The sequence below is a fragment of the Enterobacter cloacae complex sp. 6730903 genome (assembly GCF_048283985.1).
In the GTDB taxonomy this organism is placed as follows: domain Bacteria; phylum Pseudomonadota; class Gammaproteobacteria; order Enterobacterales; family Enterobacteriaceae; genus Enterobacter; species Enterobacter hormaechei_C.
The window spans coordinates 1-57,134 of the sequence record NZ_JBLVXX010000018.1 but is presented as its reverse complement, the minus strand read 5'-3'; the positions used below and the strand labels follow the sequence as shown (position 1 = coordinate 57,134).

Annotated in this window: 54 protein-coding genes and 1 tRNA gene (1 of these 55 running past the window's edge); 29 read left to right on the top strand and 26 right to left on the bottom strand. The window is 55.5% G+C overall.

Translation table 11 applies throughout. The features are described 5' to 3' along the window. Together dld and ACNQ0W_RS11940 are read left to right on the top strand one after the other, a co-directional pair. Positions 1-1,218, top strand: the 3' portion of a protein-coding gene (gene dld / locus ACNQ0W_RS11945; RefSeq protein ID WP_062932771.1) for a D-lactate dehydrogenase. Its footprint begins 540 nt before the window's first position; the window shows 1,218 of its 1,758 coding nt (coding positions 541-1,758); its start codon lies off the left edge, out of view; its stop codon occupies positions 1,216-1,218. A gap of 102 nt (positions 1,219-1,320) precedes the next feature. Next, entirely contained in the window at positions 1,321-1,875 is a 555-nt protein-coding gene (locus ACNQ0W_RS11940) for a GNAT family N-acetyltransferase (protein ID WP_047053393.1), read from the top strand. Positions 1,876-1,971: 96 nt separating this feature from the next. On the opposite strand, the gene pbpG is transcribed toward ACNQ0W_RS11940, so the two are convergent. Together pbpG and ACNQ0W_RS11930 are read right to left on the bottom strand one after the other, a co-directional pair. Then, positions 1,972-2,895 carry a D-alanyl-D-alanine endopeptidase gene (pbpG, locus tag ACNQ0W_RS11935; protein WP_015572329.1) on the bottom strand — a complete coding sequence of 308 codons (924 nt, stop codon included), beginning with the start codon at positions 2,893-2,895 and terminating at the stop codon, positions 1,972-1,974. Between the two features lie 167 nt (positions 2,896-3,062). Continuing rightward, positions 3,063-3,650 carry a Yip1 family protein gene (locus ACNQ0W_RS11930; RefSeq protein WP_003859296.1) on the bottom strand — a complete coding sequence of 196 codons (588 nt, stop codon included), beginning with the start codon at positions 3,648-3,650 and terminating at the stop codon, positions 3,063-3,065. A 157-nt stretch (positions 3,651-3,807) separates the two neighbouring features. Between ACNQ0W_RS11930 and ACNQ0W_RS11925 the strand changes: the two genes are divergently transcribed. Beyond that, positions 3,808-4,380 (top strand): DedA family protein, encoded by a 573-nt coding sequence (locus ACNQ0W_RS11925; RefSeq protein ID WP_058648604.1) that lies wholly within the window; start codon positions 3,808-3,810, stop codon positions 4,378-4,380. A gap of 44 nt (positions 4,381-4,424) precedes the next feature. Here the strand turns inward: ACNQ0W_RS11925 and ACNQ0W_RS11920 are convergent, their stop codons facing one another. From ACNQ0W_RS11920 to dusC, 3 genes are all read right to left on the bottom strand, one after another. Beyond that, positions 4,425-5,189 (bottom strand): SDR family oxidoreductase, encoded by a 765-nt coding sequence (locus ACNQ0W_RS11920; RefSeq protein ID WP_003859301.1) that lies wholly within the window; start codon positions 5,187-5,189, stop codon positions 4,425-4,427. 50 nt (positions 5,190-5,239) lie between these two features. Next, positions 5,240-6,658: a multidrug resistance outer membrane protein MdtQ gene (gene mdtQ / locus ACNQ0W_RS11915; protein WP_062932770.1), complete on the bottom strand. Its 1,419-nt coding sequence runs from the start codon at positions 6,656-6,658 to the stop codon at positions 5,240-5,242. 331 nt (positions 6,659-6,989) lie between these two features. After that, positions 6,990-7,925: a tRNA dihydrouridine(16) synthase DusC gene (gene dusC / locus ACNQ0W_RS11910; RefSeq protein ID WP_015572323.1), complete on the bottom strand. Its 936-nt coding sequence runs from the start codon at positions 7,923-7,925 to the stop codon at positions 6,990-6,992. Positions 7,926-8,093: 168 nt separating this feature from the next. Here dusC and ACNQ0W_RS11905 point away from each other — a divergent pair, with 168 nt between their 5' ends. The 4 genes from ACNQ0W_RS11905 (at position 8,094) to sanA (ending at position 11,032) form a co-directional block, all read left to right on the top strand. Further along, positions 8,094-8,489, top strand: a complete 396-nt coding sequence (locus ACNQ0W_RS11905; RefSeq protein ID WP_023295055.1) for a CidA/LrgA family protein — start codon at positions 8,094-8,096, stop codon at positions 8,487-8,489. Continuing rightward, positions 8,486-9,181 carry a CidB/LrgB family autolysis modulator gene (locus ACNQ0W_RS11900; protein WP_015572322.1) on the top strand — a complete coding sequence of 232 codons (696 nt, stop codon included), beginning with the start codon at positions 8,486-8,488 and terminating at the stop codon, positions 9,179-9,181. Before ACNQ0W_RS11905 ends, ACNQ0W_RS11900 begins: the two co-directional genes overlap by 4 nt. Positions 9,182-9,309: 128 nt before the next feature. After that, a complete protein-coding gene (gene cdd / locus ACNQ0W_RS11895; RefSeq protein WP_062932769.1) occupies positions 9,310-10,194 on the top strand; it encodes a cytidine deaminase in 885 nt (294 codons plus the stop codon). Positions 10,195-10,321: 127 nt separating this feature from the next. Then, positions 10,322-11,032: an outer membrane permeability protein SanA gene (sanA, locus tag ACNQ0W_RS11890; RefSeq protein WP_003859314.1), complete on the top strand. Its 711-nt coding sequence runs from the start codon at positions 10,322-10,324 to the stop codon at positions 11,030-11,032. 127 nt (positions 11,033-11,159) lie between these two features. On the opposite strand, the gene mglC is transcribed toward sanA, so the two are convergent. From mglC to ACNQ0W_RS11855, 7 genes are all read right to left on the bottom strand, one after another. Beyond that, positions 11,160-12,170, bottom strand: a complete 1,011-nt coding sequence (gene mglC / locus ACNQ0W_RS11885; RefSeq protein WP_003859318.1) for a galactose/methyl galactoside ABC transporter permease MglC — start codon at positions 12,168-12,170, stop codon at positions 11,160-11,162. A 15-nt stretch (positions 12,171-12,185) separates the two neighbouring features. Beyond that, complete coding sequence (mglA, locus tag ACNQ0W_RS11880) at positions 12,186-13,706, bottom strand: galactose/methyl galactoside ABC transporter ATP-binding protein MglA (protein ID WP_003859320.1); 1,521 nt, start codon at positions 13,704-13,706, stop codon at positions 12,186-12,188. A gap of 79 nt (positions 13,707-13,785) precedes the next feature. Next, positions 13,786-14,784, bottom strand: a complete 999-nt coding sequence (gene mglB / locus ACNQ0W_RS11875; RefSeq protein WP_062932768.1) for a galactose/glucose ABC transporter substrate-binding protein MglB — start codon at positions 14,782-14,784, stop codon at positions 13,786-13,788. Between the two features lie 295 nt (positions 14,785-15,079). Continuing rightward, the gene (gene galS / locus ACNQ0W_RS11870) at positions 15,080-16,102 is read right to left on the bottom strand and encodes an HTH-type transcriptional regulator GalS (RefSeq protein WP_003859324.1); all 1,023 of its coding nucleotides are present in this window, start codon (positions 16,100-16,102) and stop codon (positions 15,080-15,082) included. A gap of 155 nt (positions 16,103-16,257) precedes the next feature. Then, a complete protein-coding gene (yeiB, locus tag ACNQ0W_RS11865; RefSeq protein WP_047053376.1) occupies positions 16,258-17,415 on the bottom strand; it encodes a DUF418 domain-containing protein YeiB in 1,158 nt (385 codons plus the stop codon). An 18-nt stretch (positions 17,416-17,433) separates the two neighbouring features. Continuing rightward, positions 17,434-18,102, bottom strand: coding sequence for a GTP cyclohydrolase I FolE (gene folE, locus ACNQ0W_RS11860; RefSeq protein ID WP_047053374.1), 669 nt, complete (start codon positions 18,100-18,102; stop codon positions 17,434-17,436). 102 nt (positions 18,103-18,204) lie between these two features. Further along, on the bottom strand, positions 18,205-19,353 hold the full coding sequence (locus ACNQ0W_RS11855) for a YbfB/YjiJ family MFS transporter (RefSeq protein ID WP_062932767.1): 1,149 nt from the start codon (positions 19,351-19,353) through the stop codon (positions 18,205-18,207). Between the two features lie 137 nt (positions 19,354-19,490). On the opposite strand from ACNQ0W_RS11855, the gene fghA reads away from it, so the two are divergent. Then, entirely contained in the window at positions 19,491-20,318 is an 828-nt protein-coding gene (fghA, locus tag ACNQ0W_RS11850; RefSeq protein WP_047053370.1) for an S-formylglutathione hydrolase, read from the top strand. A gap of 269 nt (positions 20,319-20,587) precedes the next feature. Beyond that, entirely contained in the window at positions 20,588-22,573 is a 1,986-nt protein-coding gene (locus ACNQ0W_RS11845; RefSeq protein WP_047053369.1) for a ligand-gated channel protein, read from the top strand. 54 nt (positions 22,574-22,627) lie between these two features. On the opposite strand, the gene ACNQ0W_RS11840 is transcribed toward ACNQ0W_RS11845, so the two are convergent. Next, entirely contained in the window at positions 22,628-24,097 is a 1,470-nt protein-coding gene (locus ACNQ0W_RS11840; protein WP_015572314.1) for an amino acid permease, read from the bottom strand. Between the two features lie 180 nt (positions 24,098-24,277). Further along, a complete protein-coding gene (yieE, locus tag ACNQ0W_RS11835; protein WP_062932766.1) occupies positions 24,278-25,144 on the bottom strand; it encodes a DNA-binding transcriptional regulator YeiE in 867 nt (288 codons plus the stop codon). A 97-nt stretch (positions 25,145-25,241) separates the two neighbouring features. Here yieE and ACNQ0W_RS11830 point away from each other — a divergent pair, with 97 nt between their 5' ends. Both ACNQ0W_RS11830 and nfo read left to right on the top strand, forming a co-directional pair. Beyond that, entirely contained in the window at positions 25,242-26,288 is a 1,047-nt protein-coding gene (locus ACNQ0W_RS11830) for a YeiH family protein (protein WP_062932765.1), read from the top strand. 64 nt (positions 26,289-26,352) lie between these two features. Beyond that, the gene (gene nfo / locus ACNQ0W_RS11825) at positions 26,353-27,210 is read left to right on the top strand and encodes a deoxyribonuclease IV (RefSeq protein ID WP_032623904.1); all 858 of its coding nucleotides are present in this window, start codon (positions 26,353-26,355) and stop codon (positions 27,208-27,210) included. Positions 27,211-27,285: 75 nt separating this feature from the next. On the opposite strand, the gene fruA is transcribed toward nfo, so the two are convergent. Genes fruA through fruB form a run of 3 tightly spaced genes read right to left on the bottom strand, consistent with a single transcriptional unit; the run spans position 27,286 to position 31,056 of the window. After that, entirely contained in the window at positions 27,286-28,971 is a 1,686-nt protein-coding gene (gene fruA / locus ACNQ0W_RS11820; protein ID WP_062932764.1) for a PTS fructose transporter subunit IIBC, read from the bottom strand. Positions 28,972-28,987: 16 nt separating this feature from the next. Then, on the bottom strand, positions 28,988-29,926 hold the full coding sequence (gene fruK, locus ACNQ0W_RS11815; protein WP_006811313.1) for a 1-phosphofructokinase: 939 nt from the start codon (positions 29,924-29,926) through the stop codon (positions 28,988-28,990). Next, positions 29,926-31,056 (bottom strand): fused PTS fructose transporter subunit IIA/HPr protein, encoded by a 1,131-nt coding sequence (gene fruB, locus ACNQ0W_RS11810; protein WP_017693041.1) that lies wholly within the window; start codon positions 31,054-31,056, stop codon positions 29,926-29,928. The genes fruK and fruB overlap by 1 nt, the downstream gene beginning before the upstream one ends. A gap of 75 nt (positions 31,057-31,131) precedes the next feature. Between fruB and ACNQ0W_RS11805 the strand changes: the two genes are divergently transcribed. Both ACNQ0W_RS11805 and setB read left to right on the top strand, forming a co-directional pair. Then, positions 31,132-31,311, top strand: coding sequence for a hypothetical protein (locus ACNQ0W_RS11805; RefSeq protein WP_139152746.1), 180 nt, complete (start codon positions 31,132-31,134; stop codon positions 31,309-31,311). A gap of 103 nt (positions 31,312-31,414) precedes the next feature. After that, the gene (setB, locus tag ACNQ0W_RS11800) at positions 31,415-32,596 is read left to right on the top strand and encodes a sugar efflux transporter SetB (protein ID WP_015572310.1); all 1,182 of its coding nucleotides are present in this window, start codon (positions 31,415-31,417) and stop codon (positions 32,594-32,596) included. Here the strand turns inward: setB and ACNQ0W_RS11795 are convergent. Then, complete coding sequence (locus ACNQ0W_RS11795) at positions 32,593-32,847, bottom strand: YkgJ family cysteine cluster protein (protein WP_017693039.1); 255 nt, start codon at positions 32,845-32,847, stop codon at positions 32,593-32,595. The genes setB and ACNQ0W_RS11795 overlap by 4 nt on opposite strands. Positions 32,848-33,011: 164 nt before the next feature. Here ACNQ0W_RS11795 and yeiP point away from each other — a divergent pair, with 164 nt between their 5' ends. Then, positions 33,012-33,584 (top strand): elongation factor P-like protein YeiP, encoded by a 573-nt coding sequence (gene yeiP, locus ACNQ0W_RS11790; RefSeq protein WP_003859355.1) that lies wholly within the window; start codon positions 33,012-33,014, stop codon positions 33,582-33,584. 116 nt (positions 33,585-33,700) lie between these two features. On the opposite strand, the gene uxuA is transcribed toward yeiP, so the two are convergent. Next, complete coding sequence (uxuA, locus tag ACNQ0W_RS11785) at positions 33,701-34,891, bottom strand: mannonate dehydratase (protein WP_062932763.1); 1,191 nt, start codon at positions 34,889-34,891, stop codon at positions 33,701-33,703. 205 nt (positions 34,892-35,096) lie between these two features. Between uxuA and ACNQ0W_RS11780 the strand changes: the two genes are divergently transcribed. The 9 genes from ACNQ0W_RS11780 to yejF all read left to right on the top strand — a co-directional run bounded on the left by ACNQ0W_RS11780 (position 35,097) and on the right by yejF (position 46,687). Further along, positions 35,097-36,563 carry a mannitol dehydrogenase family protein gene (locus tag ACNQ0W_RS11780; protein ID WP_062932762.1) on the top strand — a complete coding sequence of 489 codons (1,467 nt, stop codon included), beginning with the start codon at positions 35,097-35,099 and terminating at the stop codon, positions 36,561-36,563. A 123-nt stretch (positions 36,564-36,686) separates the two neighbouring features. Then, on the top strand, positions 36,687-37,673 hold the full coding sequence (locus tag ACNQ0W_RS11775; protein ID WP_062932761.1) for a CobW family GTP-binding protein: 987 nt from the start codon (positions 36,687-36,689) through the stop codon (positions 37,671-37,673). Positions 37,674-37,706: 33 nt separating this feature from the next. Next, positions 37,707-38,420 carry a phosphatase PAP2 family protein gene (locus ACNQ0W_RS11770; protein ID WP_062932760.1) on the top strand — a complete coding sequence of 238 codons (714 nt, stop codon included), beginning with the start codon at positions 37,707-37,709 and terminating at the stop codon, positions 38,418-38,420. Between the two features lie 415 nt (positions 38,421-38,835). Further along, entirely contained in the window at positions 38,836-39,405 is a 570-nt protein-coding gene (gene mepS / locus ACNQ0W_RS11765; protein WP_003859364.1) for a bifunctional murein DD-endopeptidase/murein LD-carboxypeptidase, read from the top strand. A 127-nt stretch (positions 39,406-39,532) separates the two neighbouring features. Beyond that, on the top strand, positions 39,533-41,086 hold the full coding sequence (locus ACNQ0W_RS11760; RefSeq protein WP_417933198.1) for a cyclic di-GMP phosphodiesterase: 1,554 nt from the start codon (positions 39,533-39,535) through the stop codon (positions 41,084-41,086). A 75-nt stretch (positions 41,087-41,161) separates the two neighbouring features. Beyond that, complete coding sequence (locus ACNQ0W_RS11755; RefSeq protein WP_062932758.1) at positions 41,162-42,967, top strand: extracellular solute-binding protein; 1,806 nt, start codon at positions 41,162-41,164, stop codon at positions 42,965-42,967. Positions 42,968-42,976: 9 nt separating this feature from the next. Beyond that, positions 42,977-44,071 (top strand): microcin C ABC transporter permease YejB, encoded by a 1,095-nt coding sequence (locus ACNQ0W_RS11750; protein WP_062932757.1) that lies wholly within the window; start codon positions 42,977-42,979, stop codon positions 44,069-44,071. Continuing rightward, entirely contained in the window at positions 44,071-45,096 is a 1,026-nt protein-coding gene (locus ACNQ0W_RS11745) for an ABC transporter permease (protein WP_062932756.1), read from the top strand. Before ACNQ0W_RS11750 ends, ACNQ0W_RS11745 begins: the two co-directional genes overlap by 1 nt. Position 45,097: 1 nt before the next feature. Then, positions 45,098-46,687 carry a microcin C ABC transporter ATP-binding protein YejF gene (yejF, locus tag ACNQ0W_RS11740; RefSeq protein ID WP_062932755.1) on the top strand — a complete coding sequence of 530 codons (1,590 nt, stop codon included), beginning with the start codon at positions 45,098-45,100 and terminating at the stop codon, positions 46,685-46,687. Positions 46,688-46,690: 3 nt separating this feature from the next. On the opposite strand, the gene ACNQ0W_RS11735 is transcribed toward yejF, so the two are convergent. From ACNQ0W_RS11735 to rsuA, 3 genes are all read right to left on the bottom strand, one after another. Further along, positions 46,691-47,035 carry a YejG family protein gene (locus ACNQ0W_RS11735; RefSeq protein WP_003859372.1) on the bottom strand — a complete coding sequence of 115 codons (345 nt, stop codon included), beginning with the start codon at positions 47,033-47,035 and terminating at the stop codon, positions 46,691-46,693. A 276-nt stretch (positions 47,036-47,311) separates the two neighbouring features. Then, on the bottom strand, positions 47,312-48,511 hold the full coding sequence (locus tag ACNQ0W_RS11730; protein WP_003859373.1) for a Bcr/CflA family multidrug efflux MFS transporter: 1,200 nt from the start codon (positions 48,509-48,511) through the stop codon (positions 47,312-47,314). Between the two features lie 15 nt (positions 48,512-48,526). Beyond that, complete coding sequence (gene rsuA, locus ACNQ0W_RS11725) at positions 48,527-49,234, bottom strand: 16S rRNA pseudouridine(516) synthase RsuA (protein ID WP_062932753.1); 708 nt, start codon at positions 49,232-49,234, stop codon at positions 48,527-48,529. Positions 49,235-49,385: 151 nt separating this feature from the next. Between rsuA and ACNQ0W_RS11720 the strand changes: the two genes are divergently transcribed. Together ACNQ0W_RS11720 and rplY are read left to right on the top strand one after the other, a co-directional pair. After that, the gene (locus tag ACNQ0W_RS11720; RefSeq protein ID WP_417933197.1) at positions 49,386-51,146 is read left to right on the top strand and encodes a DEAD/DEAH box helicase; all 1,761 of its coding nucleotides are present in this window, start codon (positions 49,386-49,388) and stop codon (positions 51,144-51,146) included. A 125-nt stretch (positions 51,147-51,271) separates the two neighbouring features. Then, entirely contained in the window at positions 51,272-51,556 is a 285-nt protein-coding gene (rplY, locus tag ACNQ0W_RS11715) for a 50S ribosomal protein L25 (RefSeq protein WP_003859376.1), read from the top strand. A 51-nt stretch (positions 51,557-51,607) separates the two neighbouring features. Here rplY and yejK read toward each other — a convergent pair whose 3' ends face one another. Continuing rightward, on the bottom strand, positions 51,608-52,615 hold the full coding sequence (yejK, locus tag ACNQ0W_RS11710; protein WP_017383403.1) for a nucleoid-associated protein YejK: 1,008 nt from the start codon (positions 52,613-52,615) through the stop codon (positions 51,608-51,610). Between the two features lie 134 nt (positions 52,616-52,749). Here yejK and ACNQ0W_RS11705 point away from each other — a divergent pair, with 134 nt between their 5' ends. The 3 genes from ACNQ0W_RS11705 to ACNQ0W_RS11695 all read left to right on the top strand — a co-directional run bounded on the left by ACNQ0W_RS11705 (position 52,750) and on the right by ACNQ0W_RS11695 (position 54,907). Continuing rightward, complete coding sequence (locus ACNQ0W_RS11705) at positions 52,750-52,977, top strand: YejL family protein (protein ID WP_001135586.1); 228 nt, start codon at positions 52,750-52,752, stop codon at positions 52,975-52,977. 19 nt (positions 52,978-52,996) lie between these two features. Continuing rightward, positions 52,997-54,757, top strand: coding sequence for an LPS biosynthesis-modulating metalloenzyme YejM (yejM, locus tag ACNQ0W_RS11700; RefSeq protein ID WP_047719280.1), 1,761 nt, complete (start codon positions 52,997-52,999; stop codon positions 54,755-54,757). Positions 54,758-54,830: 73 nt separating this feature from the next. Next, a tRNA-Pro gene (locus tag ACNQ0W_RS11695) sits at positions 54,831-54,907 on the top strand. A gap of 94 nt (positions 54,908-55,001) precedes the next feature. Here ACNQ0W_RS11695 and ACNQ0W_RS11690 read toward each other — a convergent pair. Next, entirely contained in the window at positions 55,002-55,322 is a 321-nt protein-coding gene (locus ACNQ0W_RS11690) for a hypothetical protein (protein WP_219240914.1), read from the bottom strand. Next, the gene (locus ACNQ0W_RS11685) at positions 55,322-55,561 is read right to left on the bottom strand and encodes a hypothetical protein (RefSeq protein WP_334280511.1); all 240 of its coding nucleotides are present in this window, start codon (positions 55,559-55,561) and stop codon (positions 55,322-55,324) included. The genes ACNQ0W_RS11690 and ACNQ0W_RS11685 overlap by 1 nt, the downstream gene beginning before the upstream one ends. 86 nt (positions 55,562-55,647) lie before the next feature. Here ACNQ0W_RS11685 and ACNQ0W_RS11680 point away from each other — a divergent pair, with 86 nt between their 5' ends. Continuing rightward, positions 55,648-55,914 carry a DinI family protein gene (locus tag ACNQ0W_RS11680; RefSeq protein ID WP_219240916.1) on the top strand — a complete coding sequence of 89 codons (267 nt, stop codon included), beginning with the start codon at positions 55,648-55,650 and terminating at the stop codon, positions 55,912-55,914. A gap of 46 nt (positions 55,915-55,960) precedes the next feature. Here the strand turns inward: ACNQ0W_RS11680 and ACNQ0W_RS11675 are convergent. Next, positions 55,961-57,134, bottom strand: a 1,174-nt coding sequence (locus tag ACNQ0W_RS11675) for a phage tail protein (RefSeq protein ID WP_417933196.1), incomplete at its 5' end; no start/stop codon positions are given.

The window sequence follows — 57,134 nt, the reverse complement described above, 5'->3', positions numbered from 1 at the left end:
GAAAACGGCAAGCTGACGCTGGTTAACCATCTGGGGATCGATCTGGGCGTAACGCCAGAGCAGATCCTCAGCAAACTTGACGATGACCGCGTGAAGGACGAAGACGTTCAGCACGATGGCCGTCACGCGCATGACCACGATTACATCACCCGCGTGCGCGATATCAATGCCGATACGCCGGCGCGCTATAACGCCGATCCGGATCGCCTGTTTGAATCCTCCGGCTGCGCGGGCAAGCTGGCCGTTTTTGCGGTACGCCTCGATACCTTCCCGGCAGAGAAAAAGCAGCAGGTGTTTTACATCGGCACTAATCAGCCGGAGGTGCTGACGGAGATCCGTCGTCATATTCTGGCCGAATTCACTCACCTGCCGGTGGCGGGCGAGTATATGCACCGGGACATTTACGACATCGCCGAGCGCTACGGCAAAGATACCTTCCTGATGATCGACAAGCTCGGCACCGACAAAATGCCGTTCTTCTTCACCATGAAGGGCCGCACCGACGCGATGCTGGAGAAAGTATCGCTGTTCAAACCGCACTTCACCGACCGCTTTATGCAGAAGCTGGGCAACGTCTTCCCGGCACATTTACCGGAGCGGATGAAGACCTGGCGCGACAAGTATGAGCACCACCTGCTGCTGAAAATGGCCGGGGACGGCATTGCCGAAGCGCAGAGCTGGCTCACCGAATTCTTCAAAACCGCCGACGGGGATTTCTTTGCCTGTACGCCGGAAGAAGGCAGCAAAGCCTTCCTGCACCGCTTCGCCGCGGCGGGTGCTGCTATCCGTTATCAGGCGGTGCATTCCGAAGAGGTGGAGGATATTCTGGCGCTGGATATCGCCCTGCGTCGCAACGATACCGAGTGGTTCGAACATCTGCCGCCGGAGATCGACAGCAAGCTGGTGCATAAGCTCTATTACGGCCACTTTATGTGCTATGTCTTCCACCAGGATTACATCGTCAAAAAAGGGGTTGATGCACACGCGCTGAAAGAACAGATGCTGGCGCTGCTGCACGAGCGTGGCGCGCAATATCCTGCCGAGCACAACGTGGGACACCTGTATAAAGCGCCGGAGACGCTTAAACAGTTTTATCGCAAAAATGACCCTACAAACAGTATGAACCCCGGCATTGGTAAGACAACGCGGAAGAAATACTGGAAAGAGAGTGCCGAAACAGAGGAGCACAATACGCAAGCCTCTGATGAACTCATATAGCCAAATTTAAGAGATTGTTAAGCTCTCCTCAAACGTACTAGAGTATCTGCCTGTTGCCAGAGAAACGTTTCTCTGGCTTTCCAAACAAGGAGCGGGCAGAACATGTCGGCTGTAGAAACTTTCCCCGAAACTGAAATCGAGGTGCGCGACGCCCTTCCTGACGATGCGCATGCCATCTCGGCGATATACGCCTGGCATGTGCTTCATGGCCGTGCGTCCTTCGAGGAAGTTCCTCCCACCGTCGATGAGATGCGTCAGCGGATGAAGAGCGTGACCGACAGCGGTTTACCGTGGCTGGTTGCGCTGTATCGCGGCATTGTTGTCGGCTACTGCTACGCCACGTTTTATCGTCCACGCCAGGCCTACCGGTACACCCTTGAGGAATCCATCTATGTGGATGCCAGCACTACCGGGCGCGGGTTTGGCTCGGCCTTACTCCAGGCACTGATCGCCCGTTGTGAACAAGGACCCTGGCGGCAGATGATTGCCGTGGTTGGTGACGGGCAAAATAATCCCGGGTCGTTACGGCTGCATAAAAAGCACGGTTTCGAGATGGTGGGTCAGCTCAGAAGTGTGGGATATAAGAAAGGCGACTGGCGGGACACGGTAATTATGCAGCGTCCGCTCAACGACGGGGACTGGACGCTGCCTGAGTAAACGCAGTGCGGTCTGGTGCCCTCACCCCGGCCCTCTCCCACAGGGAGAGGGAGAAAACATAAAAAACGGTAACATGCGTTACCGTTTTGCTTTTTCCTAATCGTTCTGCGCCGTCGCCATCTGTTCCGCTTTCTGCTTTTTATACGCCAGCGCTGAAGCCGGCACCGGCTGTACTTTCCCGGTTTCAATCCAGGTACGCAGGCGGCTGGCATCCGCAAAGTGGGTATATTTGCCGAAGGCATCCATCACCACCAGCGCTACTGGCTTACCGTTAAACACGGTGCGCATCACCAGGCAGTGCCCTGCCGCATTGGTGAATCCGGTCTTGGTTAACTGAATATTCCAGTTATCGCGATACACCAGATGGTTAGTGTTGCGGAACGGCAGCGTATACGCCGGGTTCGAGAATGTCGCCATCTCCTCACGCGTGGTGCTGAGCTGACCGATCAGCGGGTATTGCTTACTGGCGATCAGCAGCTTTGTTAAATCACGCGCCGTCGAGACGTTATGGATCGACAGACCGGTTGGCTCCACGAAATGGGTATTTTTCATCCCCAGCGCTTTGGCTTTGGCGTTCATCGCGCGGATAAACGCGTCGTAACCACCAGGATAATGGTGAGCAAGGCTTGCCGCCGCGCGGTTCTCAGAGGACATCAGCGCCAGCAGCAGCATATTTTTACGGCTGATTTCACTGTTCAGACGCACGCGAGAGTAGATCCCTTTCATCTCTGGCGTGTGGCTGATATCCACCTTCAGCTTTTCATCCAGCGGCAGTCGTGCATCAAGCACCACCATCGCGGTCATGACTTTGGTTATGGAAGCGATCGGGCGCACCAGATCCGGGTGACTGGCGTAGATCACCTTGTTGGTATTCAGGTCTACGATCATCGCGCTGCCGGACGCAATCTGGGGTTGCGCAGCAGCGGTGGCGACTGCGGTCGTTTTGGCGATGGCTGGCGCGGTAGCGGAGACGCCCAACAGCAGCGCTAGACTAAGGAGTGACACTCGAAATTTCAGCATGATGAGACTTCTGATAATGATTCACGCACGTTATGACGTACACCGCCTGTGTCGACGGATAAACACAGGCTGGCTTCGGCATCATAGCGGTCACCGTGCGTTGTCGCCAGCGGAGAATCATAACCAGATGCTGCATTGCTGGCATTTACGCCAGCAATGCAGGGAGCTTAGAAGAGACGGTATCCATAACCCCAAAGAATAACTGTCAGGGCCAGTAGCGCCTCAAGGACCAGCACGCCGATGGCAAGCGTAGAGCTGGAGAAGCTCAGGCCCTCTTCTTTATTGATATTGAGGAAGGTTGGCACCCCTACATACAGCAGATAACCGGTGTAAAAGAGGGCAACCGTACCGATCAGCGCGCACAGCCAGACCAGTGGATAGAGCGCGACAATACCGCTTAAAAACAGCGGGGTCGCGACGTATCCGGCGAAGACCATACAGTGTGCCAGCGACGGGCGCTGCGGATAGTTGCGCGCCATCCAGTGGATGACCCGCCCCATCACCGCCACCCCGGCCAGCATCAGGCCATAAAACAGAATGGCCAGGTACAGCCCGGTAAACCAGGAAAGCTGAACCACGGTGCCGTCACCAAAGTTCCAGCCTATTTGCGTCGTACCAATAAACGCGCAGACCACCGGCACCGCTGCCATCAGCAGGACATGGTGGGTATAGTGATGCGCGACCGTTTCGTTCTCGTTACGGATCACCTGCATTTCACGATCGGGATGGGAGAAAAGTCCCCAGACATGGTTCATAACGCCCCCTTGTTGTCGGCCCGTCAGCGATAGCTTAAGTATAATGCAGGCTTTAGATTATTTTATGTACAGTGGGAAATTTCCGTTGATTGCCGCGCGGTTAATGGATGGGGTATATGATTAACGCAGGCACAGTAAGGGAGACGACGTTTACGTCATGGATATCAACGGTCTTATTGAACAATATGGATACGCCGCGCTGGTGATCGGCAGCGTGGCGGAAGGCGAAACCATCACGCTGCTGGGCGGGGTGGCCGCACACCAGGGATTGCTGAAATTCTCGCTGGTGGTCGCCGCCGTCGCGTTGGGCGGTATGATTGGCGATCAGCTGCTCTACTTCCTGGGGTTGCGCTTTGGCCCGACCCTTTTGCAACGTTTTGCCAGGCATCAAAAGAAAATTCGCCGTGCTCAGCGGCTTATCCAGCGACGTCCGTGGCTGTTTGTGATTGGCACCCGCTTTATGTACGGCTTTCGCATCATCGGGCCAATACTGATTGGCGCGAGCCGCTTACCGCCGAAAATCTTCCTGCCGCTGAACATTCTCGGGGCGATTGCCTGGGCGCTGATTTTCACCACGCTTGGCTACGTGGGTGGCGAAGTGATAGGCCCGTGGCTGCATAACCTCGATCAGCATCTTAAACACTGGGCCTGGTTGATCCTGGTTGTTGCGGTGGTGATTGGGGTCCGGCTGTGGCTCAAGCATCGTGAAAAGCGGCGGGATGAAGAGTGAGTGCGGCCTGCTGCCCTCACCCTACCCCACAGGGAGAAGGGTATCTACCCTTCCGGCTTAAATTGCGGATTCGCCAGCATAAAACCGCCGTCGACGATAAACGACTGCCCGGTGGTGTAGCTGGCGTCGCTGTCACACAGCCACGCCACCAGGCTGGCAATTTCTTTGGTATGCCCTGGCCGTGCCAGCGGGATTTCCGGCATTGAGCCTTCTTTCACTTCGCTGTCGTCCATATCATTCATCGGCGTGGCGATCGCACCAGGCGCAACGGCGTTCACCAGAATCTTATGTTTAACCAGTTCCAGCGCCATCGACTTTGTTAACCCGCCCAGCGCATGTTTGGCCGCCGTATAGGCGCTGGCGTCCGGCAATGGCGTATGTTCATGCACCGAGGTGATGTTCACGATTCGCCCCCCTTCCCCCTGCTTCACCATCTGACGCGCCGCGATTTGCGAGCAGAGAAACGCGCCGTCCACGTCAACGGTGAATATGTGCCGCCAGTCGTCAAACGACAGGTCCAGAAATGGCGCTTTATTCATCGCCCCGGCATTGTTAACCAGCACATCCAGCCGCCCGAAACGCGTAATCAGGGTTTCAATGGCCTTTGCGCCTTCCGGCAAATTGCTTAAGTTGAGTTGAATGGCCTCGGCACGCTGCCCGCGCGCTTCAATTTCACGGCAGGTTGCCAGCGCCCCTTCCTCATCTGAATGCCAGGTCACCCCGATATCAAACCCGCGCTCGGCCAGCATCAGGGCCGTCGTTTTGCCAATTCCTGAATCCGATGCGGTAACAATTGCGACTCGCGTCATACTCACCTCCTGAAAATCTGCAAAGAGGTAAGTATAGATAATGCGCAATGTTAGCCGTGATGATATCCACCACCGAGCGCGGAGGTGAGCTGGAGCGTGGCATCCACGTACTGACCTTTCAGCATCAACCCGGCAATACGCTCTTTGAGCGCCGGAATTTTTGCTTCACTTACCCGGGAGCCGGCAATGATCCCCGCGCTGAAGCGCGCCTGTGCCAGCGCAACGACGCGCGCCGCATCTTTTTCGATCTGCTGCTGGTGTTGATTTTTGGCGGTCAGCGTTTCCACTTCGCTGGCTGTCCGGGCAACCTGGTTTACGGCATCTACTACAGCCTTGTTGTAGTTCGCCACGGAGAGGTTGTTTTGCGCCTGGGTGATATCCAGGTTCGCATTCAACCGACCGCTGTCAAAAATTGGCAGCGTCAGCCCGGCGGTTACGCCCATTTGCTGCGCAGATGAGCGGAACAGGTCGCTCAGGTGCAATGCATCCTGCTGCAAGAACGCCATCAAGTTGATGTCAGGGTAGAACGCGGCTCTGGCGGCATCCACTTCGCTCATGGATGCTTCGATATACCAGTGCGCCTCCTGCAAATCCGGGCGACGAGCCAGCAGTTCATAACCGAGCGTTGACGGCAGCGATGCCTCTGCGTCAGGTAAGGCATGCCGGGCGAGCGTGACTGAAGGGGTATTAGTCAACGCATTCAGACGCGCCTCAATGGCCTTCATTTTGCCGTGCACGTCAGCGAGCTGTTCATCGGTTTTGCTGGCATTGATATCTGTTTCAACGCCTTCCACCGAGGAGGTAATGCCGTGCTGATAAAGTTCACGATCGGCACCGATGATATTTTCCTGCTCCCGTTTGATTTGCGCGAGCACGTCACCCACCGCGGCCTCGGTCTGCCAGTCCCAGTACAGCCGCGCGACGCTGCTGGCGAGCAGCTGGCGGGTCTGCTCCAGCTCCGCTTTTTGCGCATTCACCTTACCGATGCGGGCCTCAATTTGGGCACGGTTTTTACCCCATAAATCCAGATCCCAACCCGCCGTCAGACCAAAGGTGCCGTTGGTGTACCAGGGGCCGGTGGTCCCCGCCGCCGGGTCGGTCAGGGCGAATGGCCCCATCAGCCCCTCTGCCGACATCTTTTGCCGTTCAACATCTGCGGAAAAATCAAGCTGTGGACCTTCAGCCGCGACAGCGGCTTTCGCCTGTGCTTCCGCCAGGGTGATACGCTGACGGGCAATTTGCATATCTGGCGCATCCGCCAGCGCTTTAGCGATCAGCGCGTTGAGCTGGGGGTCGTTAAAGTCTTTCCACCATTCGCTTTTTGGCCAGTCGGCATGACGCAGTTGGGTATTTACAGCGGCGGCGGCGGCTTGCGTTTTCACTGGAGACACCGTGGCATGCTCCGGCGCGCAGGCGGCCAGCATAAAAATAAGAGGAGCACTCAGAGATAAAGTAAGAGAACGTTTCATTACGCCATGAACTCAAAAAAATAAAGGCGCAACTTACGCTTACTGACGTTCCATTTTTTAGTAACGCGTGGCAATCCGCATATTGTTATACATTTTCATATCCGGAAATTTATTCCCCAAGAAAATGATTTAAATTCATGTATTCATGCTAATTATAAATTGACTGCTACACTTACTTCGACAGACATACGCAGGAGAGGCGAATGAAAATATTATTGTGGGTTATTTTGATTATATTTCTGATAGGGCTGCTGGTGGTAACCGGCGTATTCAAAATGATTTTCTGATTCTGTTGCCCGGCTCCGCGCCGGGCAAACGCTTTACACTTCGCTCAGGACTTCGACTGGATCACCCGGGCAATATCCGCAGACGTCTGTAACGTACGGATCTCCTGAAATAATCCCAGCGCGTCGTCGTACTCTTTACGCAAATAACTCAGCCACTGTTTAATGCGTGCGACGTGATACAAGCCGGTATCGCCCTGCTTTTCCAGCCGCGTGTATTTTTGCAGTAGTTTCACCACATCCGCCCACGGCATCCGCGGCTCATTATATTTCACCACCCGGCTGAGGTTCGGCACGTTCAGCGCACCGCGGCCAATCATCACGGCATTACAGCCGGTCTCTTTGAGGCAGGCCTGTGCGCTCTCGTAATCCCAGATTTCGCCGTTGGCAATCACCGGGATCGTAAGCCGTTTGCGGATCTCGCCAATCGCCTGCCAGTTAATGCGCTCGGCTTTATAACCATCCTCTTTGGTTCGCCCGTGCACCACCAGCTCGGTGGCGCCCGCCTGCTGCACCGCGTCAGCAATTTCAAACTGCTTATCGTCGCTGTCCCATCCCAGACGCACTTTGACCGTTACCGGCAGGTGCGATGGCACCGCCTCACGCATGGCCTTTGCGCCGCGATAAATCAGCTCCGGATCTTTAAGTAGCGTCGCCCCCCCGCCGCTGCCGTTGACCAGCTTTGAAGGACAGCCGCAGTTAAGATCGACGCCGTACGAGCCAAGCGCTACCGCGCGGGCGGCGTTTTCAGCCAGCCACTCAGGATATTGGCCGAGCAGCTGGACACGCACCAGCGTACCGGACGGCGTGCGGCTCTGACGATGCAGTTCCGGGCAGAGACGATAAAATGATTTTTCTGGCAGCAACATATCGACCACGCGCAGAAACTCCGTCACGCAGAGATCGTAATCGTTTACCTCGGTAAGCAGCTCGCGCACGAGAGAGTCGAGCACGCCTTCCATCGGGGCCAGTAAAACACGCATTCTGAGTACCTGTGAAAAAAGACGCGCTATAGTAGCTGCTCTCTATGTATGTTGAAAGCCCGGCGTTCCATTGCGGAATGTCTGGTATGCCCAAAATTCATGATGTGATCCGTGGCACATTTTCAGGTTTAATTGTATGATGAATACGTCTCAGCAAGGACTTTCACCATGAGCAAATCACTGAATACTATCTGGCAATACCTTCGCGCCTTCGTCCTGATTTATGCCTGCCTGTACGCCGGTATTTTTATCGCTTCGCTGCTGCCGATTACGATACCCGGCAGCATTATCGGCATGCTGATCCTGTTTGTGCTGCTGGCATTACAGGTGCTGCCCGCGAAATGGGTCAACCCAGGGTGCTTCGTTCTCATTCGCTATATGGCTCTGCTTTTTGTGCCTATCGGCGTTGGGGTTATGCAGTATTACGATGTGCTTAAAGCGCAGTTCGGCCCGATTGTGGTCTCCTGCGCCATCAGTACGCTGGTGGTTTTCATGGTCGTCAGCTGGAGTTCACACATTGTGCATGGCGAACGTAAGGTCGTCGGGGAGAAAACAAAAAAATGATGGCGAATATCTGGTGGTCCCTGCCGTTAACCCTGGTGGTGTTCTTTGCTGCGCGTAAGCTTGCGGTGCGTTTCAAAATGCCGTTGCTGAACCCGCTGCTGGTCGCCATGGTGGTGATTATTCCTTTTCTGCTGCTCACCGGCATTCCTTATGAGCGTTACTTTGCCGGGAGCAAGATCCTCAATGATTTGTTGCAGCCTGCCGTGGTGGCGCTGGCGTTTCCTTTATATGAGCAACTGCATCAGATCCGCGCGCGCTGGAAATCCATCATTACCATCTGCTTTGTGGGTAGCCTTGTTGCGATGATCACCGGCACCTCGGTGGCCTTATTGATGGGCGCGTCGCCGCAGATCGCCGCCTCTATCCTGCCTAAATCCGTCACCACGCCGATTGCCATGGCCGTGGGCGGCAGCATCGGGGGCATTCCGGCCATTAGCGCCGTGTGCGTGATTTTTGTCGGTATCCTGGGCGCGGTGTTTGGTCATACGCTGCTGAATATCATGAAAATTCGGACCAAAGCGGCACGCGGTCTGGCGATGGGTACCGCCTCGCACGCGCTGGGCACCGCACGCTGCGCGGAACTCGATTATCAGGAAGGAGCATTCAGCTCGCTGGCGCTGGTAATCTGCGGGATTATCACTTCCCTGGTCGCGCCGTTTATCTTCCCGATTATTCTGGCAGTCATGGGCTAAAATTTGCGATGCGTCGCGCAAATTTCATTTTCATTTCATAAGTTGCACACATAATGAGACTTGGATCACATATAAAGGCCGTACGGCTCCGTACACTACCGATCCATTAACCTTGATGAGGCAACGTCATGCATCCACGTTTTCAAGCTGCTTTCTCTCAGCTTGCAGAGAATTTGCAATCAGCCCTGGCTCCGGTTCTGGCGGATGTGCATTTCCCCGCCCTGCTGACGGCAGATCAGGTCACGACCCTTAAACAGGCAACGGGGCTGGACGAAGACGCGCTGGCTTTCGCCCTGCTGCCCCTGGCGGCTGCCTGCGCCCGCGCTGACCTTTCCCATTTTAACGTAGGCGCAATTGCGCGCGGCGTGAGCGGGACCTGGTACTTCGGCGGAAACATGGAGTTTCTCGGTGCGACCATGCAGCAAACCGTCCACGCGGAGCAGAGCGCCATCAGTCACGCCTGGCTGCGCGGCGAAAAAGCCCTGCGCGCCATCACCGTCAACTATACCCCTTGCGGCCACTGCCGCCAGTTTATGAATGAGCTGAACAGCGGTCTTGAACTACGTATCAACCTGCCGGGACGCGCACCGCATACGCTGGGTGATTACCTGCCGGATGCTTTCGGCCCGAAAGATCTTGAGATCAAAACCCTGCTGATGGACGAGCAGGACCACGGTTATGCGCTCTCAGGGGATGAGCTGAGCGAAGCGGCCATTGCCGCCGCCAATAAAAGCCACACGCCATACAGCAAATCACCAAGCGGCGTCGCCCTTCAGTGCCGAGACGGCCGCATCTTCACCGGCAGCTATGCAGAGAACGCCGCATTTAACCCGACGCTGCCTCCGCTCCAGGGTGCACTGAACCTGCTTAGCCTGAACGGGTATGACTACCCGGATATTCAGCGTGCAATCCTGGCTGAAAAGGCCGATGCGCCGCTGATCCAGTGGGACGCGACCGCAGCCACGCTGAAAGCGCTGGGCTGTTCAACCATCGACCGCGTGCTGCTGGCATAATCTGTTCGGCGGGCAGCGTTGCCCGCCAGTCTGACGAAAAACCCCTCAGTTGAATCGCTGTTTCTTGCGCTAACCAGGCGGGTACAGTAGCCTGAGGGAAATTTCATCATCGGTACGAGCCATCTGCATGTTAAAGCGCGTGTTTTACAGCCTGTCTGTCCTGGTCGGCATACTGCTGTTGATCGTGCTGGGTCTCGACCGCTGGATGAGCTGGAAAACAGCCCCCTACATTTTTGATGACCTACAGGATCTCCCCTACCGTCAGGTTGGTGTGGTGCTTGGCACCGCCAAGTATTATCGCACCGGCGTCATAAATCAGTATTACCGGTACCGTATTCAGGGCGCGCTGAACGCCTATAACAGCGGCAAGGTGAACTATTTGCTGCTGAGCGGCGATAACGCGCTGCAAAGCTATAACGAGCCGGTGACGATGCGCAAAGATCTGATTGCCGCAGGCGTCGACCCGGCCGATATCGTGCTCGACTACGCCGGATTCCGCACACTTGATTCCATCGTGCGTACCCGCAAGGTGTTCGACACCAATGATTTCATCATCATTACCCAGCGTTTCCACTGCGAGCGGGCGCTGTTTATCGCCCTGCATATGGGCATTCAGGCGCAGTGTTATGCGGTGCCGTCGCCAAAGGATATGCTGAGCGTGCGCGTGCGCGAGTTTGGCGCCCGTTTTGGCGCGCTGGCTGACCTGTACCTGTTCAAACGTGAACCGCGCTTTTTAGGCCCGCTGGTGCCGATCCCAACGATGCATGAAGTGCCGGAAGATGCGCAGGGTTATCCGGCGGTAACGCCAGAGCAGTTGCTGGAAATTCAGAAGAAGTAATAACTTTTGTCGGGTGGCGGCTTCGCCTTACCCGACCTACGATCGCGATTTTGTAGGTCCGGTAAGCGTCGCGCCACCGTGCAAAAAAAGGCCCGCTACGTGAGCGGGCCTTTTCATTCTGAAGATCTTACTTCTTACGCGCGTACTTCAGTGAATCCAGCGCAACCGCGAAGATGATGATGGCGCCCTTGATGATGTACTGCCAGTACGGGTTCACGCCGATGTAGGTCAGGCCGTAGTTGATTACGGTGAAGATGATCACACCGGTCACCACGCCCAGCACGGTACCCACGCCGCCGCTGAAGGAGACGCCGCCAACCACACAGGCCGCAATCGCATCCAGTTCATACATAAAGCCGAGGTTGTTGGTTGCAGAGCCGATACGGCCTGCTTCCAGCATCCCGCCGAAGGCGTAGAACACACCGGACAGGGCATAAATCATCAGCAGGTTCAGAGCCACGTTGACCCCGGAGACTTTCGCCGCTTCCGGGTTACCGCCGATAGCAAAGATGTTTTTACCGAAGCGGGTTTTGTTCCACAGGATCCAGACGAACGCCACGGCAATCAGCGCATAGAAGGTGATGTAGGAGAGACGGAAGCTGCCCAGCGCAACAAACCCCTGCGTGAAGGTCGAGAAGCCGCTGTCGAAGCCAGAGATTGGAGACGCGCCGACGAAATCGTAGTACAGGGAGTTGATACCATAAACGATGATCATCGTGCCCAGCGTGGTGATGAATGGCGTCACGTTCAGGTAAGCAATGATGATGCCGTTAATCAGGCCAATTACCGCGCCGATGGCGCACACGATCAGGATCACCACGAAAATCGGCATGGTCGCCATCTCCGGGAACACCTTGTTGGCGTTTTCCATCGACTGCAACAGGGTTGCCGCAATGACCGCCGCCAGACCCACCTGGCGCCCTGCCGAAAGGTCAGTCCCCTGGGTAACGATAAGCCCCGCCACGCCAAGCGCGATAATAATACGGACGGAAGACTGGGTCAGAATGTTACTCAAGTTCAGCAGACTTAAGAACGTAGGGTCCTGGAAAATAATAATCGCCAGCAAGACTAAAAGAACAACGTAAATACCGCCTTCTTTCAGATAAGTGAGAAAACTTTTTTTATTTAACGCACTCATGAGGAGCCCCTGATCTTAAAGGTGCAAAGACGCAAGACGCAAAATTTCGTTTTGCGTTGTCGTTTTGGTTTCAACAATACCGGCAACGAGACCATTGCTCATAACCAGAATACGGTCTGTGATCCCTAACAATTCCGGCATTTCGGAAGAAATAATAATGATCCCTTTATCTTTTTTCGCCAGCTCGGCGATCAGCTGGTAGATCTCAAATTTTGCACCCACGTCGATACCGCGCGTAGGTTCATCCAGCATCAGAATTTCAGGCTGGGTTAATAGCCAGCGTCCAATAATGACTTTCTGCTGGTTCCCTCCCGAGAGTGAGCCAATTTGCGTGCGGTGGCCCGGCGTTTTCACGCGCATGGAGTCAATCACCCACTGGGTATCGCTCTTCATGCGGGAATTATCCAGCAGCCCGACTTTGTTTTTATAATTGCGAATATTAGAAATTAACGAGTTAAAGTTAATATCCAGATAAGCGTAAATACCGGTGGAACGACGCTCTTCCGTCACCAGCGCAAAGCCATTATTAATGGCTTCGTTGGCGTTGTGGTTGTTGATCTTCTTACCGTGCAGCGTAATGGTGCCTTCGGCTTTCTCACGGATACCAAACAGGGTTTCTACGATATCGGTGCGCTTAGCGCCCACCAGCCCTGCGATGCCAAGGATCTCCCCCTTGTGCAGATCGAAAGAGACATCGCGGATAGACGGCTGACGCAGCGAGGTCAGGTTACGCACCTCCAGAATCACTTCGCCTGGCTTGTTTTCTTTATCCGGGAAGCGCTGGTTCAGAGAACGGCCAACCATCATGGCGATGATCTTGTCCATATCCAGCCCTTCCAGCGGCTGGGTGGCGATCCACTGGCCGTCGCGCAGGATGGTGATTTCATCGCACAGCTGAAAGATCTCTTCCATTTTATGTGAGATATAGACAATGCCGCAGCCGCGATCTTTCAGCTTACGAATAATGGTAAAAAGGTGGTTAACCTCTTTTTCCGTTAATGACGATGTCGGTTCATCCATGATCACGATTTTCGCATCATAGGAGAACGCTTTGGCAATTTCGATCATCTGCATCTGGGAAACGGATAATGTCCCGACGCGTGCGCGCGGGTCGATATCAATATCCAGCTCATCAAAAATGGCTTTGGTGTCGCGATACATTTTATCCTGATCGACAAAGACACCTTTGGTTGGATAACGACCCAACCACATATTATCCATAACTGAACGTTGCAGAACCAGGTTTAATTCCTGGTGTACCATCGAGATACCGTTCTCCAGCGCTTCTTTCGCTGAATGGAAGTCGATCTCTTTTCCCTGAAAAAGAATGCTGCCAGAATCTTTTTGATAGATCCCAAAAAGGCATTTTAATAATGTTGATTTACCCGCCCCGTTTTCACCCATAAGTGCATGAATAGAGTGAGGACGAACTTTTAAATTAACATTATCGAGCGCCTTAACACCGGGGAATGACTTGTTGACACCGGTCATTTCCAACAAGTATTCACCGGACGACTGAGTAGTTGTGCTGACCATAATTATACCTTGTTGGCCTCGCATATCGCGTTATAAAAGGGCGCAACGAATTGCGCCCAGTGAAGACAATGCAGATAACTTATTTACCGATAAACTCAGCCAGGTTGGACTGGTCTACGCCCACGTAAGGCACGCGAACGATTTTGTTGTCAATTTTCCAGTTAGTCCCGTCAGCGGCGCCTTTACCGTCGGCCAGGTTTTTCGCCAGATCGAAGGTGGCTTTCGCCTGGTTGTTGGCATCGTTCAGCACGGTACCGGCCATTGCGCCAGATTTCACCAGCGCCAGCGCTTCTGGCAGGGCATCCACACCGAACACAGGAATGGCGGATTTGTTGTGTGCTTTCAGCGCTTCTACCGCACCCATTGCCATTGCATCGTTGTTGGCGATGACCACTTCAATTTTGTTGGCGTTAGGGCCGGACAGCCACGCATCCATCTTATCTTTCGCCTGAGCGGTGTCCCACATTGCGGTGTCTAACGCCAGCTGCTGGGTTTTAATGCCCTTGTCGTTCAGCTCTTTAATAACGTAGGTGGTACGTGCTTCAGCATCCGGATGGCCCGGTTCGCCTTTCAGCAGAACGAACTGAATCTGACCATCTTTGTTCAGATCCCAGTTTGGGTTCGCCGCCCAGTGTTTCGCAATCAGATCGCCCTGGATAATCCCGGACTCTTTGGAGTCGGTACCCACGTAATACGCTTTGTCGTAGCTGTCCAGCGCCTTACGGGAAGGTTCTTTGTTGAAGAAGACAATTGGCACGTTCTGGCCGCGCGCTTTCTCGATCACCGTGCCTGCCGCCGCCGGGTCAACCAGGTTAATAGCCAGCGCTTTCACGCCTTTTGCCAGAAGAACGTCAATCTGATCGTTCTGTTTGGACTGGTCATTCTGGGAGTCATTCATCAGCAGCTGCACGTCTGGCGCTGATTTAGCATCTTTTTCAATTGCTTTACGCACAACGGACATGAAGTTGTCGTCGTATTTATAGATAGTCACGCCAATACGGGTATCCGCTGCGTGTGCTGCTGCGCCAAAAAGCATGCTTGCCATGACAGCAGACAGAGTCAACACCTTCTTATTCATGGTATCTCCGGTTTTTTTTATGCAGGGTAGTTCTTGTGAAAAACGGTCGGCGGGCAGATGTTAATAAAACGTTACTGATCGCCGAAGTTCACTTATAAAATGTCCAGCTTCCGTGTTCGGTAACGCTCCAGAAATGCGTTTTATTCGTTGTTTGAGGCATTCTGGTAACGGTAAAAGTGAATAATCACCGTTACATTGTGTTTCAGCCCCTAAAACGCTGACATCATAGACAGCGGCTTGTTAAGATACTGTGAATTTACTCACAGATTGAAAACGGTTACATCACGTGATGTTATCAGTTAGTGATCGGAGCCACAGTTTGTCGGATAGCGACCGAATGGCGGCGTACTAAAGTCGGCATAAAACAATGCGTTGCGTCAGGATCCAACAGCCCTGCCGCCCCCTGTAACGCCAGCTCTGTCGCCAGTTTCGCCATCGACGCAATGGGGTAACGCACCGTTGTCAGCTGCGGATCGGTGTAACGGGCAATCGGAATATCATCAAAACCGATCAGCGATAAATGCTGCGGCACCGCAATGCCATTATCTTTCAGCGCGGTAAGCGCACCTGCCGCCATGCTGTCGTTATAGGCAAACACGGCCGTCAGCTGAAGATTACGCCCCAGCAGTTCCACCATTGCCGCTTCACCGCCCTGCATGTCCGGCGAACCGGTACCTACCCAGCTTTCCAGCGGCGCAATGCCCTGCTCTTTCAGGGCGTTTTGCCAGCCCTCGCGGCGCATCATGTCGTCTTCAATACCGTGGCTGGAGGCCAGATAACCAATGCGCTGATGGCCGTTGCTGATGAGCATCCGCGTCGCCATCATCGCGCCGCTGATGTTATCCAGACCGACGCAGCGGTGCGCGTAGCCGGGGACGATACGGTTGATCAGCACCATGCCGGGGATCTGCTCCATAAACCCGGCCAGCTCTTCATCGCTCAGGGCTTTAGAGTGCACAATCAGGGCGTTACAGCGCTGGCGGATCAGTACCTCAATGGCATAACGCTCTTTTTCAGCCTCGTGATAGCTGTTGCCAATCAGCACATATTTCTGGTGCTGCTGGGCAACGACGTCTACCGCTTTGACCAGCGCGCCGAAGAAGGCGTCCGACACGTCCATCACCACTACGCCAATGGTATCGCTGACCTGCGTCGCCAGCGCCTGGGCATTGGCGTTTGGCCGGTATCCCAGTTGGGTCACGGCTTTCATTACGGTTTCACGCGTTTCAGGGCTGACCAGCGCACTGTTGTTCAGCACGCGGGAGACAGTAGCAACAGAAACACCCGCCTGGCGGGCGACGTCACGAATGGTGATCATATTCACCACCCTTTAAAGGATTGCAGCAACTCACAGACACCCCCTGTGTTTAGCAAGGTGGCTATTCTGGCAGCGAGAGAGAGGAGACTACGTGAAGAAGCTCACACAGATGAAAACGCTTACATCCGTTTTGTTAATGATTGTGATCCAGATCGTTATCTGGATGTATTACGCAATGACACGCCCGAAGCACGGGCGGTTAACCGTCGCCATGCCCATTCCAGCGGGCCCTGGCGGAAAAAACGCAGCCAGACAACCGAAAACACCACGTTAACAATCCAGACCGGAATAACAAACGCCAGCAGCGTCAGGCGGTCGAATTTCATAAACAGGCCGAATCGGTAGAAAAGCGTGGTGCATATCAGCGTTTGCAGAATGTAATTGCTTAACGCCATCCGTCCAACACAGGCCACCGCACTGACGATCCACAGGCGAGAAAGCTGGGGCCAGAAGCCATAGATCAACGCCGCATAGCCAATGGTCTGGAACGGCGCGCTCAGTTCGCGCGGCACCTGCAACAGGAACGCACACCAGCGGTAATCCCATTGAAGATGCCACTGCATCATCACCGCCGGGAGGTTGATGATCACGCCGAGCAGCACCAGCCCTGCTCCCGTGCGACGATAGTGTCGCAGGCTAAATTCCCCTTTCAGCCAGCCGGTGCGCATCAGGGCTGCGCCCATCAGCATCATCCCCGCCAGCTGCCAGCCGTATTGCGCGCCCAGCGCCAGCAGGTTATCGCCGAGCATATCGGCCCGGTTGCCTATCGCTTCCATGCCGCCTTTCAGCTTCCAGAACTGCTCATATTGCAGGTTGGCCGCATCCGGGACCCATGAACGACGGGTGGAATCATCGGCAATCATGCCAAGCAGCAATAACACGGCCAGTCCCATGACATAGAGCATCACGCCGGTGTTAAACAGGCTTTTCACACCGGGCGCGTCGCGGATCAGCCGCCAGCAAATCAGGCCCACCAGACCATACGCGAGCAGGATATCGCCGTCCCAGAAAAGTAGCCCATGAATAAAGCCGAGGATAACCAGCAGCGTTAAACGCGACTGGATCCAGCGCGTACCGCGTTTGAGGAGAAGCTGAAGTCCCGCGCCAAACAGAAGCGCAAAGAGGGTCAGGAATTTAACCTGTGCAAAGAGATCGAGGATTGCCCACGTCCAGGCGTCGCTGCGCGTGATGTCGCCATACCACGCAGGATTCAGATAGGCGGCCTTCGGCAGGCCGAAGGCGCTGATATTCAGCAGCAGGATACCGAGAATGGCGACGCCGCGTACAAAATCGAGCGTGACGTTTCGCTCCATGGTCCCTGCCCTGTCTGATTAGTTGTGGTGACGCACGGCGCGCAGGAACTCCTGGCGGGTGTTCTGGCTCGATTTGAACAGGCCGCCCAGCGAAGTGGTGGTGGTTGCGCTGGTTGCATCACGCACGCCGCGCGCTTTCACGCAGTAGTGCACCGCGTCGATCGACACCGCCACGTTGTTAGTACCCAACAGAGTTTGCAGTGCGGTCAGGATCTGCTGCGTCAGACGTTCCTGCACCTGCGGACGCTGGGCAAAGAACTGCACGATGCGGTTGATCTTGGACAGGCCAATGACCGTATCTTTTGGAATATAGGCCACCGTCGCTTTACCATCGATGGTCACAAAGTGATGCTCGCAGGTGCTGGTCAGCGTGATATCGCGTACCGTCACCATCTCATCGACCTTCATCTTATTTTCAATGACGGTGATTTTCGGGAAGTTCGCGTAATCCAGGCCGGAGAAAATTTCGTCGACGTACATCTTCGCGATGCGGTGCGGCGTCTCCATCAGGCTGTCGTCGCTCAGATCGAGATTCAGCAGTTGCATGATCTCCGTCATATGGCCGGCGATCAGACGCTTGCGGGTATCATTGTCCAGTTCCTGCACGGGCGGGCGCAGTGGCGTTTCAAGACCGCGCGCAACCAGCGCTTCATGGACAAGGGCTGCTTCTTTACTGAGTGATGACATTCTTTTCTCCTGCAGGTGTGGCGTCTTTTGCCCTCGTTGTGGCAAAAGTGTGCGCTCATTGTGCGTGAGGCGACGCACATAATCCAGTATTCACGACGATAATTATTGCAATTGCTGTTGCCTTTCAGCCTGACGGTTCCAGACTAACGCTCCGCCAACGAACAGCGCGATCCCCGCCAGCCCCAGCGCAGGTTCCAGCCGGTGCGTGAGCCAGGTCGACAGTGCCGACGTGACCGGACCCACCAGCTGACCAATGGCATACCCGGTGGTGAGCAGTCCCGCCATATAACGCGTATGGTCTGGCGCCAGCTCGCGACCGTACAAAAGAGAGAGCTGCACGGCGCAGAGGAATCCGCCGCCTACCAGTAGCCCACCCGTCAGCAAGCCGCCTATGCCCGGCAGCAGCCAGGCCGCCAGCACGCCAATCCCCTGTAACCAGAGAACTATCGCCAGCCTGCGGTTAGCGCTTGATGTATGCCGCAGGGCAATACTGAGCGCAATTCCCACCACCGAGGCGGCGCCAAATATCGGCCAGACAAACTGGGCAAACAGGCTGCCGGGAAAACGCACCGCCGCCATTTGCGATAAAAAGGTCGCCGGGAGGATATAGCCGAATCCTGCCAGGCTGTAGCTCCAGACCAGACGCCTGAGATCCGCAGTCAGCAGCAACGGCTCAGGCGCGGTACCAGGGCGATGAAGCTGACCCGCGCGCGGCAGGTAGCGCGCCACCAGCACAATCAGCACCAGCGCCAGTACGCCGTAGATTTGCCATGCCGCCCCGGCGGACAAGGTTTTCGCCTGAATATAGACCGCCAGCAGGCCGCTCAGGGCAATGCCTGCCCCGGGTCCGGCAAAGACGGCCGCACTTAGCCCCGGTTTGCCCAGCTGCCCCAGCCGCTCGTTGGTCCAGGCGGCAATCAGCACCATCGACCAGCCGCTCATGCAGCCAATCACAAAGCGCAGCAGGCCGTGAACGACGGCATTCTCTGCCGCCGCGGAGAGCAGCGTCAGCGCCACCGCGCCAATGATGCCAAGCCAGAGACGTGTTTCAACGAAGCGATGGGCGCGCATGGCATCCCATGCCCCTACCAGATAGCCCAGATAGTTCATTGCCGCCACCAGCCCCGCGCTGGTGAGCGTGAGTTGCCCGGCGGCTATCATCAGCGGCACCTGAGGCGTGAAGGCGAAGCGCCCTATCCCCATCGCCACGACCAGAACCACAAATCCGCTGAGCGCGATACGCAGCGCCATGATCGCTCCAATTGTTAAAGAAAAGTAAATTTATGATGCAACATCTCGCCGTCCTGCGAAAGTGAAAGTTGCTCACAGGTCAATGAAAACTCTGTATTATGCGTTTTATGAATAGTCTTTCGTATAAGGAGCCCTGCATGGAACTGCTCGAAGAGCATCGTTGTTTTGAAGGTCGACAGCAGCGCTGGCGGCACGACTCCACCACGCTGAATTGTGCTATGACGTTCAGCATTTTCCTGCCCCCTGCGGACAATCCACCGGTGCTGTACTGGCTTTCAGGCCTGACCTGCAACGACGAAAACTTCACCACCAAAGCGGGCGCCCAGCGCATTGCCGCCGAACTGGGCATTGCGCTGGTGATGCCAGATACCAGCCCGCGTGGCGAGGACGTGGCCGACGATGCCGGATACGATTTGGGTAAAGGCGCCGGGTTCTATCTCAACGCTACCGAACAACCGTGGGCGAGCCATTACCGCATGTATGACTACATTCGCGATGAACTGCCTGCCCTGGTGCACTCTCAGTTCGCGGTCAGCGAGCGCTGCGCGATAAGCGGACATTCGATGGGTGGCCACGGGGCGCTGATCATGGCGCTGAAAAATCCGGGGAAATACACCAGCGTGTCCGCATTTGCGCCGATTGTGAACCCAACGCAGGTGCCGTGGGGGCAAAAAGCCTTTACGCACTATCTGGGTGAAGATGCAGAAAAATGGCAGGAATGGGACAGCTGCGCGCTGATGCTGGCGAGCCAGCCAGAAGACGCTATCCCGATGCTGGTGGATCAGGGTGATGCCGATCAGTTCCTCGCCGGGCAGTTACAGCCTGCGTTGCTGGCGGAAGCCGCGCGCCAGAAGGACTGGCCGCTGACGCTGCGCATTCAGCCGGGATACGATCACAGCTATTACTTTATGGCGTCCTTTATTGAGGATCATCTCCGCTTCCATGCGGAGCATCTGTTCAGGTAAGTGCCGCCTTTTGCCCGGTAGCGCCTCCTGCCTGCCGGGTCTTTCCCCGCCCGCTTCTTTACATACTTCTATCCGCTTGAATCCAGCCTGTTTTCCGCCGCTCTAACTCAAACACAAATGATTTCAATTATCATTTGTGTTTACAATTCTACATTCTTTTGTACAATTCCAGGCTCTTCTCCATCTCAAAGAGTTCTTACAAGACAAAAACATACAGTTCTCAGGGTTATCCCGATGGAGTTTTTTTCATTTTTATACGGAATGTACAAATGACAATACCACGCATTAAGCTCCTGGCCGTCGCCATTGGCGCTGCCACATGTTCCCCCTTCGTTCACGCAGCCGATCAGGACACCGTTGTCGTCACCGCGACGGGTTTTGAACAAAAGATCCAGAATGCCCCCGCCTCCATCTCTGTGATTTCAAAACAGCAGATTGAAGATAAAGCCTACCGTGATGTTACCGATGCCCTGAGAGATGTCCCGGGCGTTGTCGTCACCGGCGGCGGGAGCAGCAGCGATATCAGTATTCGCGGCATGGCCTCTCAGTACACTCTGTTCCTGGTGAACGGCAAACGCGTCAGTACGCGAAGCACCCGCCCCAACAGCGACAACTCGGGTATTGAACAAGGCTGGCTGCCGCCGCTGGAGTCCATTGAACGAATTGAGGTCATCCGCGGCCCGATGTCCTCGCTTTACGGCTCCGATGCGATGGGTGGCGTCATCAACGTCATTACCAAAAAAGTCTCGAACACCAAAGCCTGGACCGGTTCGTTGCATGGCGATGCAACCTTCCAGGAAAACCATGATTCCGGCGATATCTTCCAGACCAACGCCTACGCTTCTGGTCCTCTGATTGACGGTCTGCTTGGCGCAAAAGTGACGGGGCTGTTGTCACGCCGCGCCGAAGATAAAATCGTGAACGGGTATAACGAGCAAAAAATGCGTAACGGTGGCATTACGCTGAACTTCACCCCGGACGAGAAGAACGATTTCGACCTTGATTTTGCTCGCGAGCTTCAGGACAGAAACAGCACCCCGGGGATGTCGAAAGCGGCTGAAACCTGCCGGGGAACAACCTGTACGCCAAATACCAAAAGCGACTCGCGCTATGAGCACACGACCTACTCCTTAACGCACAGCGGGTATTACGACGACTTCAATACTACCAGCTATATCCAGCAGGAAGAGACCAATAATCCAGGTCGTGAAATGCGCTCCTATAACACCACCTTCAACAACCAGAACCAGATTTTCCTCGGCGATCATACGTTGACCCTCGGCGGGCAGTATCGCTATGAGAAACTTCGCGACAACGGTAACCAGCTGGAAGCAGCTGACGGCCTGAACAAACTGACGCGCTGGAGCTGGGCCCTGTTTGCCGAAGATGAATGGGCAATGACGGAAAGCTTTACGTTGACCGGCGGCCTGCGTATGGATAAAGACCAAAACTACGGTACGAACTGGACGCCGCGCGGTTACGGCGTATGGCACCTGGCCGATCAGTGGACGTTAAAAGGTGGGGTTTCTGCGGGCTATCGTGCGCCGGATCTGCGTCAGTCGTCTGCCAGCTGGGGCCAGGTGACAGGTGGCGGCCGTCTTGACGGTATCATCGTTGGCAACCCGGATCTGAAACCAGAGAAGAGCCTGAGCGAAGAACTCGCCCTGCTCTGGGATAACAACGATAACCTGAATGCCGGGGTGACGCTGTTTAATACCGACTTCAAGGACAAAATTACGGAAGTTCGCCGCTGTAACAGCAGCGCCGATCCCGCCTGTACGATTGGCGGTCACAGCTATGATTTCGTCAGCGATCGCGTCAACGTGGACAAAGCCAACATGCGCGGCGTGGAGTCCTCCTTCGGGTGGAAGATCACACGTGATGTGAACTGGACTGCAAACTACACCTATACGGAGTCCGAGCAGAAGAGCGGCCAGTTCTCCGGCAAGCCACTGAACAAGATGCCTAAGCACATGTTCAACACCACTCTTGACTGGCAGGCGACGCCCGACGTCGGCTTCTGGAGTCGTCTGAACCTGCGCGGTAAAACGTCTGAGTACCTGAGCCGCACATCAATGTCCCAGGGTACGCCGTCCTACACTCAGGTTGATGTCGGTATGCGCTACAACGCCAACAAAAACCTGCTGGTTACTGCCGGTGTGTATAACGTGCTCGACAAGCAGATTGATTACGATACCTATGACACCGTGCTGGATGGCCGTCGCTATACCGTTGGCATGACCTACAGCTTCTGATCTGCCCATAAAAAAGCCCGCTCAACTGAGCGGGCTAAAAGAGAGGAAGTGCGGTTATTGTTTAAATCGTTCCGGGAAATCCATTTCACTGTAGCGAACGAAGCGTGTTCCTTTCGTCAGTTTGTAGCCAAACCAGATGATCAGGAACAGCGGAATGCCAATATAGGTGGCCGTGACGGCGCCCCAGTCAATGGTGTCCGCAAGGAAGGCCTCATAGTTCTGACCCAGGGTAATGATCAGGCACAGAACGAAGGCGAAGATCGGCCCCAGCGGGAAGAACCCTGACCGGTACGGCAGATTATTCAGATCATGACCCTGCTTGACGTACCCGCGACGGAAACGGTAGTGGCTGATGGCAATGCCCAGCCAGGCAATGAAGCCCGTCATACCTGAGGTGTTAAGCAGCCACAGGTAGACCGTCTGGTTGCCGAACATGGAGGTCAGGAAACAGAGACCCGCAATCACCGTGGTCGCATACAGCGCGTTGCGCGGCACGCCACCGCGAGACAGTTTCGAGAAAATACGCGGCGCTTTACCGTCGCAGGCCAGGGTGTAAAGCATACGAGTGGAGGCGTACATCCCGGAGTTACCCGCAGACAGTACCGCCGTCAGGATCACCGCGTTCATCACCGCCGCCGCAGAGAGCAGACCCGCATGCTGGAAGACCAGCGTGAACGGGCTGACGCTGATGTCTTTCACATCGTTACGCAGCAGGCTTGGGTCGGTATACGGAATGATCAGGCTGATAATCAGGATCGCGAACACATAGAACAGCAGGATACGCCAGAACACCTGACGCACCGCGCGCGGAATGTTCTTCTCCGGGTTTTCGGATTCACCGGCCGCAATACCAATCAGCTCGGTACCCTGGAAGGAGAAGCCGACAATCATCGCCACGCCAATCATCGCCGAGAAGCCCCCGGCAAACGGCGCATCGCCTATCGTCCAGTTACTCCAGCCCGCCGGTTCAGCCCCTTTGAAAATACCAACGATCATCGCCACACCGACGACGATAAAGATGATGACGGTTGCCACTTTAATCAAAGAGAACCAGTATTCCGCTTCGCCGAAACCGCGCACGGAGATGTAGTTCAGCAGGAAGATGACCGCCAGGAACAGGGCGCTCCAGATCCAGCCTGGCGTGTCCGGGAACCACCAGGTCATTACCAGCTGTGCGGCGACGAGGTCAACGGCGATGGTCACCGCCCAGTTGTACCAGTAGTTCCAGCCCAGCGCGAAGCCGAAGCCTTCCTCAACGTATTTTTGTCCGTAGGTCGAAAACGAACCAGACACCGGCATGTATGCCGCCAGTTCGCCCAGGCTGGTCATCAGGAAGTAGACCATCAGGCCAATCAGTATATAAGAGAATAATGCCCCACCCGGGCCGGCTGCCGAAATTGTTGCGCCAGAGGCAACGAAAAGACCTGTACCGATGGAGCCGCCAATGGCGATCATCGTCAGGTGACGCGCCTTAAGTGCGCGACGTAGCGCGGGCGCTTGTGTGGTTTTAGTTTCTGAAACCATGTGAAAATGCTGTCCATTCAATAAATGAGGCGCGATTGTAGCAGACGATCTGCGTTGCTTCCGGCAGAAATACTCAGTTATAAGAGAGCTTCATGACTCGGCCAGGATTATAAGTAAAGCATAAAAATACGGGGTGATAAGCGCACGTAGCCCCGGTAAGCGAAGCGCCACCGGGGAACGTTAAATGGCGCAGTAGCGCAGAAAACGCTGGAGCGAGCTGGAAAGGTGTTTCTGCCGATGATGGATGCACCACAGCGTGCGCACCAGCTTCGGTAGCGGAACGGGGATCTCAACCAGTGAGCCGGTTTCCAGCTGTTCGGCAATCACCCGTCGGGAAAGACAGCTAATGCCCAGGCCATGACGCACCGCATGCTTAATGGCTTCGGAGTTACCTAACTCCATCCCTAACTGGAACTGCGGCAGATGGGACAGCAGCAGGTAATCGACAATTTCACGCGTGCCGGAACCCTGCTCGCGAAGGATCCACTGCGCCTGCGCCAGCCGCTCCAGCGTCACCTCGCCCTGGAGTAAAGAAGAGGCCGGGGAGGCAAACACCACCAGCTCATCCTCCAGCCAAGGTTCCGCAATGATATCCACGTTGTGGCACGGCCCTTCGATAAGCCCGATGTCCACGCGGAAATCGATCACCGCGTTGATCACGTCCTGGCTGTTGCTGACGCTCATCTCCAGCGGCAGGGTCGGAAAATCCCGGCGGTAGCGGGCAATCACTTCCGGCAGGATGTAGTTACCGATCGTGCTGCTGGCGTAGACACGAATAGCGCCGTTGTCCTCGCGGAACAGCTGTTCGATCTCCGTCGCCTGCTCCAGCAAGGCCAGGGCACGCGGATACAACAGGCGGCCATGTTCGTTCACCACCAGCCGCTTGCCTACCCTGTCGAAAAGCTGGACGCCCAGTTGCCCTTCAAGATCGGTCAAGGCCGCGCTAACGGCGGACTGCGAGAGCGCCAGCATTTGTGACGCCTGGGTTGTCGAGCCGCTTTTCAGCACCTCGGCAAAAACTTCCAGCTGACGCAATGTAATGTGCATGGTTGCTTACCACTTATAAAGATTGATTATAAATATATAATCAATTTTATTTTTAAGCCAGAGCGCCGTAACCTTTAGCCAGACAAAGGAGAAGGTTATGTCAGAAATCACCTTACAACATCATCGTACAGTGTGGCACTTCGTGCCGGGTCTCGCGCTCAGCGCCGTGGTGACCGGCGTGGCTTTATGGGGCGGGAGTATGCCGGCGGTTGCCAGCGCAGGGTTCAGCGCCCTGACGCTGGCCATTCTGATCGGCATGGTGGTCGGGAACACCGTTTATCCACACATCTGGAAATCCTGCGACGGCGGCGTGATTTTCGCCAAGCAGCATTTATTACGTCTTGGGATCATCCTCTATGGCTTCCGCCTCACCTTTTCGCAGATTGCGGATGTCGGTGTCAGCGGGATTGCCATTGACGTCCTGACCCTTTCAAGCACCTTTTTACTGGCGTGCTTTATCGGCCAGAAGATCTTTGGGCTGGACAAACAGACCAGCTGGCTGATCGGTGCGGGTAGCAGCATCTGCGGCGCGGCGGCGGTACTGGCAACAGAACCCGTCGTTAAAGCCGAAGCCAGTAAAGTCACGGTTGCCGTCGCGACGGTAGTTATCTTCGGTACGCTGGCGATCTTCCTGTATCCGGCCATGTATCCGCTGGTGGCGCACTGGTTTAGTCCGGAAACCTACGGCATTTATATCGGCTCAACCATGCACGAAGTGGCGCAGGTGGTGGCGGCTGGTCACGCCATTAATCCGGAAGCAGAAAACGCGGCGGTCATCGCCAAAATGCTGCGCGTGATGATGCTGGCCCCGTTCCTGATTTTCCTCGCGGCGCGGGTTAAACAGCTGGCTCCGGCAGGCGGCAGCGAGAAAAGCAAAATCACCATTCCGTGGTTTGCGATCCTGTTCATCGTGGTCGCTATCTTCAACTCTTTCCACCTGCTGCCAAAAGCGATGGTGGATATGCTGGTCACGCTGGATACGGTCCTGCTGGCGATGGCAATGGCGGCGCTGGGCGTCACCACGCACGTCAGCGCGCTGAAAAAAGCCGGGGCGAAACCGCTGCTGATGGCGCTGGTGCTGTTCATCTGGCTGATCGTTGGCGGCGGCGCGATTAACCTTGCGGTACACAGCCTGTTGGCATAAACCATCTCGTCCTTCTCCTGTTAACCCGTTATCATAGGCATTTCGGGTTAACAGGAGTCTTTTTATGAAATATGTTGGAGCGCACGTCAGCGCTGCCGGTGGCCTTGCGAATGCCGCCATTCGCGCCGCCGAAATCGAGGCGACCGCTTTCGCCCTGTTCACCAAAAACCAGCGCCAGTGGCGCGCAGCTCCCCTCACCGCGGAAGTGATTGATGACTTCAAAGCCGCCTGCGAGAAATACCGCTATGGACCTGGCCAGATCCTCCCGCACGACAGCTATCTGATTAACCTCGGCCATCCGGTTGCTGAGGCGCTGGAAAAATCCCGCGAAGCGTTCCTGGATGAGGTTCAGCGCTGTGAACAGCTGGGGCTGACGCTGCTGAACTTCCATCCCGGCAGCCATCTGATGCAAATCGACGAAGACGCCTGTCTGGCGCGCATTGCCGAGTCAATTAACATGACGCTGGATAAAACCCAGGGCGTGACGGCGGTGATTGAAAATACCGCCGGTCAGGGCAGCAACCTCGGCTTTAAGTTTGAGCATCTGGCGGCGATCATCGACGGCGTGGAAGACAAATCCCGCGTGGGCGTGTGCATTGATACCTGCCACGCGTTTGCGGCCGGTTATGACCTGCGCACAACCGAGGCCACAAAAAATACCTTCGAGGAGTTCGAGCGTATTGTCGGTTTTAAATACCTTCGCGGTATGCACTTAAATGATGCGAAAAGCGCGTTCGGCAGTCGCGTTGACCGCCATCACAGCCTGGGCGAAGGCAATATCGGCCACGATGCGTTCCGCTTTATCATGCAGGATGCCCGCTTCGACGGCATTCCAATGGTGCTTGAAACCATCAATCCGGATATCTGGGCGGAAGAGATTGCCTGGCTGAAGGCGCAGCAAACCGCTGAACAGGCGGCATAAAAAAAGCCGGGTGCGTAACGCGCCCCGGCTCTTTTTGTAGGTCGGGTCAGGCGAAGCCGCCACCCGACACCGCTTTTAGGCTGCTTTTGCGACCACTTCCGCTTCCGGGCGCTTCAGCACCGCGTAAGACAGGCCTGCCACCAGCGTACCGGCAACAATCGCCAGCAGATAACCCAGCACCGGCGTAATGGCGCCAGGGATCAGCAGGACGAACAGACCGCCGTGCGGCGCCATCAGTTTCGCACCTACCGCCATGGAGATAGCTCCCGTCACCGCACCACCCACGATACAGCACGGCAGAACACGCATTGGATCGCGTGCCGCAAACGGAATTGCGCCTTCGGTGATGAAGCACAGGCCCAGCACCAGCGCCGCTTTACCGCCTTCCTGCTGCGCTTTATCGAACTTACGACGGGCGATGATTGTCGCCAGGCCAAGCGCCAGCGGTGGCACCATACCTGCCGCCATGATCGCCGCCATCGGCGCATAGGTCTGGGTACTTAGGAGGCCAACGCCAAACGCATATGCCGCTTTGTTTACCGGACCACCCATGTCGGTACACATCATACCGCCGAGGATTGCGCCCAGCAGCACCGCGTTCGCCGTCCCCATGGTTTGCAGCCAGTGGGTCAGACCTTCCAGAATGCCCGCGACCGGCTTACCAATCAGGTAAATCATCGCCAGACCGACCACCAGGCTGGAGATCAGCGGGATGATCAGGATAGGTTTCAGCGCCTCCATACTCTGCGGTAGCTTCAGCTTCGAGCTGATCAGCTTCGCCACATAACCGGCGAGGAAACCGGCAATGATACCGCCGATAAAGCCAGAACCGGTGCTCACGGCGAGCATACCGCCGATAAGACCTGGCGTCAGACCCGGACGGTCAGCAATGGAAAAGGCGATAAAGCCCGCCAGCACCGGCACCATCAGCGCAAACGCGGAGCCGCCGCCAATCTGCATCAACGCGGCCGCCAGTGTGCCCGGCTCTTTAAACGCCTCGATACCAAAGGCGAAGGAGAGCGCAATACACAGGCCGCCCGCCACCACCATCGGCAGCATGTAGGATACGCCGGTCAGCAGGTGACGATACGCACCCGCAGACTCTTTTTTTCCTTCAGTCGCAGTTTTAGCCGCACCGGTTGCCTGATACGGTTTGGCTTCCGCCAGCGCCTTATCAAACTCCTGCGCGGTCTTCTTCAGCGCCAGGCCGGTAGAAGTGCGGTACATCGGCTTGCCGGCAAACTTCGCCAGATCCACTTCGATATCCGCCGCCACAATCACCAGATCGGCTTCCGCCACCTCTTCAGGCGTGATGGCATTGCCCGCGCCAACAGAGCCGCGGGTTTCAACCTTCACCCACCAGCCACGTTTTTTCGCTTCGGTTTCAATGGCTTCAGCCGCCATAAAGGTGTGCGCTACACCTGTCGGGCAGGCCGTTACCGCAACAATGCGTTTCGGGCCAGTGGCTGCAACCGGCGCCGCCTCCACTGGTGCGCTGTAAACCGTAGCATGACCTTTTGCTTCGCTCAGAAACAGTTCAGGGTGTGCCACCGCGCGATTAATATCACCCAGCCACACTTTTTTGCCGTTCAGGGCGCTGTCCGCGGGGATTTTGTCGCCCAGAACAATCGCCATTTCAGCATCACCCGGGTTATCAATGATATCCAGGTGCGCTTTTTGTGCCGCCGCGCCCAGCAGGGTCTTCGCCATATAGGCACGAGCCTGTCCGAGACCGGAGTCAATGATCAGCAGCGTTTTCATTATTCCTCTCCTGCTGTTAGTTAAAAGGTTTTAAGTCAACGCGCGCCATCATCGCGGCTAACTGGGTACGATCGGTAATACCGACATTGCTCTGGCTCACGGCCAGGGCCGCAACGGCGGTAGCAAGACGTAAGGTATGTTCGCTGGATTCGCGCATCAGCAGACCGTAGATCAGACCGCCAACCATCGAATCCCCGGCACCTACGGTGCTGACCACCTCCATTGAAGGCGGTTTGGCAATCCATTCCCCGGAGGCGTTAACCCACAGGGCACCTTCTGCACCCAGCGAAATCACCACATGAGCGATACCCTGCTCGCGCAGCGCATGGGCAGCGTCAATCACATCCTTTAATTCTGGCAGCTTACGGCCCGCCCAGATCTCCAGTTCGCGGCGGTTAGGCTTAACCAGCCATGGCGAGGCTTTCAGACCGGCGACCAGCGCGTCGCGGCTGCTGTCGAAAATAATGCACGGGCACTGGCTGCGCAGGCGCGTCATCCAGTCGGTGAACGCTTCCGGGCTGACGCCGGACGGCAGACTGCCGCTGACGCACACCATGTCAAACTGGCCCAGCCAGCTCAGGGAATCGGCAACAAAGCGCTCCCAGTCAGCCGGGGTCACTTCGAAGCCGGAGAAGTTCAGATCGGTCACTTCACCGTCTTTCTCGGTCAGCTTAACGTTGATGCGGGTACGGCCCTGCACAACCTGAAAACGGTTAGCGATGCCCAGTTCACTGAACAACTGCTGAAAACCGTCCTGGTTGTCTTTACCGAGGAAACCGCCAACGGTGACGTCGATGCCGAGATCTTTCAGCACCTTCGCCACGTTAATCCCTTTCCCTGCGGCATGCAGGCCGGTCGTCCGCACCAGGTTAACTTCGCCACGCTCAATTTCCGGGCAGAAGCCCACCAGATCGTAAGCCGGGTTCAGCGTAATGGTCGCAACACGTCTGCTCATTATGCGCCCTCCCCCAGACCGGCCGCGATGGCGTCGCCAATCGCTTTCAGCGCCTGTTCAGCATCCGCACCCTGCGCGGTAAAGCGCAGACGATGGCCTTTCTTCACGCCCAGCGCGACAACTTTCATCAGGCTGCGCCCGTTGGCTGGTTTACCCGAACCGTCCAGATTGGTCACGGTGATCTCACTTGCAAATTGTTTAATGGTATTCACCAGCATGGTGCCCGGACGGGCATGCAGGCCGTGTTCGTTACGCACCACATACTCTGCGCTCAGCAGGTCATCCGTCAGCGCATCGTCGCTGGTCAGCAGGGCCAGCACCGTCGCCGCGTCTGCATTCAGCAGTTTTTCAGCTTTATTGTTCAGCAGCAGATCGCCCAGACGCTTCAGCACGGATACCGGCTGATCGTCCGCCATGGCAACCGTTACCAGCATGGCGGCGCGTTCGCCGTCTGTCTCAAAGGCAACCGCAGCACGGCTGACCGCGATAGCGCTACGCAGGTTGCCTTCAGCACTGTCGTTCAGCCAGATGCCCTGACCCAGGTTTAATGGCTTATCATTGATGGCGCGCGTCACAAAAGTGGTATCCGCCGCACCGACCTCTTTCAGGCGGGCCGCGTTCAGCGCCTGGAGCGTCAGCAAATCGGACGCGACGACGTCCAGCGTCAGAGTTTCATTATCCAGCTTCAGCGCTTCGCTCTGTTTTTCGCCCATCAGCAGGGCACGCAGCTCTTCAGCAGTGGTAGCGGATTTAAGCTGTTCCGCGACGGCATCATCACTCAGCACGTGCGTCAGCTGACGCAGCAGGCCCAGGTGTTCGTCACCGCTGGCCGCGATGCCAATCGCCACGTAAGCCACCTGACCCTCGCCCCACAGCACGCCCTGCGGGAACTGGAAGACCTGCACGCCGGTTTTCAGCACCTGATCGCGGGTGTCCGTGGTGCCGTGCGGAATTGCAATACCGTTACCGAGGAAGGTGGAGGTCTGCTGTTCACGCGCCAGCATGCCGTTGACGTAGCCGTCAGCCACGTTGCCAGCCTGCACGAGCGCAGCGGCGACCTGGCGAATAGCCTCTTCTTTATTCCCGGCCTGTTCGCCCGGGTGAATATCCTGAACAGATAACTGGAACATGATTCTCCTCTCCTGCTGAAATTGAATCGTTTCAGCTTAACTGAGAAAATAAGCGCTAGCCTGCTTCGTCAGGACATGCAAGATAGCGCTGAAACGTTTCAAGAAGTCTTGTCTTTTCTACAAAAGGTTGCAAGAAAAGTTACATTTCTTGTTGCAGAATTTAGAAGTGCAGCACATTTCTTTTTCAGTCGGGAGGTTTTTGCTGATGTTCAGCAAACAGGTTCAGCACGCTTCAGCGAAACGGCGATAAACTGAAATGCTATTTTGATTTATTGTGGCAATCTTGATTTTGCCCTCTGTTTATTTCATGACAGGCGGCGTAAACTCCGCCTCTCTCTGTTACTCGCAAAGACTGAACATGCATAACACCCCCGCTGCCGCCTCACCAAAGCCTTTTGATTTGACGTCAACGGCGTTTTTGATCGTTGCTTTCCTCACCGGTATTGCCGGTGCGTTACAAACGCCTACGCTGAGCCTGTTTCTGACCAACGAAGTCCACGCCCGCCCGGCGATGGTTGGCTTCTTCTTCACCGGGAGCGCCATCATCGGCATTTTCGTCAGCCAGTTTCTTGCCGGGCGTTCAGACCGCAAAGGCGATCGCAAAAGCCTGATCGTTTTTTGCTGCCTGCTCGGGGTGTTTGCCTGCCTGCTGTTTGCCTGGAACCGTAACTACTTCATTCTGCTGTTCGTGGGCGTCTTCCTGAGCAGTTTCGGCTCGACCGCCAACCCGCAGATGTTCGCCCTTGCCCGCGAGCATGCCGACCGCACCGGGCGGGAAGCGGTGATGTTCAGCTCGATACTGCGCGCGCAGGTGTCGCTGGCATGGGTGATTGGCCCCCCGCTCGCCTACGCGCTGGCGATGGGTTTTGGCTTTACGGTGATGTACCTCAGCGCAGCCGTGGCCTTCGTGGTATGCGGCGCAATGGTCTGGTTCTTCCTGCCCTCCATGCGCAAAGAGCCGAAAGTGGCGACCGGTACGCTGGAAGCTCCGCGACGCAACCGCCGCGACGCGCTGCTGTTATTCATTATCTGTACGCTGATGTGGGGCACCAACAGCCTCTATATCATTAATATGCCGCTATTTATTATTGATGAGCTGCATCTGCCGGAGAAGCTGGCCGGGATCATGATGGGAACCGCCGCGGGTCTTGAGATCCCCACCATGCTGATTGCGGGCTATTACGCGAAGCGCTTCGGCAAGCGCTTTTTGATGCGCGTCGCCGCCGTAGCCGGGCTGCTTTTTTATGTCGGTATGCTGACGGTTCATACGCCAGCTCTGCTTCTGGCTTTACAGCTGCTGAACGCCATTTACATCGGCATTCTGGCCGGTATCGGCATGCTCTACTTCCAGGATCTGATGCCGGGTCAGGCAGGCTCTGCCACCACCCTTTATACTAATACCACCCGCGTGGGCTGGATTATTGCAGGCTCACTGGCGGGCGTTGTGGCTGAAATCTGGAACTATCATACGGTGTTCTGGATTGCGCTGGTAATGTGCGTCCTGACGCTGAGCTGCCTGACGCGGATCAAAGATGTTTAAGGCGCGGTGAGCGCTTCCAGCTCAAGCAGATAAGTGATGGCCTGCTGGCGCGTACTGCCGCACATTTCAGCGGTTGGCTGAAGCCCGGAGCACACCTTCGGGCGCAGAGGCGAGCCAAAGATCATGCACAGGTTAGCGTCAGAGAGCTGAACGCAGCGGGTATTGGCAGGCTTGCCCTCCGGCATGCCTGGAATGGGGCTTGAGATGGACGGTGCGGTACAGCACGCGCCACAGTCGGAACGACAATCCATACATGCTCTCTGTTGGTGGCAAATGCCCGTGCAGTCGGGCATTGCGCGCACAGTAACACCTTTTATGTATTGATAGCAAAACCCACGAATTCCGCTTGCCTGAAAGGCCGCGCGCGAGTAATTTGGCGCGATATTTTTTACCTCCCGTAAACAGGATTACTGCAATGCCAAGAGCGAACGAAATTAAGAAAGGTATGGTACTGAATTACAACGGCAAACTGCTGATTGTGAAAGATATCGATATTCAGGCACCCAGCGCCCGTGGCGCAGCAACGCTGTACAAAATGCGTTTCTCCGATGTCCGCACCGGCCTGAAAGTGGAAGAACGTTTTAAAGGCGACGATATCGTTGATACCGTGACCCTGACCCGTCGCTACGTTGATTTCTCCTACATCGACGGCAACGAATACGTGTTCATGGATAAAGAAGATTACACCCCGTATATCTTCACCAAAGATCAGATCGAAGAAGAGCTGCTGTTTATTCCTGAAGGCGGAATGCCGGACATGCAGGTGCTGACCTGGGATGGCGTGCTGCTGGCGCTGGAGCTGCCGCAGACGGTTGATCTGGAAATTGTTGAAACGGCGCCGGGCATCAAAGGCGCGTCTGCAAGTGCGCGTAACAAACCGGCTACCCTGACTACCGGTCTGGTCGTACAGGTGCCAGAGTACCTGTCAGCGGGCGAGAAAATCCGTATCCATATCGAAGAAAAACGCTATATGGGTCGTGCTGACTGATTGCGGCGTTTGCCGGGTGGCGGCTGCGCCTTACCCGGCCTACAAAAACACAAAAACCGGCCTCAGAGCCGGTTTTTCGTAGGCCCGGTAAGCGTAGCGCCACCGGGCGATCAGGCTTAAAGAAGTTCAGGATACTTCGTCATTTTCAGCGCCAGCTCGATACCGCGCACTTCCGCCATCCCTTTCAGACGGCCAATCGCCGAATACCCTGGATTCGTTTTCTTGCGCAGATCGTCCAGCATCTGGTGCCCGTGATCCGGACGGAACGGGATAGGACGTACATCTCCCGCCTGCTTACGACGTACCTCTTCAGCGAGAATGGCATCCACCACCGCAACCATGTTCACGTCGCCGCCAAGATGGGCTGCTTCGTGGAAGGTTTTCGGGTTCTCTTCACGGCAGGTTGCACGCAGGTGGGTGAAATGAATGCGATCGCCGAAGGTTTCGATCATCCGCACCAGATCGTTATCCGCCCGCACCCCATACGAGCCCGTACACATGGTAAAGCCGTTGTAGATGCTGTCGACCGTCTCTTTCAGCCACTGCATATCTTCAATCGTAGACACGATACGCGGCAGGCCGAGGATAGGACGCGGTGGATCGTCCGGATGAACCGCCAGCCGCACGCCGACTTCTTCTGCCACCGGCACGATAGCGCGCAGGAAGTGCGCCATGTTTTCACGCAGCTGGTTTTTATCGATATCGCCATATTCCGCCAGGCGCGCGCGGAACTGATCGAGGGTATAGCCCTCTTCCGCCCCCGGCAGGCCCGCGATAATATTGCGAACCAGCTTCTCAATGTCCGCTTCACTGGCGGCATTGAACCACGCCAGCGCCTGCTGTTGCTCTTCGGCAGTGTAGTCTGCTTCCGCCCCCGGACGCTTCAGAATGTGCAGCTCGAAAGCCGCAAAAGCGATTTGATCGAAACGCAGCGCCTTCGAACCATCAGCCATTTCATATTCCAGGTCGGTACGCGTCCAGTCCAGAATCGGCATAAAGTTGTAGCAGACGGTATCAATACCACAGGCTGCCAGGTTGCGAATGCTCTGCTGATAATTCGCAATCCAGGTATCACACTCACCGGAGTGGGTTTTGATATCTTCGTGAACCGGAATACTTTCCACAACAGACCAGGTTAACCCCTTCTCTGCCAGCTGAGCCTGACGCTTTTGGATTTCCTCCACCGGCCACACCTGACCGTTCGGAATATGATGCAGCGCCGTGACCACACCCGTTGCGCCAGCCTGACGCACATCATCAAGAGAAACCGGATCGTTCGGCCCGTACCAACGCCAGGTTTGTTCCATTTCCCCACCCTCTCAAGTTGTTATACCAATATGTGTTACTTCAATGACGACTACCATACATGTTTAATCGAGGTGGTCAATACAGCGCGCGACATTGATTGATCAAACTCACATAACAGGGATATTTACGGCTTACCAATTTAATTTGTTGTCATATAACTTTACACTGACATTGTTAATTAATGGTTAATCAGGTGTGTATTACATGAAGACTATTGCCTCCACCGCGCTTCCTGCTCATGTCCAGCAGCCCCGCTACGATCGCGAGCAGTTACGCTCCCGCATCGTCCATTTCGGTTTTGGCGCGTTCCACCGGGCGCATCAGGCGTTGTTAACAAACCGGGTACTGAATGCCAGGGGAGGCGACTGGGGAATTTGTGAGATTAGCCTCTTTAGCGGCGATGTCCTCATGCGCCAGCTCCGGGCGCAGGATCATCTGTTTACCGTGCTGGAGAAAGGCGCCGAAGGCAATCAGCCCATTATTATCGGTGCGGTAAAAGAGTGCCTGAACGCCAAACTCGACTCGCTGGCAGCCATTATTGAGAAGTTCTGCGAACCGCAGGTGGCAATTGTCTCCCTCACCATTACCGAAAAAGGCTACTGCATCGATCCGGCGACGGGAAAACTGGATATGCAGAACAGCCGCATCCTGCACGATCTTGAGCACCCGTCTGAGCCGCATTCCGCGCCGGGTATTCTGGTCGAAGCGCTTCATCGCCGCCGCGAGCGCGGCCTGCCGGCGTTTACCGTGCTCTCCTGCGACAATATTCCCGACAACGGCCACGTGGTGAAGAATGCCGTTCTCGGCATGGCCGGAAAGCGTTCCGCAGAGCTGGCAGCATGGATCGAGGCGCACGTGAGCTTCCCTGGCACCATGGTCGACCGAATCGTGCCCGCCGCCACCGACGCCTCACTCGCGGAAATCACCCGGGAACTTGGCGTTGAAGATCCCTGCGCCATCAGCTGTGAACCGTTCATTCAGTGGGTAGTGGAAGATAACTTTGTCGCCGGACGTCCGGAGTGGGAGGTGGCAGGCGTACAGATGGTTGAGGATGTCCTGCCCTGGGAGCAGATGAAGCTGCGGATGCTGAACGGCAGCCACTCCTTCCTGGCGTATCTGGGCTACCTTGCCGGCTACGCGCACATAAATGAATGTATGCAGGACGACAGTTTCCGCGAGGCTGCCCGCAGGCTGATGCTGAATGAGCAGGCCCCTACGCTGCGCATCACCAACGTTGATCTGACAGCCTATGCTGACAGCCTGCTTGACCGCTTCGCCAACCCGGCCCTACAGCACCGCACATGGCAAATCGCCATGGACGGCAGCCAGAAGCTGCCTCAGCGCATGCTGGATGGGATCCGCGTGCATCTTGAGCGTCACACCGCCTGGCCATTACTGGCGCTGGGGGTGGCGGGCTGGATGCGCTACGTCAGCGGTACGGACGAACAGGGCAACGCCATTGACGTACGCGATCCGCTGAGCGACAAGTTTCAGGCCATTGTCGCTACCAGCAGCGACGCAGAACGCGTTAGCGCCCTGCTGACGTTAAATGAAATCTTTGGCGACGACCTGCCGCAAAACCCTGTCTTTGTCGAAGCAATCACCAGCGCGTACCAGCGCCTCGTCCGGCTCGGCGCGCGCCAGGCCGTTATCGAAACGTTAAAAATTTAGCGATTATTGCGTTTAAGGCGAACGGTTTTGTGCTCCGTTCGCCCTTCCTCTTCTCAATGCCCGATTTTTTCGTCAGGATGATAGATAGTTGTTACTACATCACAATTATTTATCGGAGCGCACGTGACCAAAACCAACCTGATCACCGGTTTTCTCGGCAGCGGTAAAACTACGTCCATTCTGCATTTGCTGGCCAATAAAGACCCGGCGGAAAAGTGGGCCGTGCTGGTCAACGAATTTGGCGAAGTGGGGATCGACGGCGCGTTGCTCGCTGACAGCGGCGCGATGGTGAAAGAGATCCCGGGCGGGTGTATGTGCTGCGTGAATGGTCTGCCGATGCAGGTAGGGCTGAATACGCTGCTGCGTCAGGGCAAGCCGGACCGGTTGCTGATTGAGCCTACCGGGCTGGGTCATCCTAAGCAAATCCTTGATTTACTGACCGCCCCGGTATACGAGCCGTGGCTTGAGCTGCGTGCGACGCTTTGCCTGCTCGACCCCCGCCAGCTGCTGGATGAAAAAGCAATCAATAACGACAATTTCCGCGACCAGCTCGCCTCGGCAGATATTATCGTGGCGAATAAATCCGATCGCGCGACGGCTGAGAGTCAGGCCGCGTTTGAGTCCTGGTGGCAGAAGGCTGGCGGTGGACGTCAGTATGTGCAGACCACCCAGGGCAACATTGATGGCGCCCTGCTCGACCTTCCCCGCCTCAACCAGACGCAACTGCCTGCCAGCGCAGAGCATTCGCATAGCCACGGCGCGAAGCAAGGTCTGGCTGCACTGAGCCTGCCGGAGCATCAGCGCTGGCGTCGCAACCTGAACAGCGGTCAGGGGCACCAGGCCTGCGGGTGGATCTTCGATGCCGATACGGTTTTCGACACCATTGGTATCCTGGAGTGGGCGAGACTAGCGCCGGTTGAGCGGGTAAAAGGGATCATGCGCACCCCGGATGGCCTGGTGCGCATTAACCGTCAGGGCGAGGATTTCTTTATTGAAACCCAGAACGTTGCGCCACCCGACAGCCGGATAGAGTTAATTAGTGCGGTTAATACCGACTGGAATGCCCTCCAGTCAAGCCTGTTGAAGCTTCGTTTAAGTTTGGGCGGCTAACGTTGCCCCTGATTTCACACATTGCTGAAGACTATGACGACTCGACTTCCTGCTATTTTATTGCTCAACGCTGCCGGTCTGGCGATCTTTTTCTCCTGGTATATCCCGGCGGATCACGGTTTCTGGTTCCCGCTGGATTCCGGGCTGTTCCACTTCTTTAACCAGGCTCTGGCGAAGAGTGAGGCCTTCCTGTGGCTGGTGGCGATCACCAATAACCGCGCGTTTGACGGCTGTTCGCTGCTGGCAATGGGCTGTCTGATGCTCTCTTTCTGGCTGAAGGAAGACAAAACGGGTCGTCGCCGTATTCTGATTATCGGTCTGGTGATGCTGCTGGCTGCGGTGATTATCAACCAGCTGGCGCAGCATCTGATGCCGGTTAAACGCGCCAGTCCGTCGCTCTCTTTCCCGAATATTAACCGCGTCAGCGAGCTGCTTCATATTCCAACCAAAGACGCCTCGAAGGACAGTTTCCCGGGCGACCACGGTATGATGCTGCTGATTTTCGCAGGCTTCATGCTGCGCTATTTTGGTAAAAAAGCCTTCGCCATCGCCCTGGTTATTGTGGTGGTATTTGCATTCCCGCGGGTGATGATTGGCGCGCACTGGCTGACAGATATCGCCGTAGGCTCCCTCACGGCGGTGTTAATTGGTTTACCGTGGGTGCTGATGACCCCCCTGAGCGATCGCATAATAGACATTTTTGATCGCTATCTTCCCGGCAAATTTAAACAAGCTGGAAACAAATAAATAACGAAAATTAACACCATTCATCAGGGATCGTTTTCGATCCCTGAGTCACTTCTTTCCGGCGTCATTCAACGCTGTCATCATCCCGTCATACTATTCGTGATAAAAATGAAGCAATTGCAGGGATTACCGGTATGAATGGCGGCATTTTGAGCAATTCCGCGCTGTAACTTTGTGTATCACATTTTCTTATAAAAAAACGGACTTTTTTGCTCGCAATACCCCGTGCAATCGGTTAACCTCGAACTCGTTTTGCCCCACTGAGATAATTATTATCATGGTGAATAATTTTGTGCGTTGAGCCACAGTTTTCACCATAAAGAATTGTCTCATTGTGAACAGATAATTAGTCTCGTCACGGTTGGCATTTTTATAACGATATTTTCGTTAAGGACTTCAAGGGAAAACAAACAAAATGGTCAAATCTCAACCAATCTTGAGATATATCTTGCGGGGGATCCCGGCGATTGCAGTGGCGGTTCTGCTTTCGGCATGTAGTACAACGAACACCGCGAAGAATATGCATCCTGAGACGCGTGTTGTGGGAATGGAAGATTCCTCTTCACTGCAAGCCTCTCAGGATGAATTTGAAAATATGGTACGTAATCTCGACGTTAAGTCGCGTATTATGGATCAGTATGCTGACTGGAAAGGCGTGCGTTACCGTCTGGGCGGCAGCACCAAGAAAGGCATTGATTGTTCCGCGTTCGTACAGCGTACGTTCCGTGAGCAGTTTGGGTTAGACCTTCCGCGTTCTACTTATGAACAGCAGGAAATGGGCAAATCCATTTCGCGCACTAAACTGCGCACGGGCGATTTAGTCCTGTTCAGAGCGGGTTCAACCGGTCGACACGTTGGCATCTATATCGGTAACGATCAGTTTGTCCATGCTTCCACCAGCAGTGGTGTGACGATTTCCAGCATGAACGAACCTTACTGGAAGAAGCGCTACAACGAAGCTCGCCGCGTTCTGAGCCGTAGTTAATATTGCTGTCGTATCGTTGGTTATCCCTTGGCTGGCGATACGATAAAAAAAGCACTGCTCCGGCAGTGTTTTTTTTTGCCCGTTACACTGATAGCTATCCAGCGGCATTTCAGGAATCACGACATCTATGTTTACCCGCTACTTCTCCAGCAACCGCAAGATACTGTTTATCAGTTTCCTTACGGGGTTATTCACTGCCCTGCTTCTGGGAGCATTACAGTTTTACTGGAGTTACCACAAGCGAGACGTCAGATTCGATACCCTTGTTACCGATTTAAGCGTCTATATGGAGAGCTATTTCGATGAGCTCAAAATGTCGATTGATACGCTCCAGCCACTCACGCTGAACAGCTGCGAGGAAGTGAGTGCCGCCCTGACCTCCCGGGCGGCCTTTAGCATCAACGTGCGCGCCTTTTTGCTGGTCAGGGATAAATACGCCTACTGCTCTTCCGCCACCGGCCCGATGAATGTCCCCCTGCAAGCGCTTATTCCTGAACTGCACATCAATAAACAGGTTGATATGGCGCTCCTGCCGGGCACCCCCATGATGCCGGACAAGCCCGCGATTGCCATCTGGTATCGCAACCCACTGGTGAAAGACGGCGGTGTGTTTACCTCCGTAAATCTCAACCTGACCCCGTACCTTCTCTACACCTCAAGACAGGATGAGTTTGCCGGTATTTCCATCATTATTGGCGATTATGCGTTATCAACCCATTCCGGAACGCTGGTCCCTGCGCGTGATTTGCCTGATATCCCGGTCCGTACCGCCACGCTGAAAAATGTACCTCTGACCATCCATGTTTATGCGGAAGCCTGGACGACCGATGAAGTGCTGTACGCCCTGTTTTTCGGCCTGGTCTGCGGGATCGCGGCGGGCCTGTTAAATTTCTATATTCTTACTATCCGTCTTAATCCGGGGAAAGAGATCCTCACGGCCATCAAGCGCGACCAGTTTTACGTGGTCTATCAACCCGTCGTGGATGCGCAGTCGCTCAAAATGACCGGGCTGGAAGTCCTGATGCGCTGGAAGCATCCGGTGATGGGAGAAATTCCACCGGATGCCTTTATTAATTTCGCTGAAGCGCAGAAGCTGATTGTCCCGCTGACGCTGCATCTTTTTGACCTGATTATCCGCGATGCCCCTGTCCTGCAAACGGTGCTCCCGCCTGGGGCCAAGTTTGGGATCAACATCGCGCCCGGGCATCTGCATGCGGAAAGCTTTAAAGAGGATATGCGCGCGTTTGCCACCGCCCTTCCGCCCGATCACTTCCAGATTGTGCTGGAAATAACCGAGCGCGACATGATCAACCACCGCGAGGCTAACCAGCTGTTCGAATGGCTGCACGAAGAAGGTTTTGAAATCGCCATCGATGATTTTGGCACCGGCCACAGCGCGCTGATCTATCTGGAACGCTTCACGATGGATTACCTGAAAATTGACCGTGGCTTCGTGAATGCCATCGGGACTGAAACCGTCACCTCGCCAGTGCTTGACGCGGTGCTGACGCTGGCAGAACGTCTGAATATGATAACCGTCGCCGAGGGTGTTGAAACGCCGGAGCAGGCGGCGTGGCTACGCGAGCATGGCGTGAACTATCTTCAGGGCTACTGGATTGGCCGCCCGATGCCGCTGGAGCAGTTCAGGACGTGGCAACCCGACATCACGCTCGGGGAATAATTTCACAATCACGGCGCTGTCCCTTATTATTCTGTTCAACCGAGCCTGCCTGTGAACAAAGGGATCCGCCGCACTATGATTATGCGCGTTGTGTTGACGCTGTTGGCGCTGGTGAGCCTGTCGAGCCAGGCGCAGACCATCAAAGAGAGCACGGCCTTTGCCGTCATTGGCGAGCCGAAGTACGCGGTTAACTTTAACCACTACGATTACGTTAACCCCGCCGCCCCGAAAGGCGGAAACGTGACGCTTTCCGCCACGGGAACGTTTGACAACTTTAACCGCTTTGCCCTGCGCGGCGTAGCGGCAGCGCGTACCGAATCCCTCTATGACACGCTGTTCGTCACCTCCGACGACGAGCCCGGCAGCTATTATCCCCTGGTCGCGGAGAACGTGCGTTACGCCGATGATTTCAGCTGGGCAGAAATCGCGATTAATCCGCGGGCGCGTTTTCACGACGGTACGCCGGTTAGCGCCCGTGACGTGGCGTTCACCTTTCATAAATTTATGACCGAAGGCGTGCCGCAGTTTCGTCTGGTGTACAAGGGCACCACGGTGAAAGCCATCGCCCCGCTGACCGTGCGAATCGAACTCCCTGAGCCGAACAAAGAGAATATGCTGAGCCTGTTCTCCCTGCCCGTCATGCCCGAATCCTTCTGGAAAAATCATAAGCTGAGCGATCCCCTCTCTACCCCGCCGCTGGCCGGAGGGCCGTATCGCATTACCGACTGGCGAATGGGCCAGTACGTGATCTATTCCCGGGTGAAAGATTACTGGGCAGCCACGCTGCCGGTAAACCGGGGCCGCTGGAACTTCGATACAATCCGCTACGACTACTACCTGGATGATAACGTGGCCTTCGAGGCGTTTAAGGCAGGCGCGTTTGATTTACGTGTCGAGAACAGCGCCAAAAACTGGGCGACCCGGTATATCGGAAAAAATTTCGCGAAAGGCTATATCGTTAAAGACGAACACAAAAACGAATCCGCGCAGGACACGCGCTGGCTGGCGTTTAATATTCAGCGCCCGGTTTTTTCCGATCGTCGGGTGCGTGAAGCCATTACCCTGGCGTTTGATTTCGAATGGATGAACAAGGCGCTGTTTTACGGAGCCTACAGCCGGGCGAACAGCTATTTCCAGAATACTGAGTATGCCGCCCGTGATTATCCCCACGCGGACGAGCTGGTTTTGCTGGCGCCAATGAAAGCGGAGCTTCCACCGGAGGTATTCACCCGCGTATTTGAACCGCCCAAATCCGACGGAAACGGGTTCGACCGGGACAACCTGCTGAAAGCCAGCAAACTGCTGGATGACGCTGGCTGGGTGCTGAAAAATCGGCAACGGGTGAATGCGCAAACCGGCAAACCGCTCAGCTTCGAACTGCTGATTGCCTCCGGCGCAAACGATCAGTGGGTGCTGCCGTTTAAGAAGAACCTTGCCCGGCTTGGCGTTACCATGAATATCCGCCAGGTCGATATGGCCCAGTTAACCAACCGCAAGCGCAGTCGCGATTACGACATGATGCAGACCCTGTGGGCCGCGCAGCCGTGGCCGAGTTCAGATCTGCAAATCTCCTGGGCATCGGGGTATATCGACTCCTCCTACAACGCCCCGGGCGTAAAGAGCCCGGTGGTTGATGCGCTGATTGCAAAAATTGTCGCCGCTCAGGGCGATAAGAACAAGCTTCTGCCGCTTGGCCGCGCGCTCGATCGGGTATTAACCTGGAACTATTACATGCTGCCGATGTGGTATATGGGCGAAGATCGCGTGGCCCGCTGGGATAAATTCTCCCTGCCTGCCGTTCGCCCGGTCTACACCCTCGGCTTTGACACCTGGTGGTATGACGTGAATAAAGCCGCAAAATTGCCCGCAGAGCGGCGTTAAGGAGTGATGATGGGCGCTTATCTTATCCGCCGGCTGCTGTTAGTGATCCCGACGCTGTGGGCCATCATTACCATTAACTTTTTTATCGTCCAGATCGCTCCCGGCGGCCCGGTGGATCAGGCGATTGCGGCAATAGAATTTGGTCACGCTGGCGGCATGCCGGGCGGCGGCGGTGAAGGAATGGGGGCCAGCCATGCCCGGACGGGCGTGGGCAACATCAGCGAAAGCCACTACCGGGGCGGTCGCGGACTGGATCCGGAGGTGATCGCCGAGATCACCCATCGCTATGGTTTTGACAAGCCGCTGCACGAGCGTTATTTCAGGATGCTCTGGGATTATGTCCGTTTCGATTTTGGCGACAGCCTGTTTCGCAGCGCCTCGGTGTTAACCCTGATCAAACAAAGCCTGCCGGTTTCCATCACGCTCGGACTGTGGGGGACGCTGATTATTTATCTGGTCTCCATTCCGCTAGGGATAAGGAAAGCGGTCTACAACGGTAGCCGTTTCGATATCTGGAGCAGTACGTTTATTATCATCGGCTACGCTATCCCGGCGTTTCTGTTTGCCGTGCTGCTGATTGTCTTTTTCGCCGGCGGCAGTTATTTCGACCTCTTCCCGCTGCGCGGGCTGGTCTCCACGGATTTCAGCACCCTGCCGTGGTATCAGAAAATCACCGATTACTTCTGGCACATCACGCTTCCGGTGCTGGCAACGGTCATCGGCGGTTTTGCGGCGCTTACGATGCTGACCAAAAACGCCTTTCTTGATGAGATCCGCAAACAGTACGTCGTCACCGCGCGCGCCAAAGGCGTCGGTGAAAAGCAGATCATGTGGAAGCACGTTTTTCGTAACGCCATGCTGCTGGTGATTGCCGGTTTCCCCGCCACGTTCATCAGTATGTTTTTTACCGGCTCGCTGCTGATAGAGGTGATGTTCTCGCTCAACGGATTAGGGCTGCTGGGCTATGAGGCCACCGTCTCCCGTGATTATCCGGTGATGTTTGGCACACTCTACATTTTCACCCTGATCGGCCTGCTGCTGAACATCATCAGCGATATCAGCTATACGCTGGTCGATCCCCGTATCGATTTTGAGGGCCGCTGATGTCGCGTTTAAGCCCCGTCAATCAGGCCCGCTGGGCGCGTTTTCGCCACAACCGTCGCGGCTACTGGTCGCTGTGGATCTTCGCCGTCCTGTTCGCCTTAAGTATGTGTTCGGAACTGATTGCCAACGATAAACCCCTGCTGGTGCATTTCAAAGACCGCTGGTATGTGCCGGTGCTGACCACCTACAGCGAAAGCGATTTTGGCGGCCCGTTTGCGACGCCAGCCGAGTACCAGGATCCCTGGTTACGTGAACAGATCGCGCAGCACGGCTGGGCTATCTGGGCGCCGATTCGTTTTGGCGCAAACAGTATTAACTTCGCCACGTCCACCCCCTTCCCTTCGCCGCCTTCCGCGCAAAACTGGCTGGGAACGGACGCCAACGGCGGCGATGTGCTGGCGCGCATCCTCTATGGCACCCGCATCTCGCTCCTGTTTGGGCTGATGCTGACGCTCTTTAGCAGCGTAATGGGCGTTGTGGCGGGCGCCGTGCAAGGCTATTACGGGGGTAAAATAGATTTATGGGGACAGCGCGTGATTGAAGTCTGGTCCGGTATGCCAACGCTGTTTCTGATTATCCTGCTGTCCAGTGTGGTACAGCCTGGCTTCTGGTGGCTGCTCGGGATCACCGTCCTGTTCGGCTGGATGGCGCTGGTCGGCGTGGTGCGCGCGGAGTTTCTGCGTACGCGGAATTACGACTATATTCGCGCCGCGCAAGCGTTAGGCGTGAGCGATGGCGCAATCATCTTCCGCCACATGCTTCCCAATGCGGTGGTGGCGACCCTCACCTTCCTGCCGTTTATTTTGTGCAGCTCCATTACCACCCTGACGTCGCTTGATTTTCTTGGTTTCGGTTTGCCACTGGGCTCACCGTCCCTTGGCGAACTGCTGTTGCAGGGCAAAAACAATCTCCAGGCCCCCTGGCTGGGCATCGCCGCATTCCTCTCCGTGGCGGTGCTGCTTTCCCTGCTGATTTTTATTGGCGAAGCCGTGCGCGATGCCTTCGATCCCAACAAGGCGGTATGACATGACCCGGCCTCTTCTGAGCATAGAGAACCTGTCGATTGCGTTTTCAAAACAGGGCGAATCACGCACGGTGGTGACGGATTTATCGTTACAGATCCAGCGCGGAGAGACGCTGGCGCTGGTCGGGGAATCCGGCTCCGGTAAGAGCGTTTCGGCGCTGTCGGTGCTGCGCCTGCTCCCTTCCCCGCCGGTCAGCTATCCGCAGGGGGATATTCTGTTCCATGGACAATCGCTGCTGAACGCTGACGAGCAAACCCTGCGCGGCATTCGTGGCAACAACATCGCCATGATTTTTCAGGAGCCGATGGTGTCGCTCAACCCACTGCATACGCTGGAAAAACAGCTCTATGAAGTGCTGTCCCTTCATCGGGGAATGCGTAAAGAGGCAGCACGGGGTGAAATTCTCGACTGCCTTGAACGCACCGGTATTCGTAATGCCGCGAAACGGCTGAACGATTTCCCGCACCAGCTTTCCGGCGGCGAGCGCCAGCGCGTGATGATCGCAATGGCCCTGCTCACGCGCCCCGAACTGCTGATTGCCGATGAACCTACTACCGCGCTGGACGTCACGGTACAGGCACAAATTCTGCAACTGCTGCGCGAGCTTCGCGACGAGCTGAACATGAGCCTGCTGTTTATTACGCACAACCTGAGCATCGTGAGAAAGCTTGCTAACACGGTGGCCGTGATGCAAAACGGCCGCTGCGTGGAACAGAACCGGGCATCCGCCCTCCTGAGCGCGCCTCAGCACCCGTATACACAGCGCCTGCTCGATAGCGAACCCGCTGGCGACCCGGTACCGCTTAACGCTGACAGCGTGCCGTTGCTGAGGGTTGAAGGGCTGTCGGTGTCATTCCCGATCCGCAAAGGCATTTTGCGTCGCGTGGTCGATCACAATCATGTCCTGAAAGAGATGAGCTTCGCTCTGCGTCCGGGCGAGTCGCTTGGGCTTGTGGGCGAATCCGGCTCGGGCAAAAGCACCACCGGTCTGGCGCTGCTGCGCCTGATCGCCTCTCAGGGAAGCATTGTCTTTGACGGCATGCCGCTGCAAAACCTGAATCGCCGGATGATGCTCCCCGTCCGCCCGCGGATGCAGGTGGTATTTCAGGATCCAAACTCTTCGCTTAACCCGCGCCTGAGCGTATTACAGATTATTGAAGAGGGCCTGCGCGTCCACCAGCCGACAATGACGGCGCAACAGCGTGAAATCGACGTGATGCGGGTGATGGCGGAAGTGGGTTTAGATCCCGAGACCCGGCACCGGTATCCGGCTGAGTTTTCTGGCGGACAGCGTCAGCGTATAGCGATTGCCCGCGCGCTGATCCTCAAACCGGAGCTGATCGTGCTGGACGAGCCAACCTCTTCCCTGGACCGCACCGTGCAGGCGCAAATTCTGGCGCTGCTGAAGGGGCTACAGGAAAAGCATCGGCTGGCCTATATCTTTATCAGCCACGATTTACAGGTGGTGCGTGCGCTTTGCCATCAGGTAGTGGTATTGCGGCAGGGAGAAGTCGTTGAGCAGGGAGAGTGCCAGCGCGTATTCACCGCGCCGACGCAGGATTACACGCGCCAGCTATTGTCCGCTGACTAACACTCAGAAAGGATATTGACCAGAGAACGGCTCGGCAATGGCCACGCCGAAGTTTTTCAGACGACAAGTGGCGGCAAACTCATCCTGGCTGTTAACAAACAGGCACGGCTCACCTTCGCATTCCAGCACGGAGCTGTCCACTTCGATGTCCGTCAGCGCCTGGCTGAGACGCTCCATGACCGGCCACGCATTTTCATCGCTCGGGCTGAGCAGCTTAAGCGCCACCAGACAATTATCCTCCCCGGCAACGCTTTGCGGAATCGGTTCAACTTTCGAACCTGCAAAACCCGTCGACCAGCGATAGCTCTGGGGCAAGCGATGGACAATGGAGAGTTGTAATGTATTCACGTTCAGATCCCCGGAAGCAAATTTACTTCACAATTTATTTACATTTATAGTAACACATCATCGCCAACCTGCACTGTTTAGCGGATTTTATAGGCGTTGCAGGCTCGCGTCGGCGCTATATGTACCCGTTTCTGCGATCTAACTCAACCTTTTTAAATACAATGATGTGACTTTTTACATAAATAGATTTTACATAAAAGAAACAAACACAGGGTAAACGAACGGAGGGTTGGTTGATATGGGTCAACAAAAAGGCCCGTCTCGGGCCTTAAGTGGTCATTTATGCGCCGTCTTTCGCGGCCGGCTGGCGTAAAGATAGAAGAGAATGGAGCAGGTCGCGCAGAGGGCAATCGCCCACAGCATCGGCCAGGCGGTATTAAACGTCGCCGTCGAGAGCAGCGCCCCGACTATCGCGCCAATCCCGAAACGGAACGTTCCTGCCAGCGACGAGGCGGTACCCGCCATATGCGGAAATTCGTCGAGGATCACCGCCATCGCGTTGGATGAAACCATCGACACGCAGCCGACAAACGCCGCCACCCCCACCACCAGCGCCCAGAAACCGACGCCCAGCAACGCGCTCAATACCAGCCAGATAGCCATTACGAACTGGATCCACAGCCCGGCGCGGAACATATTCAGCGCCCCAACCCGCCGGACAAAGCGGCTGTTAATAATGGTCATCACAAACAGGAACACAATATTCAGCGCGAAGTAGTAACCAAAATGCTGGGGCGACACATGGTTCAGTTCGATGTACACAAACGGCCCTGCGCTCAGGAACGAGAACATTCCGGCAAAGCTGAAGCCGCTGGCCAGCATATAGCTGAGCACACGCTTATGGCGAAACAGCGAGGCAAAGTTGCCAAGCGTGGTGCGAACGTGAAACTTCTGACGTCGCTCGACCGGCAGCGTTTCATCGATAAAGACGAAGATCATCACCGAGGCCAGCAGCGCGGCAATCGCCAGGATCCAGAAAATCGCATGCCAGCTGAACCACACCAGGACCGCCCCGCCCACCATGGGGGCGACCAGCGGCGCAATGGTCGTGACCAGCATGACGAACGACATCATGCGTGAGAACTCTTCCTTCGGGTAAACGTCGCGCATCAGCGCGTTAATCACCACGCTTGCCGCAGCCGCCGCCAGGCCATGGAAGAAACGCATCACAATCAGCTGATCGATACTCTGCGCCAGCGCGCAGGCCACCGCCGCCGCGGCAAATATCAATGTCCCGCCCAGGATAACCGGTTTACGCCCCAGGCTGTCGGCCATTGGGCCATAAAAGAGCTGACCGAGGGCAAAACCAAGAATGTAGGTGCTGAGCGTCATCTGCGCGCTGCCTGCCGGTACGCCAAACTGCGCGGAAATCACCGGCAGCGCGGGCAGATACATATCGATGGACAGCGGCATCAGCATGGCCAGCAGGCCAAGGATAAATACAATTTTAAACGACGAGTGTGGCCTGGTGGTCACAGGGTTCTCCTGAATTTAGCGTGAAGGCAGCCCGACGCTGGCAATCTCTTCTTCCGTCAGCGGGCGATATTCCCCTGGGGTCAGGTCTGGATCGAGTTCAATCGCGCCGATACGTTCACGATGCAGCCCCACAACGTGGTTGCCCACGGCGGCAAACATCCGTTTCACCTGGTGGTAGCGGCCTTCACTGATGGTCAGACGGACATCCGTGGGGGTGAGGATTTCCAGCACCGCCGGTTTGGTCAGATCCTTCTCATTATGCAGCTGAACGCCTTTCGCGAATTGCTCTGCCGTGTCATCCGAGACCGGAGACTCAAGCATCACCCGATAGGTTTTCTCACAGTGATGGCGCGGGGAGGTGATGCGGTGCGACCACTGGCCGTCATCGGTCATCAGCACCAGGCCGGTGGTATCGATATCCAGTCGCCCTGCCGCATGCAGCTTGTGCGCCACAGGTTCGTCGAGGAAGTAGAGCACCGTCGGGTGATCCGGATCGTCCGTTGAACAGACGTAACCTTCCGGTTTGTTGAGCATGAAGTAGCGCGGGCCATTCTGCTGGGTCAGCGGGTTGCCGTCATACTCCACCTGGTGCTCAGGCTGGAGTTTAAAAGCGCTGTCTTTCACAATGTCGCCGTCCACGGTTACGCGGCTGGCGCGAATTTCACGCCCGGCAATAGCGCGGCTTACGCCGAGTTGCTGAGCGATAAACTTATCAAGTCGCATGAAATCTTTTTAGCCTTAATGGTGCTGGAAGTCGGACTACGCGTCCGAAAAAGAAGCAGTCAGAAACAGTTCAGTATAATGGTCTGGTTGCGCCACTCAAGGAAAAAAGTTTCGTGGCATACTATATGCGAGTTAACTGAATAGAGAAGCCATGACGTTCACATTACGCCCCTATCAGCAGGAAGCCGTTGATGCCACCCTCGCCTGGTTTCGCAAGCACCGGGAGCCCGCCGCCATCGTACTCCCGACCGGAGCCGGTAAAAGCCTGGTGATTGCCGAACTGGCGCGCCTGGCCCGCGGACGCGTGCTGGTGCTGGCGCACGTCAAAGAGCTGGTGGCGCAAAACCACGCCAAATATTGCGCGCTCGGCCTGGAGGCCGACATTTTTGCCGCCGGGCTGAAGCGCAAAGAGAGCCACGGAAAAGTGGTGTTTGGCAGCGTACAATCCGTTGCGCGCAACCTGGAGCTGTTTCGCAGCGAGTTTTCCCTGCTGATTGTCGATGAGTGTCATCGCATCAGCGATGACGACGACAGCCAGTATCAGCAAATCCTCACTCATCTGAAAAAGGTGAATCCTCACCTCCGTCTGCTTGGCCTCACCGCCACGCCGTTTCGTCTGGGCAAGGGCTGGATTTATCAGTTTCATTATCACGGCATGGTGCGTGGCGATGAAAAGGCCCTGTTCCGCGACTGTATCTATGAACTTCCGCTGCGCTACATGATCAAGCACGGCTACCTGACGCCGCCGGAGCGGCTGGATATGCCCGTCGTGCAGTACGATTTCAGCCGCTTACAGGCGCAGAGCAACGGGCTGTTCAGCGAGGCAGATCTTAACCATGAGCTGAAAAAACAGAAGCGGATCACGCCGCATATCATCAGCCAGATTGAAGAGTTCGCGCAAACGCGCAAAGGGGTGATGATTTTTGCTGCCACCGTCGAACACGCGCGCGAAATTACGGGGCTGCTGCCCGCCGACGACGTGGCGTTAATTACCGGTGAAACCCCCGGCCCGGAGCGTGACAGCCTGATTGAGGCCTTCAAAGCTCAGCGGTTCCGCTATCTGGTGAATGTCTCCGTGTTAACCACCGGCTTTGACGCCCCGCACGTCGACCTGATTGCGATTCTTCGCCCGACGGAATCCGTCAGCCTGTATCAGCAGATTGTCGGCCGCGGGCTGCGCCTGGCGCCGGGCAAAACCGACTGTCTGATCCTTGATTACGCCGGTAACCCGCACGATCTCTATTCGCCGGAAGTCGGCACGCCAAAAGGCAAGAGCGACAACGTGCCCGTTCAGGTTTTTTGCCCTGCCTGCGGGTTTGCCAACACCTTCTGGGGGAAAACCACCGCCGACGGCACGCTGATCGAACATTTTGGCCGCCGCTGTCAGGGCTGGTTTGAAGACGATGAAGGCCATCGCGAACAGTGTGATTTCCGCTTCCGCTTCAAAAACTGCTCGCAGTGCAACGCCGAAAACGATATTGCCGCCCGCCGCTGCCGGGAGTGCGACACGGTCCTGGTCGACCCGGACGACATGCTGAAAGCAGCGCTGAAGCTGAAAGATGCGCTGGTGCTACGCTGTTCCGGCATGGCCTTACAGCCGGGCGCGGATGAAAAAGGCGAGTGGCTAAAAATTACCTATTACGACGAAGATGGCGCAGACGTCAGCGAGCGGTTCCGGGTCCAGACGCCCGCCCAGCGCACCGCGTTCGAGCAGCTCTTTATCCGCCCGCATACCCGCACGCCTGGCGTGCCGCTGCGCTGGATAACCGTGGCCGATATCGTGCGCCAGCAGGCGTTGCTACGGCATCCTGATTTTGTTGTCGCCCGCAAAAAAGGGCAGTTCTGGCAGGTGCGTGAGAAGGTCTTTGACTATGAAGGACGCTTTCGCCGGGCAAACGAATTGCGCGGTTAACGGGACTTTTCGTTGATGCGCGAGCCATTTGAGTATAAAATGCCGCCCGCTTCACATCCGTGAGGCAGAACACTCACCTGCTGCTGGGTCGCCTGTAGTAGGGTTTTAAATACAGAGAGAAATCAATGTTCACTATCGAAGCAGAAGTACGTAACGTGCAGGGTAAGGGTGCGAGCCGCCGCCTGCGTACCGCAAACAAGTTCCCGGCTATCGTTTACGGTGGCGAAGCTGCTCCAGTTGCTATTGAACTGGATCACGACAAAGTATGGAACATGCAGACCAAAGCTGAGTTCTACAGCGAAGTTCTGACCATCGTTGTTGGCGGTAAAGAAGAAAAAGTGAAAGTTCAGGCTGTTCAGCGTCACGCGTTCAAGCCAAAACTGACTCACATCGACTTCGTTCGCGCGTAATCGCAAACCTGTCGAGAAAAACCCCGCGTTTGCGGGGTTTTTTTATGGCTGTTACTTACCGCCTGAGGTGCGACGCTGGAGCTGGTCGCGCAGATTCGGCGGCGTGCCTTTAATGGTCAGCGTGTCGGTGGCCGGGTCCCAGAAGATACGTTCCCCGAGCAGCATGGCATCAAAGTTAATGGTTAACCCACCGCCGCTACCGGCAAATTTCGTCAGCTGACGCAGCGTACTGCGATCCGCCGGGAAGCTCTCTTCCAGCTCATAGCCTTTTTCCGCAGTAAATTCCTGGAAGCTGACTTCGCTGACGCCTGCCAGCTCTTTGGACAGCGACTCCAGCTCAATCTCTTCCCCGGCCTGTAACTGCTCGTTGCAGTAACTGTAAACCTGCTGACGCACGTTTTGACGCTCAGATTTATCAAGCTGCGCCTCAGCCGTAAAGTCATCCACCGCCTGGAGGAGACCTTTGTTCTGCGCTTTGGCATTCAGTCCTTCGCTGGCGCCGAGGAAGTCCATAAAGAAATCGGCCACTTTGCGGCCCACGCGGCCTTTAAGGAAGGTCAGGTAGCGCGTTGATTCCGGGTTGGTTTCCCATTCGGTTAAATCGATACGCGCCACAATATCCGCATGGTTGATATCCAGATAGTGCGTTGAGCTGATATCCAGCTGCTCGTTTACGCGCATGCTGCTTAAGTTATTCAGCACGGTGACCAGCAGATACTCTACCGCCAGATAGCGGTAGTGGCAGAACAGGACGATACCGCCATCGGCGAAGGGATATTTCGCCAGTTCGTCACGCAGACGGCCAGTAGCAGCGCGGCTGAATGCCAGGAAATCCTCTTCGCCCTGACGTTGCAGGCGCAGGCTATCCGCCAGTTCGCTCTCTTCGCTGAACAAGCCATAGGCTTTATTTTTCGCGCTGTAGACGCGATGCAACTCCGCCATCATCTCGACAACGGTAGGCGTTGGTTCCAGTAACGAATCGCGCAGCACCACTTCAAGGGTTTGCTCATCACGCTTGATAAGCTGGTGCAAGGCAATCTGGTTGATTTCCAGACTCATGATAAACTCTCCTTTTAGACCGGGCGGTATTCAACCACCACCAACGCATGTGTGCAACAGAAGATAAAAAAGGGGAAAAAAAGCTGTTGCTACGGTAATATGTCGCCCTTCTCTCAACAAACTGATTTTGATTTATGCCACAACATTCCCGCTACAGTGACGAACACGTTGAACAACTGCTCAGTGAGCTGGTCAACGTACTGGAAAAACATAAAACGCCAACCGATCTCTCCCTGATGGTTTTGGGAAATATGGTTACCAACCTGATCAATACCAGCGTTGCTCCGGCTCAGCGTCAGGCGATCGCCAAATCTTTCGCCCAGGCTTTGCAGTCCTCCGTTAGCGACGACCAGGCACACTAAGGGAAACGAACAACAGTTTATGGTGACGAATCGTCAGCGCTACCGTGAAAAAGTCTCCCAGATGGTCAGCTGGGGGCACTGGTTTGCCCTGTTCAACATTCTGTTGGCGATGGTGCTCGGCTGCCGTTATCTGTTTGTGGCGGACTGGCCAACCACGTTAACCGGGCGCATCTACTCATGGATGAGCCTTGTTGGTCACTTTAGCTTTCTGGTCTTCGCCACCTATCTGCTGATCCTGTTCCCACTGACGTTTATCGTCATGTCGCAGCGGCTGATGCGCTTCCTGTCCGCCATTCTTGCGACGGCGGGCATGACGCTGTTGCTGATCGACAGCGAAGTCTTTACCCGGTTCCACCTGCACCTGAATCCTGTCGTCTGGGAGCTGGTGATTAACCCGGATCAAAACGAGACCGCGCGCGACTGGCAGCTGATGTTTATCAGCGTGCCGATAATCCTGCTGATCGAAATGCTGTTCGCCACGTGGAGCTGGCAAAAGCTCCGCAGTCTGACCCGACGCCGCCATTATGCGAAGCCCGTCGCGGCGCTCTTTTTCGCCTCATTTATCGGTTCGCACCTGATGTATATCTGGGCAGATGCGAACTTCTACCGCCCGATTACCATGCAGCGCGCGAACCTGCCGCTCTCCTATCCGATGACGGCGCGTCGTTTCCTCGAAAAACACGGCCTGCTGGACGCGCAGGAGTATCAGCGTCGTCTGGTCGAACAGGGTAATCCGGAAGCGGTCAGCGTGCAGTATCCCCTGAGCGATCTGAAATATCGCGACATGGGACGCGGTCAGAACGTGCTGCTGATTACCGTCGATGGCCTGAACTATTCCCGCTATGAGAAGCAGATGCCAGCGCTGGCTGAATTCGCTGAGAACAACATCGTATTCACTCAGCATATGAGCTCCGGTAATTCGACCGACGCGGGTATTTTCGGCCTGTTCTACGGCATTTCACCGAGCTATATGGACGGCGTGCTGTCGGCCCGTATTCCGGCGGCATTGATTACCGGGCTTAATCAGCAGGGCTACCAGCTGGGGCTGTTTGCTTCTGATGGTTTCAACAGCTCGCTGTACCGCCAGGCGCTGCTGTCTGATTTCTCACTGCCCGCCGCGCAGAGCCAGTCTGACGATCGGACCGCTGACCAGTGGATAGACTGGCTGAAGCGCTATGCGCAGGAAGATAACCGCTGGTTCTCCTGGGTTGCGTTTAACGGCACAACGCTTGATGACAGCAATCAGAAAGGCTTCGCGCGCCGCTATAGCCGTGCGGCGGGTGATGTCGATGCGCAGATCGGTCGCGTGCTGACCGCCCTGCGCGATGCGGGCAAGCTGGACAATACGGTCGTGATTATCACGGCGGGGCATGGCGTGCCGCTCGGCGACGAGGCGAAGGGCATGGACTGGTCGCGTCCGAACCTGCATGTTCCCCTGGTGATCCACTGGCCGGGCACTCCCGCGCAGCGCATCAACATGCTCACCGACCATAAAGACGTCATGACCACGTTAATGCAGCGGCTGCTGCACGTCAGCACACCGGCCATTGAATACTCGCAGGGACAAGACCTCTTTAGCGCCACGCGGCGTCATAACTGGGTTACGGCTGCTGGCGGAAACACGCTGGTGGTGACCACGCCGACGTTGTCCCTGGTGCTGAACAGCAACGGCAATTACCAGACGTATAACCTCGAAGGCGAGAAGCTGAAAGACCAGAAACCGCAGCTCAGTTTGCTGTTGCAGGTGCTGACAGACGAGAAGCGCTTTATCGCTAACTGATTATTTATGAATCAGTTAGCGTTGCTTGCCCCTTGCATTCAAAAAGGAATCGAGTAGTATTCCTTTTATGCGTCGGCACGTAGCGCAGCCTGGTAGCGCACCGTCATGGGGTGTCGGGGGTCGGAGGTTCAAATCCTCTCGTGCCGACCAAAAACACATTGAAAACCAGCCTCTTATGGCTGGTTTTTTGTTCCCGCAAAATTTTGATGGCGAAACGATGGTGAAATGATGGTTGAACCCTGCTTTAAATTGTCGGGCAATCATCGTTACCAACCCGGTTGAGACTATGCGTTAGAACGCCATATACAGTTACATCATCCAGCGCGTCGCCTTCTATCGCTTCACCATCTTCAGTTATCAATGCTGCCCCGTATAGCTTTGCAAACTCGTTCCTGTTATCCATTCTTACCAGTAGCGTATCTCCCTGCTCTGGCCTCAGAGCTACGTTAATCACAGCCCAACCACAGGATGTTTCTATTACCCTGCAGTTCCCATCAATTCCGCATAACAGATCTATGGTTAACCGCTGTTCCTGGTAATCCATAGCCGGTGAAGGAAAGCCCATCAGAAAACCCTCCCCATATTACGCAAGATCCAGTAACGGTTATCGCTTCCATCCTTCGTCTTATCAGCAAAGTCTGGTTGGTATCTCTTAATCCATGCATTGGCATCTGCCTGGCTGAAATGCCAATTCCTAACGCGCAATTCAGTGATGAATTTGTCAGTGTTCAAACAAAGATATCCCTTTGGATTCTGTTGTATGGCCGCTAAAAAGGCTGCACGTATATCAGGTTGACGAGGCATAATAGCGCCCTCTCTGGACTATTGACTGTATGCATATACAGTAGTATTTTTGTGATTACAGATCAAGTTAGGCAAGAGGGATGGCAATGTTTGTTGAACTGGTATATGACAAGCGTAATGTTGCGGGGCTCGAAGGGGCCAGAGAGATCATTCTGGCCGAGCTAACGAAGCGGGTGCATCAGATTTTCCCTGATGCCGAAGTGAAGGTGAAGCCGATGCAGGCGAACGGCTTGAATAGCGATGCCAGTAAAAACGATCGGGAAAAGCTGAACCGCATGCTGGAGGTTATGTTTGAAGAGTCAGATATGTGGCTGGTATCTGAGTTCCCGTCCGTTCTCCAGAATGGAATGTGATATTTGACGGCAGTAAAAGAGTCGCTTTACTGCCGTCACAATTATTTTATTGAACCTCTTCGGACGTGCTTTTCGCAGCTTCTTCTATTGCTTTCTGTTTCTGATTCCAGATGCTACTCGCTGGCATTTCGACACGTACACTGACGAACTGATCTGACGGGATATCAACCGGGTCTCCATCAGCTAACCCCGCCAGCTCATTTCTGGCAAATTCAGGTGCCGACGGATGGATGCGGTGATAGGTTTTAACCAGCACAGAACCGTCAGAATTAACCTTATAATCAAGCCAGATGAGTGGCTGTTTGTTGCGGTCGGTCGGGATGTCAAATCCACCATCGATACCACCCCATGCAGCATCAGCATTTAACCCGGTACAACCCTCAATCAGGTATTCCCCGATACCCAGGCGGGTTACGGCGCACCCCTCAGATTCATCGTTAAGCTGACACGAACCATCACCGAACAACTGTACAATCGGAGAAGCGGCTTTTAACGTACCGTCAGATGCACGGGTCGTATTTCCGGTGTGGTAAATCTGCATCCAGCCAGAATCATTGCCATCCGACATACTCATGAACTGAATAATTTTCCCGCTAAGAATCAGCGCAGCAAATGATTGTTGCGCTGCAGGAGTGCTTCCACTTCCAATATTACGGTCTGATAACCGGATGCCAGAACCATACATTCCAGGACCTCCCGACGTTGCAGGGGTAACATTGCAGAAGCGAGTCCCCTTACTCTTGTCCCAGAGATCAGAAATTACTGGAAGGTTTTTAGACCCCACACCAAATGACCCTGGAGCCAGTACATCATTATCCCCTTCACCAGTATTTTTAGTTGCCACATTTCCCAAACCGAGGTTTGTACGCGCCCCAGCGGCAGTCTTATCACCAGTCCCTCCCTGTGAAATACTTAGCGCTGTAGTCAGCCCGGAAAGGCTGGTAATGTCATTGTTAGAACCTTTCTTGGCCAGTGATTTCTGACCCGGTACCGTGACGGCCGCGCCGTTAATCGTGATGGTGACATCTGTGGTGCCGTTCATCACATCCGCGAAACCGCTCATATAGCGCTGGTACATCGTGAATGTTTCAGCAATATCCTGCGCCAGGCCATCGACACTAAGACTGTCACTCAGAAGAATGGCAAATCGGGTTCCGGCGGGAACAGTTGGGTTAGCTGCTGGCGTTACGGTGAGACTTGTTGCGCTGCCGATGGTGGTA

Bases quoted from the DNA above. Each gene is read 5' to 3' on its own strand.
- ACNQ0W_RS11925 (WP_058648604.1), top strand. From the start codon at position 3,808: ATGGATATCAACGGTCTTATTGAACAATATGGATACGCCGCGCTGGTG.
- fghA (WP_047053370.1), top strand. From the start codon at position 19,491: ATGGAACTGCTCGAAGAGCATCGTTGTTTTGAAGGTCGACAGCAGCGC.
- yieE (WP_062932766.1), bottom strand. From the start codon at position 25,144: ATGCACATTACATTGCGTCAGCTGGAAGTTTTTGCCGAGGTGCTGAAA.
- mglB (WP_062932768.1), bottom strand. From the start codon at position 14,784: ATGAATAAGAAGGTGTTGACTCTGTCTGCTGTCATGGCAAGCATGCTT.
- yejM (WP_047719280.1), top strand. From the start codon at position 52,997: ATGGTGACGAATCGTCAGCGCTACCGTGAAAAAGTCTCCCAGATGGTC.
- ACNQ0W_RS11680 (WP_219240916.1), top strand. From the start codon at position 55,648: ATGTTTGTTGAACTGGTATATGACAAGCGTAATGTTGCGGGGCTCGAA.
- ACNQ0W_RS11795 (WP_017693039.1), bottom strand. From the start codon at position 32,847: ATGGATTGTCGTTCCGACTGTGGCGCGTGCTGTACCGCACCGTCCATC.
- ACNQ0W_RS11840 (WP_015572314.1), bottom strand. From the start codon at position 24,097: ATGGTTTCAGAAACTAAAACCACACAAGCGCCCGCGCTACGTCGCGCA.
- yejK (WP_017383403.1), bottom strand. From the start codon at position 52,615: ATGAGTCTGGAAATCAACCAGATTGCCTTGCACCAGCTTATCAAGCGT.
- ACNQ0W_RS11685 (WP_334280511.1), bottom strand. From the start codon at position 55,561: ATGCCTCGTCAACCTGATATACGTGCAGCCTTTTTAGCGGCCATACAA.
- nfo (WP_032623904.1), top strand. From the start codon at position 26,353: ATGAAATATGTTGGAGCGCACGTCAGCGCTGCCGGTGGCCTTGCGAAT.
- fruB (WP_017693041.1), bottom strand. From the start codon at position 31,056: ATGTTCCAGTTATCTGTTCAGGATATTCACCCGGGCGAACAGGCCGGG.
- ACNQ0W_RS11920 (WP_003859301.1), bottom strand. From the start codon at position 5,189: ATGACGCGAGTCGCAATTGTTACCGCATCGGATTCAGGAATTGGCAAA.
- ACNQ0W_RS11745 (WP_062932756.1), top strand. From the start codon at position 44,071: ATGTCGCGTTTAAGCCCCGTCAATCAGGCCCGCTGGGCGCGTTTTCGC.
- ACNQ0W_RS11770 (WP_062932760.1), top strand. From the start codon at position 37,707: ATGACGACTCGACTTCCTGCTATTTTATTGCTCAACGCTGCCGGTCTG.
- fruA (WP_062932764.1), bottom strand. From the start codon at position 28,971: ATGAAAACGCTGCTGATCATTGACTCCGGTCTCGGACAGGCTCGTGCC.
- yeiB (WP_047053376.1), bottom strand. From the start codon at position 17,415: ATGGAGCGAAACGTCACGCTCGATTTTGTACGCGGCGTCGCCATTCTC.
- yejF (WP_062932755.1), top strand. From the start codon at position 45,098: ATGACCCGGCCTCTTCTGAGCATAGAGAACCTGTCGATTGCGTTTTCA.
- ACNQ0W_RS11780 (WP_062932762.1), top strand. From the start codon at position 35,097: ATGAAGACTATTGCCTCCACCGCGCTTCCTGCTCATGTCCAGCAGCCC.
- ACNQ0W_RS11900 (WP_015572322.1), top strand. From the start codon at position 8,486: ATGATGGCGAATATCTGGTGGTCCCTGCCGTTAACCCTGGTGGTGTTC.
- ACNQ0W_RS11905 (WP_023295055.1), top strand. From the start codon at position 8,094: ATGAGCAAATCACTGAATACTATCTGGCAATACCTTCGCGCCTTCGTC.
- ACNQ0W_RS11930 (WP_003859296.1), bottom strand. From the start codon at position 3,650: ATGAACCATGTCTGGGGACTTTTCTCCCATCCCGATCGTGAAATGCAG.
- rsuA (WP_062932753.1), bottom strand. From the start codon at position 49,234: ATGCGACTTGATAAGTTTATCGCTCAGCAACTCGGCGTAAGCCGCGCT.
- rplY (WP_003859376.1), top strand. From the start codon at position 51,272: ATGTTCACTATCGAAGCAGAAGTACGTAACGTGCAGGGTAAGGGTGCG.
- mglA (WP_003859320.1), bottom strand. From the start codon at position 13,706: ATGGTCAGCACAACTACTCAGTCGTCCGGTGAATACTTGTTGGAAATG.
- fruK (WP_006811313.1), bottom strand. From the start codon at position 29,926: ATGAGCAGACGTGTTGCGACCATTACGCTGAACCCGGCTTACGATCTG.
- folE (WP_047053374.1), bottom strand. From the start codon at position 18,102: ATGTCATCACTCAGTAAAGAAGCAGCCCTTGTCCATGAAGCGCTGGTT.
- ACNQ0W_RS11690 (WP_219240914.1), bottom strand. From the start codon at position 55,322: ATGGGCTTTCCTTCACCGGCTATGGATTACCAGGAACAGCGGTTAACC.
- sanA (WP_003859314.1), top strand. From the start codon at position 10,322: ATGTTAAAGCGCGTGTTTTACAGCCTGTCTGTCCTGGTCGGCATACTG.
- ACNQ0W_RS11855 (WP_062932767.1), bottom strand. From the start codon at position 19,353: ATGGCGCTGCGTATCGCGCTCAGCGGATTTGTGGTTCTGGTCGTGGCG.
- yeiP (WP_003859355.1), top strand. From the start codon at position 33,012: ATGCCAAGAGCGAACGAAATTAAGAAAGGTATGGTACTGAATTACAAC.
- ACNQ0W_RS11830 (WP_062932765.1), top strand. From the start codon at position 25,242: ATGTCAGAAATCACCTTACAACATCATCGTACAGTGTGGCACTTCGTG.
- setB (WP_015572310.1), top strand. From the start codon at position 31,415: ATGCATAACACCCCCGCTGCCGCCTCACCAAAGCCTTTTGATTTGACG.
- ACNQ0W_RS11755 (WP_062932758.1), top strand. From the start codon at position 41,162: ATGATTATGCGCGTTGTGTTGACGCTGTTGGCGCTGGTGAGCCTGTCG.
- ACNQ0W_RS11750 (WP_062932757.1), top strand. From the start codon at position 42,977: ATGGGCGCTTATCTTATCCGCCGGCTGCTGTTAGTGATCCCGACGCTG.
- ACNQ0W_RS11720 (WP_417933197.1), top strand. From the start codon at position 49,386: ATGACGTTCACATTACGCCCCTATCAGCAGGAAGCCGTTGATGCCACC.
- pbpG (WP_015572329.1), bottom strand. From the start codon at position 2,895: ATGCTGAAATTTCGAGTGTCACTCCTTAGTCTAGCGCTGCTGTTGGGC.
- mdtQ (WP_062932770.1), bottom strand. From the start codon at position 6,658: ATGAAACGTTCTCTTACTTTATCTCTGAGTGCTCCTCTTATTTTTATG.
- dusC (WP_015572323.1), bottom strand. From the start codon at position 7,925: ATGCGTGTTTTACTGGCCCCGATGGAAGGCGTGCTCGACTCTCTCGTG.
- ACNQ0W_RS11845 (WP_047053369.1), top strand. From the start codon at position 20,588: ATGACAATACCACGCATTAAGCTCCTGGCCGTCGCCATTGGCGCTGCC.
- ACNQ0W_RS11705 (WP_001135586.1), top strand. From the start codon at position 52,750: ATGCCACAACATTCCCGCTACAGTGACGAACACGTTGAACAACTGCTC.
- galS (WP_003859324.1), bottom strand. From the start codon at position 16,102: ATGATCACCATTCGTGACGTCGCCCGCCAGGCGGGTGTTTCTGTTGCT.
- ACNQ0W_RS11805 (WP_139152746.1), top strand. From the start codon at position 31,132: ATGCAAGATAGCGCTGAAACGTTTCAAGAAGTCTTGTCTTTTCTACAA.
- cdd (WP_062932769.1), top strand. From the start codon at position 9,310: ATGCATCCACGTTTTCAAGCTGCTTTCTCTCAGCTTGCAGAGAATTTG.
- mglC (WP_003859318.1), bottom strand. From the start codon at position 12,170: ATGAGTGCGTTAAATAAAAAAAGTTTTCTCACTTATCTGAAAGAAGGC.
- mepS (WP_003859364.1), top strand. From the start codon at position 38,836: ATGGTCAAATCTCAACCAATCTTGAGATATATCTTGCGGGGGATCCCG.
- ACNQ0W_RS11760 (WP_417933198.1), top strand. From the start codon at position 39,533: ATGTTTACCCGCTACTTCTCCAGCAACCGCAAGATACTGTTTATCAGT.
- uxuA (WP_062932763.1), bottom strand. From the start codon at position 34,891: ATGGAACAAACCTGGCGTTGGTACGGGCCGAACGATCCGGTTTCTCTT.
- ACNQ0W_RS11940 (WP_047053393.1), top strand. From the start codon at position 1,321: ATGTCGGCTGTAGAAACTTTCCCCGAAACTGAAATCGAGGTGCGCGAC.